The following is a 54,216-nucleotide window of genomic DNA, read 5'->3' on the forward strand; positions in this document are numbered from 1 at the left end:
TGCCGGCCCCCATGTCAATGCAGGACGCAATTCCGTGAAGGTGATCGCCTCAACGCTCCGTAAGGGCAACGTCGTCGAGAAGGACGGCAAGCTCTACGTGATCCTGTTCGCCGAGAACATCCACCCCGGCAAGGGCACCCCGGTGACCCAGCTCGACATGCGCCGGATCACGGACGGCGTGAAGGTGTCCGAGCGCTACCGGACGACCGAGCAGGTCGAGCGCGCCTTCGTGGAGGATCGCGAGCACACCTTCCTCTACAGCGACGGCGAGGGGTTCCACTTCATGAACCCGGAGAACTACGAGCAGATCGCGGTGCCGCAGGACGTGGTCGGCGACGCCGCCCCGTACCTTCAGGAGGGCATGGCGGTGATGCTCTCCGTCCATAACGGCGTCCCGCTGACCATCGAGCTGCCCCAGCGCGTCACGCTCGAGGTCGCCGAGACCGAGCCGGTCCTGAAGGGCCAGACCGCCTCGTCGTCCTACAAGCCCGCGACCCTGTCGAACGGCGTGCGCACGACCGTGCCGCCCCACATCGCCGCCGGCACCCGCGTCGTCGTCATGACGGCCGACGGGTCCTACGTCGAGCGCGCCAAGGACTGATCCGGTCCGCGCCGGCGACCAACCCTGCGAGGTCGGTCGCCGCGTTCAGCGCGCGGATCGCGCGGCGGCCTCCAGGGTGGCGTAGCAGCCCTGCGAGATCGCCTGCGCGCGCAGGCGCTCCGTCCCACTGAAGGGGCGACCATCCTCCCGGAACAGGTCCTCGCGGAGCAGCGCCTCCGAGGTGCAGCGGGCCGCGATGCGGCAGAGCGGCGGCTCGCCGCCGGTGCGCGCGCAGATCGTCACGTAATCGGCGCGGAACGCCCGCAGCCCGGCGCGCGGATTGGCGCCGACCACCGTGACGAGCCCGGTCAGCAGCGCCAGCAGCAGCGGCTGGTGGATGAGGTAGATCGCGAGGCTGTGCCGGCCCGCGAAGGTGGCGGCGCGGCCGAGCCGCGTGCGCGGCGCCCAGGCTCCCAGCCGCGACCGGGCGAGCCGCGGCAGGGCCAGACGACCCAGGACGATGCCGGCCAGCACCAGCCCGAACCAGGGGAAGAGCGGCACGTAGTCGTTCGTCCGCGGCACCACCGAGCCGAGGCCGAGGAAGAACAGGGCCGGCGCGTCGAGGACGGGCGCGTGCACCACGTGCGGCGCGGCGAGCACGGCCGCGGCCGCGACGGCGGTGACCGGGACCGGCAGGAACAGGAACGGCAGCCCGAGCAGGCTCGAGACGGCGATGCAGTGGAGCACGCCGAAGAACACGAAGGCGTCCGGGAACATGACCCAGGTGCCGAGGGTCACGAGGAGCGCCGCCCCGCCGATCCGCGCGAGCCGCAGCAGCGTCGGTCGAAGCCGGACCCCGCGCCCGTTCATCAGCACGAGGCCGATGCCGACCAGGACCAGGAAGGTGCCGGCAATCGCCTCGGCGGCGTGCCGCCCCGTCGGCGTCAGCGCGTAGTTCTCCGCGGTCAGCCGCAGGTGACCGAGATCCCAGAGCGTGTGGTAGCTCGCCATCGCCATCAGGGCGGCCGCCCGCGCCGCGTCGATGACCGGCAGGCGGCGCCGCTGCGAGGCGGGCGCGACCGGGGGGGCGGCGACGGGACGGTCGAGGGTGACGTCAACGGACATGATGGTGCACCCAAACCATGTCGGGGCCGCCCTTTCCATCGCGCCGTGCAAGGGACGCTCCGACCGAGCCCGAAGCGGGTGCGTCGACTCTCGGAAACGTGAACGCCCACGCGGCGTGCGCTGGAGTGCCGGGAGGGAGAGCCGGCATCCGGAAATCCCCTCGGCAGCCCCGACGCTTAAACGCCGGTTTCGCCCGAGCCTGCGACCGATCGACTGTTGCGGCCCCGCCTCCTTGCGCCAAGATTGCAACTTGGCGTCACTGTTCTGCCGGCCAAATGGGCTTCCCGGACATCAGGACTTCGTTAATCTTGCTGGGAGAGCGCGCGGCGTGATTCGGTGTAGGTTGCTCGGCCATGTCTGACGAACGCGGATCCGGGCCGGAGAACCCCGAACGGGGGATTGTCGCCCGAACCGGCGAACTGGGTCAGCACGAGCATGAGGCGCTCGACCTCGTCGAGGTGGCCGGCCGCATCAAGTGGTTCGACGTCTCCAAGGGTTTCGGGTTCATCGTGCCCGACGACGGTGCGCCCGACATCCTGCTCCACGTCACGTGCCTGCGGCGCGACGGCTACCAGGCGGCCAGCGAGGGCGCCCGCATCGTCGTGGAGGCCGTCGAGCGGCCCCGCGGCTGGCAGGCCTTCCGGGTCATCTCCCTCGATCAGGCGACGGCGGTGCATCCCTCCGAGTTGCCGATGCCGCGCACGCACGTCACCGTGACGCCGACCAGCGGGCTCGAGACCGCCGTCGTGAAGTGGTTCAACCGCCTGCGCGGGTTCGGATTTCTGACCCGCGGCGACGGGACGCCGGACATCTTCGTGCATATGGAGACGCTGCGGCGCTACGGGATCGCCGAGCTGAAGCCCGGCGAGTCCGTCCTGGTGCGCTACGGTGACGGCTCGAAGGGCGTGATGGCGGCGGAGGTGCGGCTGATCGACGGGACGATGCCCGCGTCCCATTGAGGCCGCGTTTCCCCGGCCCGGCATACCCCGTCCTATCTCCTTGTCGATGCTCGGAAAATCCGGAGCCGGATTCCCCTTCGGCATGTCCTGGTCTATCACCGGGCGACGGGCCTCACGGTCCGCGCGCCATCCCACGAGAGGCATGAGCCTGTGAGATCCCTTCTTCGCACCGCCCGGGCGGCCGCCATCGCCTGCCTCGCCCTGACCGCGATCGCCCCGGCGCCCGCCGTCGTGGCGCAGGCTGCCGCCCGGGCCGCCGCGACCAAGTCGGAGCCGCTGACGATCGTCACGAAGGCCGGGCCGAAGCGCTTCGACGTCGAGGTGATGCGCGACGACGCCGCCCGCGCCCGCGGCCTCATGTTCCGCCGGCACATGGCGGCCGACCACGGCATGCTGTTCGACTTCGAGCAGAACCAGCCCGTCACGATGTGGATGAAGAACACCTACCTGCCGCTCGACATGGTTTTCATCCGGCCCGACGGGACGATCAGCCGGATCGCCGCCGACACCGAGCCGCTCTCCACGGCGATCATCCCGTCGGGCGGCCCGGTCGTGGCGGTGCTCGAGCTGAACGCCGGCACCGCGGCGAAGCTCGGGATCGCCCCGGGCGACCGGATCGAGCACGCCATGTTCAAGGCCCGCTGAGGCGCGCCCGCGCGATTCGCGAACGCACCGGGAACAAGCGCCTTGACCACCGCCGATTTCCGCTCCAGTGTTCCGGCAATGTTCCGGTGCGCCGGAAGGCTGGTTCAGAGCGGAGGACCCGATGGGCGACGCGGCTGAGGTCGAACTGTTCGGCAACGACGATTGGTCGGTGCAGGCGGACGGAATCGAGCACCGCCAGACCGGCTACTTCATCGCCCGCTCCGCGCTCGCGACGCGCCGGGCGGAGGGCCTGTGGGACTGGCCGCTGCAGATGGCCGAGAAGCGCTGGTGCCGGCCGAGCCTGTTCCGCGAGGCGTTCCTCGCCGCTCTCGACCGGTTCGGCATCCCGCGGGACGCCGAGCTGATCCGCTCCTTCGCGCTGGGCTACGGCATTCGCGCCGTGATCTCGCCGGCCGCCGAGACCTTCGTGAGCCTGGGCGACATGCTGAAGCCCCGCGAGATCGCCGAGCCGGCGCGCGCCGCCAGCCCGCGGCCCGTCCGGGCCCTGGCGGCCGCCGGCGCCTGAGGGCCCGGCGACGGCGGCCGATTTGACCCGGGCGGCCGCCCGCGGATAGCCCTCAGCCTCGGAACGAGGGAGAGAGCACGATGGCGGATCACGACCGGGCCGGACTCGACGGGTTGATCACGCCGCCCCTGTCGCGACGGGGCTTCGTGATGACGAGCCTGATGAGCGGGCTGACGCTCGCGACCACCCGCGTCGAGGCCCAGGTGATCCACACCGACAGTGCGGGCATCGAGGCCGGCGAGGTGAAGATCCCGGCCGCGGACGGGCCGATGCCGGCCTACCGCGCGGTTCCGGAGGGCGCGGGCCCGTTCCCGATCGTCCTGGTGATCGAGGAGATCTTCGGCGTCCACGACTACATCAAGGACATCTGCCGCAGGCTCGCGAAGGCCGGCTACTGCGCCGTGGCCCCCGAGCTCTACGCCCGCCAGGGCGACCTCTCGACCATGTCGGATCCGAAGCAGATCATCCGCGACGTCATCGCGAAGACGCCGGACGCGCAGTGGATCGGCGATCTCGACGCGACGGTGGCCTGGTCGGCCTCGGCGGCGAAAGGCGACCCGAACCGCCTCGGCGTCATGGGATGGTGCCGCGGCGGGCGCGCCACGTGGCTCTACGCGGCGCATCGTCGCGACCTGAAGGCGGCCGTCGCCTGGTACGGGCCGGTCGGTGGCGAGCGGACCGACATCCAGCCACGCACCGCCGGCGACGTGGCGGCCGAGATCCACGCGCCGCTCCTCGCCCTCTACGGCGGGGCCGATACCGGCATCCCCGTGGCGGCGGTCGAGGAGGCGCGCGACCGCGCCAGGGCGGCCGGCAAGAGTGTCGAACTCGTGGTTTACCCGGACGCGCCGCACGGCTTCCACGCGGATTATCGTCCGAGCTACCGCCGCGAGGCGGCGGAGGACGGCTGGAAGCGCGCGCTGGCCTTCCTGAAATCGCACGGCGTCGGCTGAATAGTCGGCCCAGGACGCCCGATCGGGCGCGTTCCGGGGTGGCTGTGTTACCCAAGACACGGCCACAACTTCACAATCGTGCAAGGATCCAAGGAGGATCTGTGCCCGCGCGGGTCTGGCCCTTCGCGGCGCTCGGGCGTTGAACCGATCGAAGCGACCGCCGTTCAGCCCCTGTAGAGTGTCCTGGTCCATGAGCGATTCGGTACAGCCTGGCCAGAAGCCCGTGATCCTCGTCGTGGAGGACCAGCCCGACGAGCGCTTCCTCGCGGCCACGCTGCTGGAGGATACCGGCTTCACGGTGATCGAGGCCGAGACCGCCGATCGCGCCCTGGCGATCCTCAACGATCGCGCGGACGAGGTCAGTGTCGTCTTCTCGGACGTCCGCACGCCCGGACCGATCGGCGGCTTCGAGCTCGCGCGGATCATCGGCGTGACTTGGCCGCGCGTGCGGGTCCTGCTGACCTCGGGCGACGCGGGCGACCAGCCGAGCGACCTGCGCGTCTCGGCGACCTTCATCCCGAAGCCGTGGCGCGCCGAAGACATCCTCGCCTGGGTGGAGCAGGCGGCCGGGCGACCCTCGGCCGGGTCGGGACCGTCCGTTATCGGACCGGGCGGCAAAATAATCCCGTCCGGCTTGGAAACCTGAGGCGGCCGCACAGTTGTACGCCACTCCGGAGCGCGCCGCGCCCGGACTTCCGCAGTACAACCGATCCCCGACGCCGCCATGAAGATTGTCGCAACCAACCACGCCGATTCACTCCGACGCCCCGGTTCGCGGGATTCGGCGGAATCCGCCGTTCTCGACACGGTCCGGGAGGGGCTGCTCAGTGTCTACGGCACGGCGGATCGCGACCTGCCGGCGGAATTGGCGGCGCTGGCGCGGCAGCTCGACCGTCCGGGTCCCGCGGGCTGCGGCCCGACCTAGCTTCCGCCGCGGAACCTTGACAGGAGACTGCGCCAGCGGGTCGCCAAGACGAGAGAATCTGCTATTCAGCGCATTCTGACCTGCCGACGCAGTGCGTCTCTCAGTCGAGTCCCGGATGCGTCTCACAGTTCTTCGCGGATCGCTCACCGCCGCCGCGATCATGACCCTGGCCGGCCTCGCGTCCGTTCAGGCGGCGACCCCGCCGGCCCAGCCCGCCGACGGCGCGGGCGGTGTGGGTGACCGCAAGGCGACGGTGACCAAGCGGCTGCTCGGGCGCGGCACGGCCTCGACTTACGCGATCTACGCCGCGGGCGCGGGCTCCGAGACGGGCCGGCCGGTCGCGATCGTCCTGCACGGGTGGGGCGCGGTCAATCCGCAGAGCTACGGCGGCTGGATCGATCATCTCGCCCGCCAGGGCTGGCTCGTCTTGTATCCACGATTTCAGGAGGTGAATCGGACCCGCCCGGCCGACGCCCCGGCCATCGCGGAATCCCTCGTCAAGGCGGCCCTCGCCGAGATCGCGACGGACGGCGAGGCGAAGCCCGACCTCGGCCGCGTCGCGATGATCGGCCACCTCGCCGGGGCTCCGCTCGCCATGGATCTGGCTGCCGCGGCCAAGGCCCAGGGCCTGCCGGTGCCGAAGCTGATCTTCGCGGTGATGCCCGGTGGCATCGCCAGCGGGCCGAAATCCCGCGGCATCGCCCTCACCGACCTGTCGGCGATCGATCCCGCGACGCTGATCGTGACCATGGTCGGCGACAAGGACACGCGGGCCGCCGATCTCGCGGCCAAGCGCCTCCTGCGCGAGGCGAGTGCCGTGCCGCTGGAGCGCAAGCTCTTCGTGCGGGCCCTGTCGGACGATCACGGCTTTCCGGCCCTGACGGCGACCCTCGCGTCCCCGGCGGGGGTGGACACGGCCTACGACGGCGGCGCCATCAAGCCGGGCCCTGAGCCGAAGGATGCGCCCAAGGACGCGACGAAGCCGCCGCCGTTCCGCTGGTCCGCCGACATGGCGCTGTCCGGCGAGCAGCAGACCCTGGTCTCGCAGATCAACCTCGCCCGGGTCGACGCACTCGATTATCTCGGTTTCTGGAAGACCTTCGACCTCGCCGCCGCGGCGGCCTTCGCCGGATCGGACGCGACGGCGCTGAAGAACAATCCGCGCCTCGCCGACATGGAGCGCTGGAGCGACGGCTGGCCGGTGAAGCGGCTCGCCGTCGAGACGCCGCGGCCCACGCCGGCCGCGCAGGCCGGGACGCCGGCGCCGGCACCCGCCGGACGCAAGCGCTGAGGTCGGACGGCCCGGCAGCTTGGCCTTGGCGCGCGGCTTGCTAATCTCTCCCCGTTCGACACGGGAGGGAGATCATGCCCGAGTTCGTCGCCAGCCTGCTCGCCGCCGCGGCCTTCTGCCTGACGTTGCTCGCGCTGAACGCGCTGACACGGCTGCTGATCCAGGCGCATATCGCCCCCTCGGATCTCGGCGAGACCGGCTTTCTGCAGGTCGGCGGTGCGCTCCTGATGGCCCGGGCGGCCTACCGGCGGGCGCCCCAGCGCCGACCGGGCTGACGCTCAGCGCAGGAACGCGCCGAACGAGCGTGGGCCGTTGCCCGTCGGGATGGTCGCCAGCACCTTGAGCGTCTTCGAATCGAGGACGCTCAGCGTGTTGTCGCCCCAGTTGGCGACGTAGAGGCGTCCGTCGGGATCCGCGGCGATCCCTTCAGGGTGGTCGCCGACATCGACGTCGGCGATCGGCTTGAGCGTGGCGAGGTCGAACGCCGTGACGCTGCCGGCATACTGGTCCGTCACGAAGCCGCGCCCGCCGGCGAGGGCGATGACGTAGGGCCGGCGGCCGGTCGGGATGCGGCCGATCTCGCGCCCTGTCTTCAGATCCAGCACCGAGACGTCGTCGCCGGTCACGTTGGCCGTGTAGGCGCGCCCCGCCGCGGCATCGAGCGTGATTCCGAACGGATGCTGCCCCACCGGGATGACCTTGGTCTCCCGCCGGGTCGCGGCGTCCACGACCGAGACCGTGTCGGCCTCGCGGTTGGCGACGTAGAGCGTCGCCCCGTCGGGGCTGACGGCGATCCCCGAGGGCGAAGCGCCGACCGCGATCTCGCCGTCCGGAACCAGGGTGCCGTCGCGCTCGGTCAGCACGAACAGGCGGTGCCCGTACCAGTCGGCCACGTAGACCGCGCCGCCCCGCGGGTCGGAAGCGACGCCGAGCGGGCCGCCGGGCAGCGGCACCTCGGACAGGACCTTGCCAGCGTCGAGGTCGAGGATCGCGAGGCCGTGCCCCTCCGGGCGCGTGACGTAGGCCCGCCGGCGATCGGGCGACAGGGCGATCCCAGCCGGGGCCCCGTCGACGGGGATGCGGCGCGCCACCTTCCCGGCGGCCAGGTCGACGATCTCGACCGCGCCGCCGAGCTGGGCGGTGACGATGGCCTCCCGGGCCGGTTCGGCACGGGAGGCCGTCGCCACGAGGACGAGGCCGGCGGCGAGGGCCGCGCGGCCCCGTGCTGGGCTCACGAGCCCTTCTCGACCTTGGCCTTCAGGTTGGCGAGGCTCGCCTTGATCCAGTCGCCGACGCCCTTCTCGGAGGCCTCGTCGTTCAGATCCGGCGGCGGGTCGTTGTTCATGTAGCCGCGGTAGAACGCCGCCTTCCATTCGACCTTCGACTTGGCGTTGCCCTCGGGCTCGACCGTGATCGTCGCCGAGTAGTCATTCGCCGGAAGATCCTTCACATCGACCTTGTCGATGTAGTAGGAGAACATCTTGTCCTCGGGCTTGTACTTGTTGCTGGTCTCGGAGATCTGATTGCCGTTCTTGAGCGTCAGCACGCGCTTGAACTTGCCGGCCGGGTCGCCGTTGAGTTCCGTCTTGGTGACGTTCTGCATCCAGTCGGCGTTCTTCAGGTCGCCGACCACGGCCCAGACCTTGTCGGCGGGGGCGTTGATCTCGATCGACTCGGTGATCTTGCGCCGGGTCGGGCCGTGGGCCTGCGCGGTCGCCGCCACCAGGGCCGCCGTGGCCGCCAGGGCCAGGGTAATTTTCTTCATCTTGTCCTTCTCCTCCCGCCCTCAGCGGTCGTCGCGATCGAGGACGCGCGCCTCGGGGCCGAGGGCCGCCGCGACCTTGTCCTCGATCCAACCCCAGGCCTCGCGCTCGCGCGGTCCCGCGGTCTTGCCAATGGCGATGGCGAGGTAGGCCATCTCCGTCAACACCTTCCCGGGCTCCAGCATGTGGAGCCGGGTCGAAAGAATGGCGGCCTCGAGGACCGCCGCCTGCGCGCGGTTGAAGCCGATGAACGGCGCGTGCGCGGCGCTGTGGACCATCCGGCCCCGGAAGCGCGGCCGGGTCTCGTGGGCCTCGACGGAGGCGACCGCGAATTCCGCGTGGCCGAAACTGTCGGCGAGGCGGCGGCCCTCGATCGCCGCGCAAGGCAGCGTCGGCCACTCGCGCCGGCCCGTCACCGCGCCAGCGATCACGCGGATGTCGCGCGGGCTCGAGGCCGCGAAGCAGGGATTGGCCTCCAGGTTGACGATCGTCGGCGATGGCCGGAACGGCGCGAGGACGTAGCCCTCATCCTCGCCGATCAGCCCGAACGGGACGAGGTGCAGCTCGCCCGCCGGGGACAAGGTGGTGACGATGGTCTCGAGAATCAGCGGCATGGCCTCACGCCTTGTCGGCGGGGACGAGGCGCCCGCAGACCAGCTTCGACGGCGGATCCTGCGGGCGCTCGGGCGCGACCGCGGCGCGCGCCGCGGCCTCCGGGACGGTTTCGGGCGGGCTCGCTCCGGCCTCGGGCCCGGCCAGGCGCGCGTCGCGGGTCCCGGGCGGGGGCGCGTCGGGTCCGGAATGGCGGGTGTGGCCGGCCTTCTTGAAGGCGGTGGCATCCTCGACGTCGGCGTCGGCCGCGCAGCCCCAGTCGAGGGCCTCGTCCTGAACGTAGCGCTTGCCGAGGCGCCACGCCGTCTCGGCCTTGGCGAGTTCGGCGCCGAGATAGAAGGCGTGGGCGCCGTCGCTCGCCACGTCGAGGTCGGGGAAGAAGGCCATCGCGTCGGTGCCGACCCTGTGGATGTCGCGGTTGTAGAGGTGGATCCCGTCCTCGGCGATCACGATCCGGTAATTCGGGTCGCGCACCTCGGCGGCGGCCTGGGCGATCTCGTCGACGGTCTGCACGAACGGGCGCTTGTCGTGAAGGGCGAGGAGCGCCCGGCCGTAGCCCTTCGGCAGCGCCGAATCGGCCTTGGCCGCGTACATGACCCGCCGGGCGGCGTCATGCTCCTCGACGGTGCGGCGGGTGTGGTTGGAGACCTGCACGATCAGCACGTTGCGGATCGACAGCTCCGAGCACATCCCGACGAGCAGCGCCGTGACGCCCAAGGAATCGGCCTCGGTCAGCTCGGTGAGGTTGCCGGTGCCCATCATCATGTCGATCTCGGGCCAGCGGGCGCGGGTGTCGCGGTAGCGCGCGATCGAGTCGACGAAGCCGTGGTGGATCGGCTCGAGGATCGGGTCGGCCAGGAACGGCCGCCCCGCCTTCAGCATGCGCTCGACCGCCCGATCGAGGGAGGGCAGGTCGTCCGGCCGCATCGGCACGAGGATCGGCACCGCGTCGGTCTCGAAGGCGAGATCGAGGGTCTCCTCGTTCAGGCTCAGCAGGAAGTCGGCGCCGGCGCCGGCGCCCCGGACCAGTTCCTCGCGGGAGAAGGAATCGACGCTGACCCTCAGGCCGGCGCCCTTCAGCGCCCGCACGGAATCCTCGAGGTGCGGGAACGGGGTATCGGGCAGGCCGCCGAGATCGATGACGTCCGCGCCGCGCCCGGCGAGATCGAGTCCCTTGGCAAGGATCTGGTCGACGCTCATCTTCGACGCGTCCACGATCTCCGAGAAGATCCGGAGGTCGTGCCGGGACAGGTCGACCTTGCGGGCGGTCAGGCCGAGCCAGGCCGGCAGGTCGACCACCTCGTCGGGTCCGCGCTCCACCGGGACGCCGAAATGCGCCGCGAGATGCTCGGGATTGGCCCGGCACCGGCCCGGCAGGACGATCCGCGTGGCGCCCTCGGGCAGTACGACCCGCCGGCGGATGATCTCCTCGGTCATCAGCGCCGCGACCTTCACGCCGGCATCCGCGATGCTCCAGTGCAGGGTCTGCGGGAGCCCCGCCGCGACCTTCTCGAGCCGCGCCCGGGCGAGGCGGCCGGTGACGAAGACGATGTGCTCGGCGGTGCTCACGCGGCGGCCCTCGTCTCGACCGCGACGCGGCGGTGCGGTCCCCAGACCTCGATCGTCCCCCCGAAACCGGCCGCGAAGCCCGGGAAGGCAGCGTCCACGATCCGGTCCCGCGCCAGCGCGGCGGGGTCGAGACCCGGCGGCGCGTCGACGGATTTCACCAGGACGCAGCGCTCCGCCCCGACCCGCGCCGCGAGCCAGAGGGCGAGGCTATCCGAGGTCACATCCCAGGTCTCCGAAATGTCCGGGTGACCGGCTCGGAGAGTGCGCGGGTTCCAAACCCGGATCCGCGCGGGCGCGGCCTCAGCCCAGGGCTCCAGGCTCTGCACCAGCCGCGGCTCGATCCCGCGGAAGATGCCGGCCGCGTCGCCCATGGCGTCGAGCGCCCGGCGATGGGCCTCGGCGTCGCCGAAGCGCTCCCGCGCCTGCGCGGCCCGGACGGCGTCCGCGAAGGCGCCGCCGCCCGGCACCACGATGCAGCGCCCGTGAGCGCCGTCGCCGATCGCCTCCAGCAGGGCGCGGCGGCGATGCGGATCCGCCTCAAGGCTGCCGCCGATCTTGATGACGCTCGTCACGCCGCGTCCTGCCGGCTCGGCCGCAGGGCGCGCAGGGCCTCGGTCACGCGCAGGGGATCGATGCCGTTGCGGCGGTCGAAGTCCCGGCACAGGCCGCCGCGGAAGCCGAGGTAATCCGGCCGGTGCGCGCAGAGGCCGGGGATGTCGATGACCCGCAGCGACCCGGCGAGGCCGCTCATCAGGCCGTTCGCCCGGCAGGCGGTGGTGAAGGCCGAGAGGTCCGAGGGCGCGGCGAGGTCGGGCAGGCGGGCGCCGGTCTTGCCGGCGGTGTCGATCATAGCGCCCGCGAAGCCAGCCGCCGTCAGGGCGGGCACATGCGGGGCCGCCGGCCCGTCCTCGGCGAACAGCACGGCGATCAGCCGGCCCGGCGCGGCCGCGACGCGATCGGCCAGCGTCGCCGCGTCCCGGATCTCGGCAGGACGTAGACCGACCTTCACCCAGTCGACGCCGGTCCGGGCCAGGGCGGCGACGGATCCGGCCGCCGGATCGGCCACCGCGCTCGTCGCGGCACCGCCGGACACGCGGGCGACGATCTCCCGCACGACGGCCTCGTCCAGGGCGCCGAGCGCCCCGCGCTCCGGGTCCTTGGCGTCGATCAGGTCGGCGCCGGCGAGGCGGGCTGCCTCGGCCTCGGCCGGATCGCGAACGCTGACGAGGAGCCGGGGCAGGGGGTCTTGCTGGATGGTGGACGCGGGCACGAAACACTCGGACTTGAACGGGCCGTCTCAGGACTTCCCGGGCAACGGCTCGGCGAGCAGGCGGTTCTTCACCACCCAACGCATCGCGTGCGCCCAGGTATCGTCGGTGTCGGCCCGGATCGTCACCTGCCCGCCGCGCACCACCTTGCCGGTATCGGCTTCGGCGATCGCGACGCTCAGGTTGAAGATCTGGCCGGACCCCTTCTCCACATAACCGGTCACGACGAGGTCCGCACCCAGGCTCTTGGCGATGTCGGCCGCGCAGCCGTTGCATTTGTAGAGCGGCCCCTCCTTGGCCACGACGTCGGCCTTGGGCGCGGTATCGACGATCTCCAGACCGGCCTTGTCGCGCAGGGCGTTGCGCAACTCGTCGGTGACGAGGGCAAGCTTCCGGGCGTCCATCGGCCGCGTCCGGGATCCGTAGGCGGCACCGGGATCGAACAGCTCGACCGGGAAGACGGCGGCCTTCTCGGCGGCGCCGGCCGCACCGGGCAGGGCGGTCCACAGGACGACGCCGCAGGCGAGCGCGGCGCGGAGAGACGTGTGGCGCATCGGCGGGAGCTTCCTCTCGAGGCGTGCGACCGCCCGAGGCGGCGGCATCGTTCCCGCCATAGGTCGGGCGAAGGGACAATTTGGCAATGTACTTCCGCGCCCGCCTATCCCACGACGGTAACGTGAACGTCGGGACGAGACGCCGCGGTTGAGCGGCCTGAGCGGAAGCTGATAGAGGCCGCGCGCATGCACCATCCTGCACCCGACACGGCCCTCCGGCGCAAGACGCGACTGTCCTGGCTGTGCGCGGCCGCCGTCGCGCTCGCCATGGCCCCGGCGGCGGCGCGGGCCGAGGACCCGGCATCGGCCGCGGCGGCGCAGCCGGCCCAGGCCGCCGCTCCGCAGGCGCTCGAGACCCATGTCGGCCTGATCTACCGGCCGCAGCCTGCCCCGTCCTCGTACGATGCCGAGGCGGCGCCGGAGGACGAGGGCCTGGCCGGTGCCAAGATGGGCATCGCCGACAACAACACCACCGGCCGCTTCACCAAGCAGACCTACGTCCTGGACGAAGTCGCCCTGACCGACGACAAGCCGGACGCCGTGGCGGCGGCCAAGGAGCTGATCGGCAAGGGCGTGCGCTACCTGGTCCTGGCGCTCCCCGCTGACGCGGTTCTGGCCGTGGCCGACGCCGTCAAGGACACGGGCGCGGTCGTGCTCAACGCGGGGGCGCCCGATGATCGTCTGCGCGGCGCCGAGTGCCGCGCCAACGTGTTCCACATCCTGCCGTCGCGGGCGATGCTCACCGACGCCCTGGCGCAGTACCTGACCGTGATGCGCTGGCGGAAGCTCTTCCTGATCGTCGGCCCGACCGACGCCGACAAGGCCTACGCCGACGCGATGCGCAACTCGGCGCGGAAGTTCGCGCTGAAGATCACCGCCGAGAAGCCCTGGACCTTCGGCCCCCTCGCCAAGGCGCGCGGCGACACGCCGACCCGCGCCGAGGCGATGGTCTTCACCCGGGGCCTCGACTACGACATGGCCATCGTGGCCGACGAGGAGGGCGACTGGGGCGACTACGTGCCCTACCGCACGGTCGATCCGCGCCCCGTCGGCGGCACGCAGGCGCTGACGCCGACGACCTGGTCCCCCGTGCTGGAGACCTGGGGCGCCGCGCAGGCCCAGAACCGGTTCCGGCGGCTCGCCTCCCGGCTGATGCGCCCGCTGGACTATCAAGTCTGGGCCGCGGTGCGGACGGTGGGCGAGGCCGTGACGGCCAAGAAGACCAACGACCCGGCCGTGATCGCCCCGTACCTCGTCGAGCCCGCCTTCACGCTGCCGGCCTACAAGGGCGTGCCGCTGAGCTTCCGGCCCTGGGACCACCAGCTCCGGCAGGCGATCATCGTGGTACAGCCGAAGGCGCTGGTCTCCGTCGCGCCGGAGCAGGGTTTCCTGCACCAGCGCACGCCCCTCGACACGCTGGGCGTCGACCTCCCCGAGACCACCTGCAAGTTCAAGTGAACCCGCGGCCTGCGGCGATGGCGAGCGGCCTAGGCCCTCGCAACGCGCGGAAATCGCACTACAAACGTCCCCCGAGAACGTCCGCCCAGGGCGCCGGGCCGTCGCAAGGGAAGGAAACCGTATGAGCCGCCGCGTCGAGGCATGTCTGAGTGGGGTCGCCCTCGGTGCGTGGTTCGCCCTGTGCGGGCCGGCCGCCGCCTTCACCGCCTACGTGACGAACGAGAAGGGCAACTCGGTCAGCGTCATCGACACAAACACGATGGCGGTGACGGCGACGTGGAAGGTCGGGCGGCGCCCGCGCGGTGTGACCGTCTCCAAGGATGGCAAGGAGCTGTTCGTCTGCGCGAGCGACGACGACCGGATCGACGTGCTCGACACCAGTTCCGGAAAGGTGGTGCGCTCGCTGCGCTCCGGGCCGGATCCGGAGCAGTTCATCCTCGACGCCTCCGGGAACCCGCTCTACGTGGCCAACGAGGACGACAGCCAAGTCACGATCATCGACATCGAGAAGAACAAGGTGCTCGCCGAGGTACCGGTGGGCGTCGAGCCGGAGGGGATGGGCCTGTCGCCGGACGGGAAGATCCTCGTCAACACCTCCGAGACGACCAACATGGCCCACTTCATCGATACGAAGACATTCCAGGTCATCGACAACGTGCTGGTCGACGCCCGGCCGCGCTTCGCCGAGTTCACCGCCGACGGCAAGTTCCTGTGGGTCTCCGCGGAGGTCGGCGGCACGGTGAGCGTGATCGACGTCGCCCAGCGCCGCGTGATCAGGAAGATCACCTTCAAGATCCCGGGCGTGAACGACGAGGCGATCCAGCCGGTGGGCATCCGGATCACCAAGGACGGGTCCAAGGCCTTCGTGGCCCTCGGGCCGGCGAACCGCGTCGCCGTGATCGACGCCAAGACCTACGCGGTCGAGAAGTATCTGCCGGTCGGCCAGCGGGTCTGGCAGCTGGCCTTCACGCCTGACCAGAAGCAGCTCTTCACCACGAACGGCACCTCCAACGACGTCTCGGTGATCGACGTGGCCGCCGAGAAGGTGGTGAAGAGCATCCCGGTCGGGCTCCTGCCTTGGGGCGTGGCGATCTCGCCGAACTGATCCGCGCGACCTCCAGGCGCCGAGCGAGGACGGCCGCGCGCGACGCGGCTCTAGGGTGGAACACGACATGACACGCATGTTTCGAACGGCGGCCCTCGGCCTGGCAGGGCTGCTCGCCGCGGCACCGGCCAGTGCCCTCGACCTGACCAAGAAGCGGGAGAACCTGCCCGACCTCGTCCTGGGCGACGATCAGGGCAACGACTTCGTGGTCGAGAACAAGGACATCACGCTGGAATCCGGCAAGGCCTACCGGCTGCGGATCGTCGCCAAGGGGCGCCAGGAATACAAATTCTACGCACCGGAGTTCTTCCGCTACATCTGGTTCAACCAGATCGTGATCGAGCACAAGGAGATCCACGGCGGCGGCCCACCCGATCACCTGGAGTTCGACGATCCCGGCGAGATCGCCATCGAGTTCGTCGCGATCAAGCCCGGCAGCTACACGTGGTCGGTGCACGGCCTGGAGTCCAAGGGCATGACCGGCACGCTGACGGTGAAGTGATGCGCATCCTCCTCCTCTCCGCCTGCCTCCTCGCCGCCGGCCCGGCCCTCGCGGCCGACGACGCTGCGTCCTGCGCCGAGGGCATCACGATGATCCGCGACGCCCTCGCCCTAAACCCGCCCGAGACGGCGGTGCCGAAGCTCAAGAAGGCCCTGCGGGTGGCCGAGCGGGAGCAGAAGGAGGGCGAGTTCGACGAGTGCCTCGACGCCGTCTCCGACGCCCGGAAGGTCCTGGGCCGATGAGCGCGACCGAGCCGGCGGCCCTCCTGATCGAGCATGTCGGCCACAAGTTCGGCGCCCGCGCCGCGCTGGACGACGTCTCGATCACGGTGGAGCGTGGCCACTTCGCCGCGCTGCTGGGGCCGAACGGCGCCGGCAAGACGACGCTGTTCTCGGTTGTCACCCGGCTCTACAACAACCAGACCGGGCGGGTCTCGATCTTCGGCCACGCCCTGGATCGCGAGCCGTCCCGGGCGCTGGCGCGGCTCGGCGTCGTGTTCCAGGCCCGGACCCTCGACACCGATCTCACAGTCGAGCAGAATCTCCTCTACCACGCGAGCCTGCACGGCATCGCCCGCGGCGCCGCCAAGGTCCGTGTGGGCGAGCTGCTCGACCGCGTCGGACTCGCGGACCGCCGCCACGACAAGGTGCGCACGCTCTCGGGCGGCCAGTCGCGCCGGATCGAGATCGCCCGCTCGCTGATCCACCGCCCGGACCTGCTGCTCCTCGACGAGCCCACCGTCGGCCTCGACCTCGAGTCGCGGGCCGACATCGTGGCGATCGTCCGCGCCCTGGTGCGGGAGGAGGGCTTGTCGGTGCTCTGGGCGACCCACATCTTCGAGGAGATCGCGGACGACGACGACGCCGTGGTGCTGCACCGGGGCCGGATCGTCGCCCGGGGCCGGGCCGGCGGGATCGGCAGGCCCGGCGAGGCGCTCGCCGACGCGTTCCGCCGCCTGGTCGCCGAACCGGGGAGGGCGGCGGCATGACGAACCCGACACCGCTCGCCACCCGGATCGGCACCGCCCCGCCGCGCGGCCAGGCCGCGCGGATCGGCCGCCTCGACGCGGTCGGCTACCTGATCTGCCTCGGCGGCATCGTCCGCCGCGAGCTGCTGCGCTTCTTCAATCAGAAGGAGCGGTTCTTCTCGGCGCTGGTCCGGCCGCTGGTCTGGCTGTTCATCTTCGCGGCCGGCTTCCGCAACACGCTCGGCGTGTCCATTGAGCCGCCCTACCAGACCTACGTGCTCTACGAGGTCTACGTGGTCCCGGGCCTCGCCGTGATGATCCAGCTGTTCAACGGCATGCAATCGTCGCTGTCGATGGTCTACGACCGCGAGGTCGGCTCGATGAAGGTGCTGCTCACCTCGCCCTATCCGCGGTGGCTGCTCCTGCTCGCCAAGCTGATCGCCGGCGTCGCCGTCTCGATCGTGCAGGCCTACGCGTTCCTGGCTGTGGCGTATTTCTGGGAGAGCGACATCCCGTGGCTGGGCTACCTCGCGGCGCTGCCGGCCTTCCTGGCCACGGGGCTGATGCTGGGAGCGATCGGGCTGTTCCTGTCCTCGCTGGTTCGCCAGCTCGAGAACTTCGCCAGCGTGATGAACTTCGTGATCTTCCCGATGTTCTTCGCCTCGTCGGCCCTCTACCCCCTGTGGCGGATCCGGGAATCCTCCGAGACTCTCTACTGGATCTGCGAGCTGAACCCGTTCAGCCACGCCGTCCAGCTCGTCCGCTACGCCCTCTACCTCCAGTTCGAGCCGGTCGCCTGCGCCGTGGTGGTGGGCGTGGGGCTCGCTTTCTTCGGCATGGCGGTGGTCGCCTACGACCCCGGCCGCGGCATCATGGCCCGGCGCGGCGGCCCGGCCGGCGACAACACCTGATGGAGTCCGCCCGATGAACGTCCTCCTGACCCGCATCGTCGGCCCGGCGCTGGGGCTCGCGATCCTCGCCGGTCCAGCCCTGGCGCAGCCGAAACAGGATCCGGATTGGCCCTGCGTCCAGCGCAAGGTCGCCACACTCAGCTCCGGCCAATTCTGGACCGGCCCCGACGTGGAGGCCGCCGGCGACTGGGGCAGCGACAACGACGCCGCCGTCCTGGCGCAGAAGATCGCGTCGCGCCGCACCGACCTCTCGCAGGTCGGCCCGCTTCTCGACACGTTCGCGGAGAAGTTCGGCTCCGACAAGGACGCGAAGGACAAGGCCCTGACCCGCGTCTACGCCGGCGTGTTCGAGGTGCTGAACGGCGAGCGCAACAAGGTGGTGGGTGGCATCGCGCGCTACGCGCAGGGCCAGCGCCGGATGGCCGAGCGAATCCGCGACGAGGCCGACAAGATCAGTCAGGTGAAGGACGCGCCGAGCGCCTCCGACGCCACGGAACTCCCGAAGGACCAGTCCGAGCTGGAGACGAAGTTCGCCTGGGATCGCCGGATCTTCCAGGAGCGGAGCCAGTCGCTGACCTATGTCTGCGAGGTTCCGCAGCTGCTCGAGCAGCGGCTCGGCGAGATCGCGCGCCTGATTCAGGCGCGGCTCTGACCCCGCGCCGGCGATCATTGCCAAACTATCCCGGGCAGATTGCCGAAATATCCTTAAGTGCCTGAAATCTTTACCGAAACTGTTGCTGTTTAACCACGTGGCGGCGGCTTCGGTCGGCGCGGGCCGGAAATGAGGCCGAAACGCGTCTCACGTGTTCTTGAACCAATTGTGCGCGTTCCCGGCACCCTCCAAGAAAGACCCAAGCTCGGCAGTCACGAGCACGTGTTTGGGTTTGAGGGGGTTGGGGATGTCACTTCGGGCGCTTCGGAGCAGCCTGGTCGCGTCGGCATCGGTTCTCGCCGGGACGGTTCTCCCGGCGGCGGTGCAGGCTCAGCAATCGGTCACGCTCGGCGAGATCAGCGTCGTCTCGACGTCGCCGGTCGGGTCCGGCGGCGGAAATTCGAGCCAGGCGCAGATCTTCAACGGTCCCGGACCGGTGCCGCCGGCCGGCTCCCTGGGACCGAGCACCGGCGTGCGGCTGCGCGGCTCCGAGCAGCCGCTCTACAAGATCCCCAGCACCGTCGAATCGGTCACGGCGAGCGATATCACGATCGATCGCGCCAGCGACAACCTGACCACGACGCTGGCCCGCCGCACGCCCGGCATCAACGTCTCGGACTCGCAGGGCAACAACAACCGCGTCGACATCACCTACCGCGGCTTCACGGCCTCGCCCGTGCAGGGCGTGCCGCAGGGGCTCGCCGTCTACCAGAACGGCGTGCGCATCAACGAGGCCTTCGGCGACATCGTCAATTTCGACCTGATCCCGCCGCAGGCGATCCAGCGCATCGACGTCGTCACCGGCAACCCGGTCTTCGGCCTCAATGCGCTCGGCGGCGCGGTCAACATCCAGATGAAGAACGGCTTCACCTGGCAGGGCACCGAGATCTCGGCCTGGGGCGGCTCGGACGCGCGCACCGCCGGCTACCTCGAGTACGGCAAGGTCTCCGGTCCCTGGAGCGTCTACTTCACCGGCGACGGCCTGAACGACCGCGGCTGGCGCTACGAGAGCCCGAGCACGATCGGCCGCCTCTACGGTGACATCGGCTACCGCTCGCAGGATGCGGAGTTCCACCTGATCGGGCTCGCCGCCCGCAGCTTCTACGGCGCAGCCGCGGCCACGCCGGTGGACTTCACCCACCGCGACCCGCGGGCGATCTTCACCTTCCCGCAGACCACCACCACCGAGGTCGGCACGCTCCAGCTGACCGGCCGGGTCGACATCTCGCCGACCTGGGATCTCGCCGGCAACGCCTATTTCCGCCGCTTCAGCCAGACCTACGTCGACGGCAACGACGGCAACTTCGAGAACTGCAGCACGCGCTCCAGCTTCCGCGGCAACCTCTGCTTCGAGGATGACGGGTTCAGCCCGGCGGCCGGACAGTCGCAGCTCGCCTTCCGCAACCAGTTCCTGATCCTGGGGCAACAGAACCAGCGCATCCCGTTCCGGGCGGGCATCCCGTACGGCACGCTGGACACGACCCGGACGGAAGCCACCGGCTTCGGCGGCTCGCTCCAGGCCGCCAACCGCGACCGGATCTTCGGCCTGTCCAACACCTTCGTGGTCGGCGGCAGCATCGACGCGGCCAATTACGGCTTCAAGTCGTCCAGCACGCTCGGCGTCATCAACCCGGATCTGTCGATCACCACCAACCCGAGCAACCCGTTCTACGGCAACGTCCCGGGCCTCGGCACACCGCAGCTGCGGACCGCCGGCGCGCTCGGCATCGCGCCGAGCTCGGTCAACGGCTCAAACCTCTACATGGGTCTCTACACCCTCGACACGCTCGACGTGACCGACCGGCTGTCGCTGACCGCCGGCGCCCGGCTCAACTTCGCGCGCATCCAGAGCGAGGACCTGACCGGCTTCTCGCCGGACGTGACCGGCACGCACTACTTCAACAAGATCAACCCGGTCGCCGGCCTGACCTACCGGTTCTTCGACGCGCTGAACCTCTACGGCAGCTACTCGGAGTCGAACCGCGCCCCGACCCCGCTGGAGCTGGCCTGCGCCAACCCGGACCGGCCGTGCCTGCTGCCGAACTCGCTGGTGGCCGACCCGCCGCTCAAGCAGGTCACCGGGCGGACCTACGAGGTCGGCTTCCGCGGCCAGCTGCCGAACACCTATGACGGCGGCATCATCACCTACAAGATCGGCGCCTTCCGCACCGATCTCGCCAACGACATCCTGTCGCTGGCCACCCCCGGCAACACCGCCCGCGCCTACTTCGTCAACGTGCCGTCGACGCAGCGGCAGGGCATCGAGGTCGGCGGCGAGTACACGGCCGATTACCTGCGAGTCTACGCCAACTACGCGCTGGTCGACGCGACCTTCCAGTTCAACGGCACCCTGTCGTCGCCCAACAACCCGCTCGCGGATGACGGCGCGATCCAGGTCCGCAAGGGCAACGTCGTGCCGCTGGTGCCGACCCACCAGATCAAGGCCGGGTTCGACTACTTCGTCACGCCCAACTGGCAGTTCGGCCTCTACCTCCAGGCCTTCTCCTCGTCCTACTTCCGCGGCGACGAGTCGAACCTGAACCGCAAGCTGCCGCCCTACTACGTTCTGAACTTCCAGACGAAGTATCAGGTGACGAAGAACCTCGAGGTCTTCGGCCTCATCACCAACCTGACCAACAACCGCTACACCACGTTCGGCACCTACGCCGAGCCGGGCGCGGTGGCGGGCAACCTGCGGATCAGCGATCCGCGGACCACGACCCTGGCGCAGCCCTTCTCGGTCTACGCCGGCATCCGCTACGCCTTCGGCGCCGATCCGGTGCCGATGTCGCCGGAGCCGATCATCCGGAAGTACTGATCCGTCAGCGGCGTCGAGAGGCGGGCGCCTCCCGCGGCCAAAAGGCCGCGCGGGGCGCCCGTCGCGTTTCCGCGCTACCGCATGCGGCCTCCTGTCTCGGGAACGGGCCCGTTCGCCCGGCGTCTCCCCGGTAGCCGCACCGGCGCATCACCGTCCGCTCATGCATGAGGGGTCGGCGCCGGCCGCATCCCAACACCGTGGAGCCTCGTCCCGATGATCATGCGTTTCGCCGTTGCAGCCCTGGCCCTGGCGGCCGCGACGCCAGCCCTGGCGACCCCGTGCGCCGACGAGGTCGACACGCTGCAGCGGCGGCTGGACAGCGCCGGCGCGGCCTCGGTGACCGGCACGACGCCGCCCGGCGGCACCACGTCCTCGAACTCGCCCAAGGCGCTCGACACGCCGCCGGCGCTCACCAAGTCGGACGCCGCCGTGAAGCCCACCGCCGCGGGCGTCGAGGAAGCCAAGAAGCTGGTCGCGCAGGCGCGCCAGCAGGACAAGGGCGGCGACGCCCAGGGCTGCCGCGACACGATCCTGAAGGCCAAGGAGAAGGCCGGCGCGCTGCCGTAGCGCGCTTCCGGCCGGCACCGCTCCGGTGCCGGCCCTTCCGCTCAGTAGGCGTTCTCGGTCTTGAACAGCGCGAACGGCGTGGTCAGCAAGATCTGCAGATCGAGCAGCACCGACCAGTTCTCAATGTAGTAGAGGTCGTGCTCGACGCGCCGCTGCAGCTTCTCTGAGGTGTCGGTCTCGCCGCGCCAGCCATTGACCTGCGCCCATCCGGTGATGCCGGGCTTCACTTTGTGGCGCGCGAAGTAGCCGTCGACCACTTGGTCGTAGAGCGTGTTGGCGGCTTTGGCCTGCAACGCGTGCGGGCGCGGGCCGACCAGCGACAGGTCGCCCTTGAGCACGTTGAACAGCTGCGGCAGCTCGTCGAGCGAGGTCTTCCGGATGAAGCGCCCGACCGGCGTGACCCGGGGATCGCCCCGTGTCACCATCTTGGCCGCGCCGGCGTCGCACTGATCCACGTACATCGAGCGGAACTTGTAGACCTCGATCAGCTCGTTGTTGAACCCGTGGCGCTTCTGCCGGAACAGCACCGGCCCGCGCGAGGTCAGCTGGACCGCGAGGGCGATGACCAGCATGAGCGGCGATAGCGCCAGCAGCATCATCAGGCCGACGCAGCGGTCGAACAGCGCCTTCACCACGACGTCCCAGTCGGCGATCGGACGATCGAACACGTCCAGCACCGGGACGGAGCCCAGATACGAGTAGCTGCGCGGGCGCAGGCGCAGCTTTGCAGCGTGCGCCGAGAGGCGGATGTCGATCGGCAGGACCCAGAGCTTGGCGAGCATCTGGAGGATTCGGGACTCCGCGGTGATCGGGATCGTGAAGACGATCAGGTCGAGCCGTGCGTGCCGCGCGTAGGCGACGAGGTCGTCGACGTTGCCGAGCTTCGGGTGCCCCGCCACCACGTCCGAGGAGCGATCGGCGTTGCGGTCGTCGAACACCCCGACGATGCGGATGCCGCTCTCGCTCTGCGTCTCCAGGGCGGCGATCAGGTCCTCCGCGGGCTGTCCGCCGCCCACGATCGCGGTGCGCCGGTCGAACCGTCCCGCCCGGGTCTGGGCATCGATGATGCGGAAAAGGACGAAGCGGCCGACCAGCAGCATCGCGAGGCCGGTGCCGAAGAAGGTCGCGAGCCAAAGGCGCGAGTAGTGGTCGGCGACCTTGGCCAACACGAGGCCGGCGGCGACCATCAGGAACGTCATCGACCACGCAGCGATCAGCCGGACGGCGGTCTTGAAGAAGCTCCGGAAGGCGGCGACCCGGTAGCCGCCGGACGCCTGGATCAGCGTCACGGTGATCACCGCGATCATGCCGATCGCGCCCGCGTAGGTCAGCCCGAACGGGACGCGACCGCGGAGCATCAGCACGTGCAGCAATGCGCCCAAGCCGAAGATGAGTGCGCATTCCAGCCCGCGCACCAGACCGGCCACCACGACGGGCGAGATCGCCGTCGGGCCGGGGACGGCGGCCTCGGCGAGGGGCACGCTGCCCTTGGCCGGGGTCGAGGACGCCTCCATCGGGACGGCGGCCTCGAGAAGATCGCGAATGTCGAACGCGCTCATCGATCGGCTCCCCCCGAGCCTTGCGGTCGCTGCCTCGGCGAAACCCTGGCACGGGGCGTTGTGGGAACATTTAAGAGCACGGGCGCCGCCGCCTTTTCCACCGCGGCGCACAGGCCCCCGTTCCTCTTGCTGCTGGTCTCGTCGTCAGGCGGTCCGGGCCCCGGCGATCGCGCGCGGTGCGGGATCGCGGCGCTCCGCGCGGGCCTCGAAGGCCGCGGCGTAGCCGGAGATCACCTCGCTGCCCATGCGTTCCAGGGAGAAGCGCTGCCGGATCGAGGCGCTCAGACTCTGCGTCCGCTCGGCCAGGGCCTCCGGCGCGGCGTCGAGGACCCGTCGGATCCCCTCCACGAGCGCCGCCGGGTCGCGCGACGGCACGAGGTCGCGCGCGGCCGCGCCGAAGATCTCCGGGATTCCGCCGACCCGAGTGGCGACCAGGGGCTGCGCCGCCGCGGCAGCTTCCAGCACAACGTAGGGCAGCGACTCCGCGAGCGACGGGACGACGAGGATCCGCCCGCGGGCGAGCACGGAGCGGATCGCCTGCGGCGGCTCGAACGCCACCGCGTCGGCGAGGCCGAGCCGCGCCACGGTGTCGCGAAGGATCTCGGCATCCGGTCCCGACCCGACGAGGAGCAGGCGCAGCGCCCGGCCCTCGGCCCGCAGCCGGACGAGGGCCTCGAGCAGGTAGGGCAGGCCCTTGGCCTCCCGCAGCTCGCCGACGTAGAGCAGGTCGAAGGGCTCGGCGACGCGGTCCAGCGGCGCGAACTCGGCCTCGGCGATGCCGTTGTGCACGATCCGCGTCACCCGCTCGGGACCGCCGACGAAGCTCCGATGGCGGCCGGCGACGTACTCGCTCTCGAACAGGAACGCGTCGGTGCGGCGGGCGAGCACCGCCTCGGCACCCATGTAGAGGCGGTGCAGCGGGCTGCCCGGCCGGTAATTGTAGCTGCCGCCGTGCGGCGTGTAGGCGCGGATCGCCGGACCCGCCGCGGCGAGCCGGGCATAGGCGCCGCCCTTGGCGCCGTGTCCGTGCAGGACCTCCGCGCCGACCTCCGCGGCCCTCTGCGCCACGGCCCGGAGGCAGGACCAGTCCGACGGATGCGGATTGCGGCGCATCGGCAGCCGGACAAGGCCGAGGTCCAGGCAGGGCACCAGGTCCGCCAGGGCGCCCGCAGCGCGGTCGCCGCCGGTGCTGGAATCACAGACGAGACCAACATGGTGCCCCGCGGCCGCCTGGAGGCGAGCGAGATCCATGACGTGCCGGAACAAGCCGCCTACCGGCGCGCGGAACACGTGCAGGATCCGGTAACGCTGAGCGATGCCAGAGTCGTTCGTCTTCGGGACCACGGTCCAGCTCCCGGGAATATCAGTCCCCAGGTTGTGGTGCACCCGTGGTCGCAGGAAACTTAAAGCAGGTCGCCGCGTCTCGACCTTTCCATCAGGACGGTAACCGGAGTTTTACGCGCACGGTCGCAATCGACCCCAACGCTACGTCATCGGCGAGCCGTTCAGGCTGGCCCAGATCGTCCCGTAGTGGCAGGCGGTGGCGGCGAGGACGAAGCCGTGCCAGATCGCGTTCTGGAAGGGCAGGGTCCGCCAGATGTGGAACACGACGCCGATCGAATAGAGCGCTCCGCCCATTCCCAAGAGCCACAGGGCGGTCGGCTGAAGCGTCGCGATCACTGATTCGTACGCGAACAACCCGCTCCAGCCGAGCAACAGGTAGAGCCCGATCGACAGGCGGTCGAACCGGCCCGGCAGAAACAGCTTCACGGCGATCCCGATGAGGGCCACGACCCAGATCATCGCCAGGAGCGCGTAGGCCCGCGGGCCCGACCCGACGAGGGCCACCAGCGGCGTGTAGGTCCCGGCGATCATCAGGTAGATCAGCGCGTGATCGGCGCGGCGCAGGAGCCATTTGCGCGGGCTCACAGGGTAGAGATTGTAGACGGCCGAGACGCCGAGCATCAGGACGAGGGCCGTGGCGTACACGACAACGGCCGCACGTTCGCCGAGCCCGAGATGCGCCGTGACCGCGGTCGCCACCAGGGCAACGGCACCGGCGAGGCCGAGCACCACGCCGAGACCGTGGATCACGCCATCCGCCATGATCTCCCGCGGCGTGTAGTGCCAGGTCAGGGAGAGCGGTCGACCATCCTCCGCGAGAGACATCTTGAAGCCTCCTGCAACGCGTGCAGCTTAAAGCTTGAGAAGTCTTAGTCGTTCCATTTGCAGATTGCTGATGGGGAGTTATCCCAAGGTTCCACTGAAAGCGGTAAAAGTCTCGTGCGGCGCAGCAAGGCCGCTGCACCGCACGAGAGCCTAGATGCGGCCGGCGGCGAGCCCCTCGAAGCCCAGCGGCGGCTCGGCGGCTGCGGGCTCGACCAGGCCGGATCCCCGGCCGAGACGGGCATGGACGGTGGCCATCGTGAGCACCGCCATGGCGAGCACCTGATGCGCGAGCGCCGCCCAGAGCGGCACGGCGAGGAGCAGCGTCGCGATCCCAAGCGCCATCTGGGCGAGGACGAGGATGACGACCCCCGTGGCCCGCCCAGCCGCGCTCTTCGGGCCGGTGAGCCAGGCGTCGACGGCGTGCAGCACCGCCACGACGAAGACGAGGTAGGCCGTCAGCCGGTGGTCGAACTGAACCAAGGCGTGGTTGTCGATGAAATTCTCGATCCACGGCCGGATCGCGAACAGGCTGTCCAGCGGCGGGACGAGATGGCCGTCCATGGTCGGCCACGTGTTGTAGACGAGGCCGGCGTGGGAGCCGGCGACGAGGCCACCGAGGAAGATCTGCACCAGGACCAGGATCGGCAGCAGCAGGGCCGTGGCCCGCAGGCGCGCCGGGGCGGGCGCCAGGACGCCGGGGCGCTGGCCCGCGGCCAGCCAGACCAGCCCGGCCAGGATCAGGCTCGCGGTGGTGAGGTGCAGGGCGAGCTTGAGCGGCGCCACGGCCGTCATGCCCGGCTGGAGGCCCGAGGCGACCATGATCCAGCCGATGGCGCCCTGGAGGCCGCCGAGCGCGCCGAGACCGAGCAGGCCGAGGCCGAGCCGCCGGCTGATCCGGCCCTGCCACCAGAACACGATCAGCGGCAGGAAGAACACGAGGCCGATCACCCGGCCGAGCAGGCGATGGCCCCATTCCCAGCCGTAGAGCACCTTGAAGGCGGACAATCCCATCCCATGGTTGAGGATGTTGTATTGCGGCGTGTCCCTGTACTTGGCGAACTCGGCCGTCCAATCAGCCTCCGTCAACGGCGGGATCGCACCCGTGACGGGGCGCCACTCGGTGATCGACAGGCCGGACCCGGTCAGCCGCGTCGCACCGCCGACCGCCACCATGGCGACCACCAGGGCCGCGACCACGTAGAGCCAGGTTCGCACCGCCCCCGACCGCCGGTCGCCCGCGCCGCTCATGTCCATACACGTCCCTTCCGCGGATGCCGGGATGCCCCCCGCAGTGCCCGGGTTAGGGGATGTCCGGTCGCCCATCAACGGCGCCGGCGCCGCAGGCCGCGTCAGCGGGCGCGTTGCCAACCGGGTTCTAGGACGGTAGCCGTCGCCCGCCCGAGCCCGCGGCGCCGCCCGCGGGACCAGGGGCACTGTCCGAAGGCACGGTCCAGGAATACAGCAATGCGCCGCCGCACCCGGACCCTGATCGGCACTCTCGCCATCCTGGTCTTCGTCTGCCTCTACGGGCCGCTGGCGATGACCCTGGCCGATAGCCGCATCTCGGAGACGCCGGCGGCGGTGCAGGCGGTGATCTACTCGATCCTCGGCATCGCGTGGATCTTCCCACTGATGCCACTGATCCGGTGGATGGAGCGACCCGATCGCTGAGGCCAACCCTCGATTTTGCCGCACTCGGGGATCACAAGCCTGCCGTCGCCGCTCGAGACCCCCTCCGTGCACCGCCCGACTCTCTGCCTCAAGCCGCTGGCCGCTCTCGTCGTGCTGCTCGCGCCCCTGCCGGCCCTGGCGCAGGGGACACCGCGCTCCATCGGTGAATGCGAGCGTCTCAAGAACGACCTCGCCTACAACCAGTGTCTCGCGATGTTCGGACCGGCGGCCAAGAACGTCGCCGGGGGCTACGCCTCGGCCGATACGGCGGTCGCCATGGCGGCGACGCCCGCGGCGGCCATGGCCGAGCCGATCCCGCAGGTGGAGGAGACGGTCGAGGCCAGCACCAGCCGGCGTCGACGCTACCGGTCCGTGCGCGGCCGTCAATACGCCTCGTTCTCGACCGGCTACCGCCACCGGCGTCGGCGCTAGCGGCCACCGGCGCGGGTCGCTGCTCTAGCGGCGATCCGGAGCTTCGAGCGCCTCGAGGACCCGCGTACCCGGAACCGAACCGTCGCCGGGCCAGACGTTCCAGTCGGCGACCTGATCGAGAGCCTCGGCGAGGCGGCGCTTGTAGACGTGGCGCGGCACTTCCTCGGCACCGAACTGCGACAGGTGGTCGGTGACGAACTGGGTATCGGCGAGCCGGTAGCGCCCGGCGCGCAGGCGGGCCATCAGGTGGACGAGGGCGACCTTCGAGGCGTCGCGGACCTCGTGGAACATGCTCTCGCCGAAGAAGGCCGCCCCCAGCGAGACGCCGTACAGGCCGCCGACGAGCCGGCCGTCCGCGCCCGCGTAGACCTCGACCGTGTGGACGTGGCCGATGTCGAACAGGGCGCCGTAGAGCTCGCGGATCCGCCCGTTGATCCAGGTGCGCTCGCTGTCCCGCCGGGGCGCCGCGCAGCCGTCGATCACCCCGTCGAAATCGGTGTCGCAGCGGACCACGAACTGGTCGGACCGCACCGTCCGGGCGAGGCGCCGGGGAACGCGGAACGTGTCGAGGGGCAGAACGCCGCGCGCCTTGGGTTCGACCCAGTAGAGCGTGGGATCGTCGGCATCCTCCGCCATCGGGAAGATGCCCGCCGCGTAGGCCTTCAGCAGGATCTCAGGGGTGATGTCCACGCGGGCGGTGTCGTGCATGCCGTGAATGTCGCGCGCGGACGGCGCGAAGACCAGATCCCGCGCGCGCCGCGCTCGCCGCAGCCCCGCCCAGGTCCGGTCAGGCTTTCATGCCGCCGTCTTCCAGGAAATGCTCCAGCCAGTGAATGTCGTAAAGGCCGTTCTGCACGTCCGGGTTGCGGACCAGCGTCCGGAACAGCGGCAGCGTCGTGTCGATCCCGTCGATGACGAACTCGTCCAGGGCGCGCCGCAGCCGCATGAGGCACTCGTTGCGGGTCCGGCCGTGGACGATCAGCTTGCCGATCAGCGAATCGTAGTTCGGCGGGATCCGATAGCCCTGGAACGCGGCCGAATCGACGCGGACGCCGAGGCCGCCGGGCGTGTGGTAGTGGGTGATCTCGCCGGGCGAGGGCCGGAAGGTCTCCGGGTGCTCGGCGTTGATCCGGCACTCGATGGCGTGGCCCTCGACCTTGATGTCCGCCTGGCTCACCGAGAGCGGGCCGCCCGAGGCGACCTGGATCTGCTCGATGACGAGGTCGATCCCGGTGATCATCTCGGTGACCGGATGCTCGACCTGGATGCGGGTGTTCATCTCGATGAAGTAGAAGCGCCCGTCCTCGTAGAGGAACTCGATGGTTCCGGCGCCGAGGTAGCCGAGCTCCTTCATGGCGTTCGCGCAGATGCCGCCGATCTCGGCGCGCATCGACTCGTTAAGGGCCGGCGAGCCGCCTTCCTCCCAGACCTTCTGGTGTCGGCGCTGGAGGGAGCAGTCGCGCTCGGCGAGGTGCACGGCGCCGCCGCGGCCGTCGCCGAGCACCTGCACCTCGATGTGCCGGGGCTTCTCCAGGTATTTCTCGAGGTAGACCGCGTCGTCGCCGAAGGCGGCCTTGGCCTCGGACTTGGCCATGCCGATCGCCTGCTCGAGCTCGGCCTCGGAGCGCGCGACCTTCATGCCGCGGCCGCCGCCGCCAGCCGCCGCCTTGACGAGCACTGGGTAGCCGATCTCGGCGGCCACGCGCTTGGCGGTGTCGGCATCCTCGACGCCGCCCTCGGAGCCCGGCACGCAGGGGATGCCGAGCTTCAGCGCCGTGCGCTTGGCCTCGATCTTGTCGCCCATGGTGCGGATGTGCTGCGCCTTGGGTCCGATGAAGCCGATCTGGTGATGGGCCAGAACTTCGGCGAAGCGGGCATTCTCCGACAGGAAGCCGTAGCCGGGATGCACGGCATCGGCCCCGGTGATCTCGCAGGCCGCGATGATCGACGGGATGTTGAGGTAGCTGTCGCGGGCGGCCGGCGGCCCGATGCAGACGCTCTCGTCGGCGAGGCGCACGTGCATCGCGTCGGCGTCGGCGGTGGAGTGGACCGCCACGGTGGCGATCCCGAGCTCCTTCGCCGCCCGCAGGATGCGCAGGGCGATCTCGCCGCGGTTCGCGATCAGGATCTTGTCGAACATCGGACCCGTTAGGGCGTCCTGGCGATCCCGGACCGCGCAGGATGCTCTATCCTCTCGTGTTGCGGCGTCGTCCGGGACTGGGCGGCGGGCGCCCGGCGGACGTCCTAGGTGATGACGAGCAGGGCCTCGCCGAACTCGACCGGCTGACCGTCCTCGACGAAGATGGCGCTGATCGTGCCGGCGCGGGGCGCCACGATCTCGTTGAAGGTCTTCATCGCCTCGATCAGCAGCAGCTTGTCGCCGACCGCAACCGTCGAGCCGACATCCACGAACGCCTTGGCGTCGGGCGAGGGGCGGAGATAGGCGGTCCCGACCATCGGCGAGGGCACGGTGCCGGGCTGCGCGCGGGCCGGCTCGGCCGGGGCGAGGGGAGACGACGCGGCGGGCGCGGAAACCGAAGGCGGGGCGACGGCCGCGAGCGGCGCGGGCGCCGCGACCTGCACGCTCACGGGCTCGAGCCGCCGCGCCACGCGGATGCGCAGGTCGCCCTTCTCGACCTCGATCTCGGACAGGCCGGTCTCGGTCACGAGGTTGGCGAGCTCGCGCACGAGCTCGGGATCGATGGCGTCGTTCTTTGGCATCCGGCCTACTTCGTCTCGCGGCACGTCGGTGCGTCCATCCGGGCTCGGCCCTGGACCCCACCGCGGCCCTGCGGCTGGCGGCTCTTAGACGAAGGCGCCCCGGCGCGACAAGGCTGCGCGGACCGCCTTCGGGGTTCCTCGGCCCGATCCGTCAGCTCAGCAGGAGGCGTGGCCGCACTGGCGCACGTCGGCGATGGTCTTGCGCATCGGCTCGACGCCGACGGCGCCCGGGATCACCTCGTCGCCGATGATGAAAGCCGGCGTGCCCGACAGGCCCAGGCGGTCGCCGAGGCCGCGGTTCTCGCTGAGCGCGGCCTTCACCTCGGGGGAGGCCATGTCCTTCTGCAGCTTGGCCGTGTCGACGCCCATGTCCTTGGCGACCTGGATCGCGCGGGCGCCGTTCACCCGGCCCTTGGTCTCCAGAAGCTTCTGATGAAACTCGAACAGCTTGTCGCCCTTCAGCTGCTGGCGCACCGCGACGGCGACCTGGCTGGCCTCCAGCGATTCCGGGCCGAGGACCGGGAAGTCCTTGATGACCACCCGCAGCTTCGGGTCGGATTTGATCAGCGCCTGGATGTCGCCCAGGGCCTTGCGGCAGTAGCCGCAATTGTAATCGAAGAACTCGACCAGCGTGACGTCGCCCGACGGGTTGCCGGCAACGACGTCGTGGGGACCGTTGTGGAGAGCCTCGCGCGACTCCTTGAGGGCGGCGGCCTGGGCCAGGCGCTGCGTCTCGGCCTGCTGCTTCTCGGCCTCGGCGAGGGCCTCTTGGAGCACCTCGGGATGCTTGATCAGGTAATCCTTGACGATCGCCTCGATGCCGGCGCGCTGCGCGTCGGTGAACGGCGCGGCGGGGGGCGTCGCGGTCTGCGCGAGGGCCGGGACGGCGACGAGGCCGAGCGCCAGGACCAGCGCGGGCAGGGGGCGGATGAAGGGCATAGATCCTCGCTTGCGCGGCGGAGCGGCCCGCGCGTGGCGCGAGCGGTAGGGGCTGGGTTAGGCGTTTTCGCGGCGTCCGGTCAATTCCCGCGGCGAGGGCGGCGTGCGCCGCCGGCTTGAGGCGGGAAGGGGGAGCGTCTAACCCCCGGAGGCTCCAGCGTCGTCCGGCTCAGAGCAGACCCCATGATCCCAATCTCTCGGCGCGCCGCCGCCGTTCAGCCGTTCCTCGCGATGGATGTCATGGCCGCCGCCGCCGCCAAGGCGCGGGCCGGCAACGACGTGGTGCGGATGGAGGTCGGCCAGCCGTCGGCGCCGGCGCCCCGGGCGGTCATCGCGGCCGCGCAGGGGGCGCTCGCGACCGGCCACGTGCCCTACACCGAGGCCCTAGGCCTGCCGTCCCTGCGCGCCCGCATCGCCCGGGACTACGCGGAGCGGCACGGCGTCGCGGTGAGCCCGGAGCGCGTGGTGATCACCACCGGATCCTCGGCCGGCTTCATCCTCGCCTTCATGAGCCTGTTCGACTCCGGCGCCCGGGTCGCCGTCCCGCAGCCCGGCTATCCCGCCTATCGCAGCATCCTGGCCGCCCTCGACCTCGTGCCGGCGCCGATGGTGCTGCGCGCCGATGACCGCTTCGCGCCGACCGCCGCCCTGCTGCGCGAGACCCACGCCCGCGCGCCGGTCTCCGGGGCACTGGTGATGAGCCCGGCGAACCCCTCCGGCACAGTCATCACGGAGGGCGCCCTGCAGGATCTCTGCGCGGCGGCGCGCGGCCTCGGCCTGCCGCTGATCTCAGACGAGATCTATCACGGCCTCACCTACGGCGAGCCCACCGTCACGGCCCTGCGCTTCGACCCCGACGCGGTCGTGATCAACTCGTTCTCGAAGTACCACTGCATGACCGGCTGGCGCGTCGGCTGGATGGTCGTGCCGGAGGCGCTGGTCCGCCCGATCGAGCGGCTAGCCCAGAACCTCTACATCTCCGCGCCGTACCTGTCGCAGGTCGGCGCCCTGGCAGCCTTCGACGCGACGGACGAACTCGACGCCGTTCGCGACGGCTACGCACGCAACCGCGCGATCCTCCTGGACGCGCTGCCGGCCCTCGGCCTCGGCCGCGTCCACCCGGCCGACGGCGCCTTCTACCTCTACGCGGACGTCTCGGACCTCACCAACGACGCTTCGGACTTCTGCCGGCGCATGCTCGACGAGGCGCACGTCGCGGCGACGCCGGGCCTCGATTTCGATCCGGACGTGGGCAACCACCACGTCCGCTTCTCCTTCGCGGGCTCGGAGACCGAGTGCCGCGAGGCGGCGCGGCGCCTGAAGGCGTGGCTGCGCTGACAGGTCAGGCCGCCGGCACGAGCGCGCCGACCGCCTCGACCAACTCGGAGAAGTGCTCGATCACCCGGTCGGGCCCGAGCTCGGCGACCGGGCGGTCGGTGTAGCCGAAGGTGACCGCCACCACCGGGATCCCGGCGGCCTTGGCGGTGTCGATGTCGGTGCGGGAATCGCCCACCATCACCGCGCGAGCCGGATCGCCGTCGGCGCGGGCGATGGTGCCGGTCAGGTGGCGGGGGTCGGGCTTCGACTGCGGGAAGGTGTCCCGACCGCAGATCGCCGCGAAGCGGTGGCCGATGCCGAGGAGGCGCAGCAGCTCGACCGACTGCCCCTCGTACTTGTTGGTGCAGACCGCGAGCCGGAAACCCGCCGCCTCGAGGGCGTCGAGCGCCTCGACAACGCCCGGGAAGAGGTGGGACGTGTCGGCGAGGTGCGCCCCGTAATGGGCAATGAAGGCGTCGAACAGCCGGTCGTGGTCCTCCGGCGAGAGTGGCCGGCCCTCGGCCTCGAAACCCCGCCGGATCAGCGCCCGGGCGCCGGCGCCGATCAGCCCGCGCGCCTGCGAGAGGGGCAGCTCGGCCAATCCCTCGCGCTTCATCAGCACATTGAGGGTGCCGATAAGGTCGCCCGCGGTCTCAGCGAGCGTCCCGTCCAGGTCGAAAACGGCGATCGGGGGCTTGCGCGTCGATTCGGTAGACATGCCTGGGCGGTTCCGTGCTCGGCGGGATCTCGAACGGCGTCGCTATCGGGGCCGGGCACCCGGGGCAAGCCGACCGGCGCAGCACGGCGGATGCGCGGATCGTCTCACCGGGCGCCCCAGACTCGCCCGAAAGCCCAGCGAAACGCAGCGCGTATCAGCCCCGGGACCCGCGATGAAACTCTTCCTGCCCCTCCTGGCCGCCTGCGCCGCGCTGCAAGCCCTGCCGGCGGCTGCGACCTCATTCGAGTTCGTGCCCGCCCCGCAGACCGACCTGAACCGGATGTACCGGGTCGACAAGGTGACCGGCGAGGTGACCTCCTGCCAGTACGGCCTCCAGGAATCGGCGGGCGGCATCGGCCAGACGGTCTGCTTCGGATCGGGAGAGGGCGCCGGGCCGCAGACCCCGTCCGAATACGGGCTGGTGGCGAGCCGGCATACCCGCGAGGCCGGCGTCTTCCGGGTGAACTACCGCACCGGCGAGATGAGCATCTGTTTCGTGCTGGTAAAGAAGGAGCAGGTCGTCTGCACCCAGCAGGGCAAGCCGGGCGCCGAGGGCGCGTCCGACGCGCCGCTGACCGGTCCGGCCCCGGGTCGCGCGGGCGCCAGCGCCACCCCGACACAGGGCGGCCGTCCGTGACGCGGCCGTGCGGGCGGGGCGTTCCGGTCGGCCCGGTCCCGTGCTAGGGGCCGCCCGACGCCCACGGAAAGACCGGCTGCCCATGACCCGCGCTCCCTCGCTCCCCCTCGCCGACCGGGCCGTGTCCCGGTGAGTGGGCCGGACCTGCGGCGGGCCGCGGCCGCCCGCGCCCTCGACCTCGTCGAACCGGGCATGCGGCTCGGCCTCGGCACGGGCTCCACGGCGGCGGCCTTCGTGGCGCTCCTCGGCGAGCGCGTCCGCGCCGGCCTCGACATCGTCGGCGTCCCGACCTCCGAGGCCACGCGCGCGCAGGCCGAGGGCCTGGGCATCCGCCTCGCGACCCTGGACGAGCAGCCCGAGCTCGACCTGACCATCGACGGCGCCGACGAGGTCGACGACCGGCTGCGCCTGATCAAGGGCGGCGGCGCGGCACTCCTGCGCGAGAAGATCGTCGCCTGCGCGAGCCATCGCATGGTGGTGATCGCCGACGCGGCCAAGCACGTGGCGCGGCTGGGCGCCTTCCCGCTCCCGATCGAGGTCAATCCCTTCGGCCTCAAGGCCACGCACCGGGCCGTCGAGGCCGCAATCGCCGGGACCGGCTGCTCCGGCGAGGTCCGGCTGCGCGCTCTGACGGATGGCAAGCCCCTGGTCACCGACGGAGGCCATTACATCCTCGACGCGCGCCTCGGAGCGATTCCTGATCCGGAGGCCCTCGGCGCCGCCCTCTGGGCCGTGCCGGGCGTCGTCGAGCACGGTCTGTTCCTCGGCATCGCCGACGCCGCGATCCTGGCGGCGGCGCGGGACGGGCAGGCCGAGGTCACCGTTCTCGGCAGCCTCACCTGAGGCGCCGCCCTCCATCGCCGGCCATCCTCGCAAGAAAGTCCAGCATGTCCCGTCGCCTCACCGCCGTGCCAGGCCTCGCGCTCAGCCTCGCGCTCGGCCTCGCGCTCCCGGCGCTCCCCCACGCGGCGGTCGCGCAGCCGCAGAAGGCCGCGCAGGCCAAGCCGGCGGCGCAGCCGGCCGCCCCGGCTGCCGGCACCCCCGCGGCCAACAGCCCGGCCGCGGCCACCTACACGCCGGCCCATCTCGCCCTGGCCCGCGAGGTGATGCTCAGCTCCGGCATCGCCCGGTCGTTCGACTCGGTGCTGCCGGCCTTCGCCGACCAGATCCGCAAGCAGGCGGTCACCCGACCCGAGCTGTCCAAGGACCTCGAGGAGGTCCTGGCCTCGCTGCAGCCGGAGATGGAGCTGCAGAAGCAGCGCATGATCGACATCGCGGCGCGCACCTACGCGTCGAAATTCTCGGAAACCGAGTTGAAGGAGATCGCGACCTTCTTCCGCTCGCCCGCCGGCAAGCACTACGTCGAGGCGCAGCCGCAGCTCCTCGACGAGATGGTGCAGGAGATGCAGGACTGGACGCAGGACGTCTCCGAATACGTCATGGTCCGCGTCCGTGCCGAGATGGGCAAGCGCGGACACCAGATGCAGTGAGGGCAGCCGCTCCCGGGGGCGGATCGCCGTGAGAGGTCGTCCATGAGAGCGGCCAGCCGCATGTACGCGGCGGGCGGCGCGCTCCTCGCGGCCATGCCGCTCGCCATGGTGCTGGCCAACCGGTCGAGCCCGCTGGTCGTCGGGCTGGCGGCACTCGCCTTCCTGGCCGGACGATGGGCGGAGGACGCGTCCGCCCTGCGCCGCGCGCTGCTGTCCCCGCTGCGGACGCCGCTCGCCGGGGCGGCGCTCGCCTTCCTGACCTGGGCGCTGGTCTCGCTGGCCTGGAGCCCGTTCCCGGCGGCCTCCCTGCGGGTGCTGGGCGAGTTCCTCCCGACGCTGCTTGCCGCCTACCTGCTGGCCTGCCTCGCGCCCGGCCGGATCCCGGCCTTCGCGCCGCTGCTCGGCGCGATCGCGATCGCGCTGGCGGGACTCCTGATCGCCGTGGATCTCGCCTCGGATCTGGCCCTGGAGCGGGCCCTCGGGCGCCGGGTCGCAGCCTTCGTGCACAACCGGCCGGCCCTGACCCTCGACCTCGTGGCCGGCCCGCTGGCCCTCGTCCTCTGGAATGACCGCGCCCGCGGCCTCGCCGCCGCGACGCTCGCCTTCGCGAGCCTCGGCGTGGTCCGCTCGATCAGCGGCGCCGCCCAGCTCGGTCTCCTGGCGGGCGCCGCGATGGCGACCCTCGCGCTTTCGCTGCCCAGGCGGGTCGGCATAGGCCTCGCCGGACTCGGTCTCGGCCTCGCGCTGATCCTCGCCCCGGTCGAGGGCGACCTCCTCGCCCGCGCCATGCCGGAGGCCGCCCACGAACGCCTCGTTCAGTCCTCGTCCCGGGCCCGGGTCGCGATCGCGCGCAGCTTCGGGGCCGCGGTGGCGGCCGATCCCTGGCGCGGCGCGGGCGTCGGCACCAGCGCGCGCTTCGCCGAGACGCCCGTCGCGCAGACGGTGCCGCCGGAGATGCGCGTCCTCCTCGGGGTCGGGCACCCGCACAACAGCTTCCTGCAGGTCTGGGCCGAACTCGGCCTGCCCGGCGCGATCCTCGCTGCGCTGACCGCGATGCTGATGCTCGCCCGGATCGCGCGGCTGCCGCGGCCGGACCGCGCGGCGGCGCTCGGCCTCGTGGCCTGCGCGGCTTCGATCGCCTTCGTCGAGCACAACGGCTGGGCCGCGTGGTGGACGGCGGGGCTCGGCGCTGCCATCACCTGGATGCGCGCGGCCCCTCAGAGCGGCGCGATCGTGAGATCCGAGCGGGACGGTCCGGCATGAGCGCGTTCGACGTCGACCTCTTCGTCATCGGCGGCGGGTCCGGTGGTGTCCGCGCGGCGCGGATCGCGGCCGGGTACGGCGCGCGGGTGATGCTGGCCGAGGAGTACCGGGTGGGCGGAACCTGCGTGATCCGCGGCTGCGTCCCGAAGAAGCTGATGGTCTATGCCGGCCGCTTCGCCGACGAGTTCGAGGACGCCGCGGGCTTCGGGTGGACGGTGGAGAAGCCCCGCTTCGACTGGGGCACGCTCAAGGCGCGGCGCGACGCGGAGGTGACCCGGCTCGAAGGCATCTACGACACCAACCTGATCCGCGCCGGCGTCGAGATTGTGCCAGAGCGGGCGGTGATCGAGGATCCCCACATTATCCGCCTCGTCGCGTCCGGCCGCACCATCCGGGCCGAGCGGATCCTGGTGGCGGTCGGCGCGCACCCCGTGAAAGAGCCGGCGGTGCCGGGCATCGACCTGGCGATCACCTCCAACGAGGTGTTCGAGCTGGAGCGCCTGCCGGACCGGATCCTGGTGATCGGCGGCGGCTACATCGCGGTGGAGTTCGCCGGCGTCTTCGCGGCGCTCGGCAGCCGCACGACGCTGCTGCACCGGGGCGACAGGTTGCTGCGCGGGTTCGACGACGAGATCCGCGACGCTTTGGCCGAAGCCTACGCCCAGCGCATGGACCTGCGGCTCGGGCGCACGCTGCGGCGCATCGAGCGCCGGGACGGCGGCCTCTGCGCGCAGCTCGACGACGGCGGCGAGATCCTGGTGGACGAGGTGCTCGTCGCCACGGGGCGGCGGCCGAACGTCGAGGGCCTCGGCCTCGACCGGGTCGGCATAGAGACCGACGCCGCCGGCGCGATCCCGGTCGACGCCTACTCGCAGACCAAGGTGCCGTCGATCTACGCGGTGGGCGACGTGACCAACCGCGCCAACCTGACGCCGGTGGCGATCCGCGAGGGTCACGCCTTCGCCGACACGGTCTACGGCGGCAAGCCGGCCTGCGTCGACCATCGCCTGATCCCGACCGCGGTGTTCTCGACCCCCGAGATCGGCGTCGTCGGCCACAACGAGGCGGCCGCCCGGGCGATCTACGGCAAGATCGACGTCTACAAGGCGCGCTTCCGCCCGATGAAGGCGACCCTGTCCGGCCGCGAGGAGCGGATCTTCATGAAGGTGCTGGTCGACTGCGCCAGCGACCGCGTGGTCGGCGTCCACATCTTCGGCCACGATGCCGGGGAGGTGATCCAGGCGGTGGGCATCGCCGTGACCATGGGCGCCACGAAGGCCGATTTCGACCGGACCATCGCGGTCCACCCGACAGCCGCCGAGGAGCTGGTGACCATGCGCGTCCCGGAGGTCACCAAGCACCCGGTCGGCGTCGGCTGAGGCCTGCGCCGCGGCCGGGGCTCGACGCGGTGCGCGACCGAGCCATATCAGGGTCATGGGCAAGCAGGGCACCGGCAAGGGACGACGCGAGGACGACGCGCACGCGCGGCGGCAGGCGATCATCGACGGCCTGCTGGAGGACGCCCTGCGGCCGGCCTTCCACCGGCCGCCGAGCCACGAGGCCCTCTCCCCGGACATCCGGCAGGCGATCGACCGCCTCCTCGCCAAGGCTGAGGCGCAGCGCAGCCGCAACCTGACCTACGACGACCTGGAGGAGGCGCTTCCGCCCCGGGACGTCTCGGCCGAGGATCTGGAGGCGATCTTCTGGATCCTGGCCGAGCACGGGATCGAGGTCGAGGACGGCGAGGCCTGATCCGAGACCTGATTCCGGGACGCGCCTGCCCTCCGGTTCACGGCACTCGCCAGTGTAGAGGAACCTCTCTATAAGCCGCGCTTCGCGCGTAGGCGCGATCGCACGAAGAGGTGCGCGGAGAGAGACCATGGGCGAGCGTTGGACACCGAAGAGCTGGAGACATCTGCCGATCGAGCAGGTCCCCACCTATCCGGACGCCGCCAGCCTCGGTGCCGTCGAGTCGCAGATCGCGAGCTTTCCGCCGCTGGTCTTTGCCGGTGAGGCCCGCAAGCTGAAGGCCGCGCTCGGGCGCGTCGCCGCGGGCCAGGCCTTCCTGCTCCAGGGCGGCGACTGCGCCGAGAGCTTCGACGAGCACTCTGCCGACAACATCCGCGACTTCTTCCGGGTGTTCCTGCAGATGGCGATGGTGCTGACCTTCGCGGGCGGTTCGCCCGTGGTGAAGGTCGGGCGCATCGCCGGGCAGTTCGCCAAGCCGCGCTCGTCGCCGACCGAGACCCTCGAGGGCGTGAGCCTGCCGAGCTACCGGGGCGACATCATCAACGGCATCGGCTTCACCGAGGAGTCGCGGGTGCCGGATCCGCGCCGCCAGCTCGAGGCGTACCGGCAATCGGCCGCGACGCTGAACCTGCTGCGCGCCTTCGCAACCGGCGGTTACGCGAACCTCGAGAATGCGCATCGCTGGATGCTGGGCTTCGTGAAGGATTCGCCGCAATCCTCGCGTTACCAGGACGTGGCCGGCCGCATGACCGACGCGCTCGACTTCATGCGGGCGATCGGCATCAATCCGGAGACCCATCCGGAGGTGCGGACCACCGACTTCTACACCAGTCACGAGGCCCTGCTGCTCGGCTACGAGGAGGCGCTGACCCGCGTCGATTCGACGACCGGCGACTGGTACGCGACCTCCGGCCACATGCTGTGGATCGGCGACCGGACCCGGCAGCCGGACCACGCCCACGTCGAGTACGCCCGCGGCATCAAGAACCCGATCGGCCTCAAGTGCGGCCCGTCCATGAAGGCGGAGGGCCTGATCCGGCTCATCGACCTGCTCAACCCGGAGAACGAGCCGGGGCGCCTCAGCCTGATCTGCCGCTTCGGCGCCGACAAGGTCGGCGACCACCTGCCGGCGCTGATCCGGGCGGTCGAGCGGGAAGGGCGCTCGGTCGTGTGGATCTGCGATCCGATGCACGGCAACACGATCCCGGCCGGCCGCTACAAGACCCGGCCGTTCGAGCGGGTGATGCAGGAGATCGAGGGCTTCTTCGGCGTCCACCGCGCCGAGGGCACCTTCGCGGGCGGCATCCACCTGGAGATGACTGGCAAGGACGTGACCGAGTGCACGGGCGGCGCCCGGGCCCTGACGGCAGACGACCTGCAGGACCGCTACCACACCTACTGCGACCCGCGTCTCAACGCGGAGCAGGCGCTGGAGGTGGCGTTCCGCACGGCCGAGCTGGTCAAGGCCGAGCGCAGCCACATTGAGCGCCCGCGCCTCGACGCGGCCGAGTAGGGCGGATCTCCGACCGGTCATCCGACCGGCCAACGACGCGCGCTGTCCCCTCGCGGGGGCGGCGCGCACCGCCGGACACCGCGATGGTCAGGCGATCGCCCGGAGCGTGCCGTTCCAGCGGCGGATGACCGAGGCGACCTCCGAGACGGGGACGGCGCGGCTGAACAGGTAGCCCTGGACCTCGTCGCAGCCCTCGGCGCGCAGATGCGCGAGTTGTGCCTCCGTCTCGACGCCCTCGGCGGTCGTCGTCATGCCGAGGCTGGCACCGAGGCCGATCACCGCCCGAACGATGAAATCGGTCCCGTCCTTCACGCACAGGTCGCGCACGAAGGACTGGTCGATCTTGATCTTGTCGAACGGGAAGGAGCGCAGGTAGCTGAGCGACGAGTAGCCGGTGCCGAAATCGTCCATCGCCACGCGCACGCCCAGCGCGCGCAGGCTATGCAGGATCGCCGTCGTCGCACCGGGATTGGCCACCAGGACCGTCTCGGTGATCTCCAGCTCCAGGCGCCGGCCGGGCAACCCGGTCCGCCGCAACGCCTCGCGCACGGCGGTGACGAGACTCGCCGAGGTGAACTGCACGGCCGAGACGTTGACGGCGACCTTGAGCTCGTCCGGCCAGCGAGCGGCCTCCTCGCAGGCGCGGCGCAGCACCCACTCGCCGAGCGGCACGATCAGCCCGAGCTCCTCGGCGATCGGGATGAATTCGGCCGGCGAGACGGAGCCGCGGACCGCGTGGTTCCAGCGCAGCAGCGCCTCGAAGCCGCAGATCCGGTCCGTCTCGAGGCTGTAGATCGGCTGGTAGTAGACCTCGAACGCCTCCCGGGCGAGGGCGTCACGCAGGTCGCGCTCCATGATCCGCCGGGCCATGAGGCGGGCATCCATGGCCGGTTCGAAGAAGCGGAACGCTCCGCGCGCCTCGGCCTTGCCCCGGTCGAGGGCGACTTCGGCGTTCTTCAGGAGCTTGTCCGCGTCGGACCCGTCGCTCGGGGCGAGGGTGATGCCGATGGTGAGCCCGACGCAGATCGTGTGATGGGTCAGGCTGTAGGGCGCGCCGACGACCTCGATGATGCGCCGGGCGAGGATGGCGGCGTCCTCGGGCCGGTCGACGCCGCGCTGGACCACGATGAACTCGTCGGCTCCGAGGCGCGCGACGCAGTCGATCTCGCGCACGCAGGCGGTGAGCCGATTCGCGACCGCGACGAGCAGCTCGTCGCCGATCCCGTGGCCTAGGGTCTCGTTGACCGGCCGGAAGTCGTCGAGGTCGATGGCGAAGACCGCGAAGCCCTGGTCGCGCCCGGCCTGCGCCACGGCCACGTCGATCTGCTGCCCCACAGCCACCCGGTTGGGCAGGCCGGTCAGCAGGTCGTGATGCGCCAGGAAGGCGATGCGAGCCTCGGCCCGGCGGCGCTCCGTGACGTCCTCGTAGGTGGCCACGAAGCCGCCATCGGCGGCCTCGCGCCGGTCGATGGCGACGATGCGGCCGTTGCTCAGCTCCTGGAAATGCGTCTGCCAAACGCCGTTGCTGAAGGCGTCCCGCTGCTGGCGCAGCAGCGCTTCGAGATCGCAGCCGGGATGGTTGCCGGCCGCGAGACTGGCGCTCAGGACCTCGAGGGCCGTCATGCCGGGTACGACCGTGCCGGGCGGCAGGCCGTAGATCTCGCCGTAGCGCCGGTTGACCACCATCAACCGATGCTGCGCGTCGTACAGGCAGAGCCCCTGGGACATGGTGTCGAGGGCCGCATCGAGGCGCAGGTTGGTCCGGGTCAGGAAATGCGCCTGCTCCTTGAGCAGGCTGATATCGCTGCACACCGCGATGAAGCCGCCCTGCCGGGTCGCGGTGCGGCTCACACGCAGCCAGCGGCCGTCGGCCAACCGGACGTCGCCGTCCCGGGCCAGGGCTCCGAAGCGATCCTCCGGGACATCCGAGCGGTAGTCCTGCGGCTCGTGCGCAACCTTCGTTAGCGACAGACCGGCCTCGATGGCAGCGTCGAGCCCGTCGAAGAAGCGCAGGGCCTGCGCGTTGGCCAGGGTGATCCGGCCGTCGGCATCGACCACGACGACGCCTTCCCGTGCTGTCTGCAGCGCGTCCGTCACCTGCGTCTCGGTGCCCCGGCGCTGGCTGCCCTCGCGGAGCGTGAGAGCCCGGATGGTCGACCGCATCGCCGCGACGGCGTTCAGCAGCCGGCCCAACCGGTCGCGGCCGCCGGTGGGAATCCGATCGTCGCGCTGGCCGCCCGCGATCCGTTCGGCCGCCTCGGCCGCCGCGCCGACCGATCCGCCGATGTGGCGGGTGAGCAGCCAGGCGATCAGCCCGCAGGCGATGATCACGAGGGCCGCCGCGATGGCGTGCCACCGGACGAAGCCCCGCACGCGCTGCCGCGCAGCCTGTCGGAAGGTGAAGCCGTCGCCGGCCATGACGTTGATCAGTAGATCGATCTGGCCTTCGATTGCGTCGGCCTGCCGTTCGACAGCCGCCTTCTGATCCGGCCGAACCGTCACGGGATCGAAAGCGCGGCGCAGGCTCTCCCAGGACGCCACGCTGGTCTGGACGGCCTCGGCCGTCCGCGCCGCCCGCTCGGACTGGGCCCGCTCGGCCGCGATGGTGAGATCCTCGGCCAGGATCGCCGAGAGGTCGGTGATGTCCGCATCCCGCTTCGCAACCTCGGCAGCGTCGCCGGTCTGCATCCGCCGGACGAGGGCAGCGCGCATCTTCGCGAAGTCGGCCGCCACCGCGCGGGCGAAGCTGATCGAGGTCAGGGATTCGTCGTAGGTCCGTGTGACGAGCGTCCCGACCTGCGTGATCGCCAAGCCAGCCGAGAGCGCGAGCGCGCCCAGGAGAAGACCGACACAGAGGAAGGCGACGCCGACCGCGGCGCGAATCGACGTGATACGGCCCGTCCGCGTGGCGGCCGCGCGGGTGTGCCCGGCTCGGTCCGCGCACGCCGTCGGTGTCTCGGGATCTCGCATCGCACAGGTCGCTGGGTCACACGTCCGGCCAGCGATAAATGTCACTTGTTAAGAGGCAATTAGCTGGCTTGTCTCAGATCACGGATCAGCTGCGCGCGACCGTCACGGAGCAATCGGCGGATCGTGCACAGTCTACCGCACGATCGGTGAAATCTTCGGCACCGTGCTTGTGCCGGCGAGCGGATCCCGTCGATTGAACGCGACCTTTCATTACGAGTGGCGCGCATTTGAGCAACGGATCCGACCGGCGCGATGCTCATGTCGCCAGCTCGGCACCGATATACCGACCGGTTTCCGACAGCTCAGAGGCCGTATCCGCGCGCCGGCCGCGCCGTCGCGACGCGGTCGGCGGCCGGCGCGCCCGAATGATTCCCGCGGTCGAGTGTCTCCCGCGTTCACCGCTGCGCCGAGCGGAGCGGCCCGGGCGGAGGCGGTGACTTCAGGGGCTCGACGGACTGGCCGTCCCGCAGATCCGGGGCGGGGCTGTAGATGATCCGGCTGTCGGCGGGTAGCCCCGAGTCGAGCTCCAGCGTGCGCCCGAGATCGCGCCGCACGCGGATCGTCCGCCACGTCACCCGGTCGTCGTCGCTGAGGGTGGCGACCCTGAGGTCGTTGCCGTCGAACACCGTCGCTTCGGCGGGGATCGACACGCCGGGCTCGGCCCGGGGGATCTTGAGGGTGACGTAGGCGTACAGCCCGGCCCGCAGCGCCCGGTCGGCGTTGGGGACGTCCACCTGGGTGGTCAGCGTGCGCGACGCCGCGTTCAGCGCGACGGAGCTGCGCTCCACGTAGCCTTCGAAGCGCCGCCCCGGCATCTGCGGCACGGTGATGTCGGCCCGCACCCCGGGTTTGACGCCGACGGCATCCTTCTGCGGCACGTTGACGGTGATGCGCAGCAGGCTGTCCTGATCCATGGTCAGCAGCGGCGTGCCCCCGTTGTCGGCGCGGACGAGGTCGCCGACATCGACGTTGCGCACGGTCACGACCCCGTCGAACGGCGCCACGACACGCTCGAAGGCGGTGAGCGCCTTCAGGCGGTCGACCACAGCCTCCTGCGCCTTGATGTTGGCGGTGGCGACCTTCACGCCGGCCTCGGCGGCGGCGAGCGCGGCGGCCTGGCTCAGCACGCCCGCCTTGGTGTTGTCGGCGTTCTGCCGCGAGGCCCAGCCCTGCACGGCCAGGGTGCTGGTGCGGTTGTTGGTGAGGTTGGCGAGGTTCACGTTCGCGCGGGCCTGCTCAACCTGCGCCTGCGCCTGGAGCAGCTGCGCCTTCAGCTGGCCGACCTGCGCCTCGGCCTGCGCGAGCTGCTGGTCGAGATCCGGTGCGGCGATGCGCAGAAGGAGGTCGCCCGCCTTGACCCGGGATCCGATATCGACCCGGCGCTCCGCGATGTAGCCGGTGGCGCGCGCGGCGATCGCCGCCGTGGTGAAGGCCTGGATCTCGCCGGGAAGCACGAGATCGAGGGGGCCCTCGGCCCGCTCGGCGGCCACGGTGCGCACCTGCGGCACGAGGGTCTTGATCCGCTCCAGCGTCGCGGTCGCCTCCACGTCGCGCTGCCAGTGACCGTAGGCACCCCAGGCGAGCAGGCCGAGTCCGGCGAGGCCGACCAGCAGGAACGGGGCCTTGCCGGGCGGCGGAGGGACTTCCGCGCCCGCGTCGTGCGCCTTCATCGATCGGCTCTCCGCCCCGGACATCCCGCAGGGCCACGGTGAGGGTAGCGCCCGGCGGGCCGGCCGGCCAGCGTGTGCATTGGCCGCATCGGCGCGCCGGCCTAACGCGCCGGCCCGGCCACCAGCAGTCGCCGGCTGAGGCGCTTGTGCAGGTGGACCATCAGGGCGATGCCGAAGAGGGGCGTCAGCAGGTTGAGGACCGGGACGATCATCAGGCCGGCCAGCAGGCACCCGGCGCCGAGCGTCCGGACCGAGAAGGCGCGGCGCATCTCGGCGGCCTCGGGGAGGGGCCGGAACCGGGCCGCCGCCATCTCGAAGTACTCGCGGGACAGCAGGTAGGCGTTGGCGGCGAAGAAAGCCGCGATCCCGATGACAGGGACGAAGAAGATCACCAGGGCCGCGAGGTTCACCAGCAGCGTCACACCGGCGAAGCGCAGGGCGTAGAGCATGGCGGTCCCGAATGGCATGGCGCGTCCGGGCGGCTCGTTCGGGAAATCGGTGCGCTCGACGATCTCGGCCGCGTCGTCGAGGAAGAAGCCCGCCACCAGGATCGAGACCGCCGGCATCAGGTAGGCGAGGGCCACGACCAGACTGAAACCCGCGAGGTAGTAGGCGAGGCTGTCGAGGATCGGGTACTGGGCGGAGATGTGGTGGCTCGCCTGGAAGGCCTGGATCAGCCGGGTCAGGCCGAGCCAGATCAGGAGCAGGAGCCCGACCGTCAGGCCGAGGGACTTCCACAGGATCGCGCGCAGCGGCGGCGAGAAGGTCTGGCGCAAAGCCGCCGCGGCGGACTCGACGAGCATCGGGCGAGAATTCCGGCCTGCGCCGGAAGCGGCGCTGGCGCGTTGTGGAGCGGTGCGGCGACCGGTGCAAGATCGGGCTCCGTCGCAGGGGCGGCAGGGTGCGGGGAGCACGCGTGCAGGACACGACAGGACAGATCTCGGCGCCGCGGGCGCCCGATCACCCGTGGATCGACCCGGTCGTCCGGCCCGCCTACAGGCCGCGCCTCGCGCCGCTGCCAGAGAGGCCGGAGGTGCTGGTAATCGGCGCGGGCGCCGCCGGCATCGGCGCGGCCCGCACCCTCGCGGCCCGGGGCGTGCCCGTCGCGGTTCTGGAGGCGCGGGACCGCGTCGGAGGCCGGGCCGTGACGGTGGCCCTCCGCGGCCACGCCCTCGATCTCGGTGCCCACTGGCTCCATGCCGGGCCGATCAATCCCCTGGTGGCGCTCGGCCGGGCGCGCGGCGAGCGGCTCCGCCGGGCCGCGCAGGAGAGCCATGTCTGGGTCGGGGGCCGGCCGGGCCGCGCCGACGACGTCCGGGCCAACGCGCGCGCCTTCGACCGCGCGGACCGCGCCATGACCCGTGGCGCCGCGCAGCCCGGCCCCGACCGACCGGCCGCCAGCGCGCTGCCGCCCGGGCTCGGTGCCTGGGGCGACCGGGTTGCGCAGGTCCACGGCCTCGTCTCGGGCCGGCCGCTGGAGGCGGTCTCGCTCCACGACTTCCCCAGCATGGAGTACGGCGACAACTACTTCCTGGCCGACGGCTACGGCAGCTACGTCGCCCGCCTGGCGGACGGCCTGCCGGTGGCGCTCGCGACGCCGGTGACGCGGATCGACTGGTCGGATGGCCGCGTCCGCGCGACAGGCGCGGACGGGACCGTCTACGCCGCCCGCGCGGTGATCGTGACGGTGCCGATGATGGTGCTCCGGGACGGGCCGACCTTCACGCCGCCGCTGCCGAACGCGGTCCGCGCCGCCATCGATGGATTCACCACCGGCATCTACGAGCACGCGGTGCTGCACTGGCCATCGAGCCCGTTCCGCGGCCGCGACCGGCTGGCGGCGATCCACGGCGGGCGGCGCGCCCCGCCGGGCCTCCTCACCCGCATCGACGACACGCCGTTCCACTACTACGAGCTCGACCTGCACGAGGCGGCGGCGATCGACGCGGCAGGATCCGGCGCGGACGGCGTGCGCCGCCATGTCCGCGCGGTCCTGGGCGAGCATTTCGGCCGGGCGCGGCTGCGCGACCTGACGATCCCCGCGGTGAGCGCGTGGCGCCACGACCGGTGGTCGCGCGGCTCGTGGGCCGTGGTCCCGCCGGGCCACGCCCCGGCGCGGAAGGCCCTCCGCGCCGCCGTCGCCGACACTGTCTGGTTCGCCGGCGAGGCCCTGTCGCGGGAGCAGTGGGGCACGGTCGGGGGCGCCTATGCGGAGGGCGTCCGGGCCGCCGAGGCCGTGTCCGCCGTCGTACAGACGGGCGCCGGCGAGCGTATCCGGGCGGGCACAGGCTGAAGCGCGCGAGGCGCGGAACCTGCCGGAACGCTTGCCGCGACCGGTCAAGACAGGCATCCCCCGGCCGAAACGCGAGAGGGGGCGGCGATGGATTGGGTCGAGGGCATCGGCTATCTCGGGACGGCGCTGACCATCACGGCGACGGCCATGAGCACGATGATCCCGCTGCGGATCATCTCGCTCTGCGCGAGCTGCGCCGTGATCACCTACGGCATCATGATTGGCAGCATGCCGGTGGTGCTGACCGAACTGATCCAGATGCCGTTCAACGCCTACCGGCTCTGGCAGATGCTGCGCCTCGTCCGGGACGTGGAGACGGCCGCCGAGAACGACCTGTCCCTGGAATGGCTCCGGCCCTTCGGCTCCCGACGCCCGTTCGGCATCGGCGAGGTGGTGTTCCGCAAGGGGGAACTCGCCACCGAGATGTACTACATCGAGAGCGGCGTGTTCCGGATCCCGGAGGTCGATCTCGAAGTGCGCCAGGGCGGGATCGTCGGCGAGCTCGGGCTCCTGTCGCCCGGCAACGCCCGCACCGCCTCGCTGGTCTGCGTCGAGGCGGGACACGCGCTGTGCGTGTCCTACTCGGACGTGAAGCAGCTCTACTACCAGAACCCCGAATTCGGGTTCTACTTCCTCAAGCTGACCAGCGAGCGGCTCTTCCAGGGTGTGCAGGGCATGTCCAAGCCCCAGGCGGTGGCCGGCGACGCCCTGTGAGGCGCCGCCGTCCGCTGCTCAGTGTCCGCCGCTCAGAGCATGCTCGGCAGGATGCGGTCCGGCGGCCGGTGTCCGTCCATGAAGGTCTTGATGTTGATGATGACCTTCTCGCCCATGTCGGTGCGGCTCTCGTAGGTCGCCGAGCCCATGTGGGGCAGGAGGACGACCTTGCCCTGGCGGGCGAGCTTGACGAGACGCGGGCTGACGGCGGGCTCCTGCTCGAACACGTCGAGGCCGGCCGCCGAGATCTCGCCGCCCTCGATCAGCCGCGCCAGGGCGTTCTCGTCGATCACCTCGCCGCGGGCCGTGTTGACCACGACCGCCTCGGGCTTGAGCAGCTTGAGGCGCCGCGCCGAGAGCAGATGGTACGTGGCGGGCGTGTGCGGGCAGTTCACCGACACGATGTCGACGCGCGCCAGCATCTGGTCGAGGGATTCCCAGTAGGTCGCGTCCAGCGCGCTCTCGATGGCGGCCGGCACCCGGCGGCGGTTGTGGTAATGCACCTGCAGGCCGAAGGCGCGGGCGCGCTTGGCGAGCGCCTGGCCGATCCGGCCCATGCCGACGATGCCGAGGCGCTTGCCGGTGATGCGCCGGCCGAGCATCCAGGTCGGCGACCAGCCGGTGGTCCACTCGTCGTCCGGGATGATCCGCGCGCCCTCGGTGACCCGGCGGGCCACGGCGAGGATCAGCGCCATGGTCATGTCGGCGGTGTCCTCGGTCAGCACGCCGGGCGTGTTGGTGACCGTGATGCCGCGCTCCAGCGCCGCCGCCACGTCGATATGGTCGACGCCGTTGCCGAAATTGGCGATCAGGCGGAGGTTCGGGCCGGCCTGGGCGATCAGCCCGGCATCGATCTCGTCGGTCACGGTGGGGACGAGCACGTCGGCCTCGCGCAGGGCCGACGCCATGGCGTCCGGCGCCATCGGCGCGTCCTCGGAATTGAGCCGGACGTCGAACAGCTCGCGCATCCGCGTCTCGACGGCATCCGGCAGGCGCCGCGTCACGACCACCAGCGGCTTGCGCTTCGACACGTCTCTCTCCCCGTCAGCCCAGCGGCCTTGATCGCGGCTCGCGCCCGGTGGCTCCCGCCCGGACCGCGTCCCGCAAGCGTCCGTTAACCGAACTCGGCCAGACAGGATCGGTCACGGGGCGCCGGTTCCGGAGCCTGTTCCGACCCATCGGCCTCTCTACCAGAGGTGGGCCGGAACACAATCGGATGCGGACCGGTCCGCGTGTCGAACCGGCCCCGCTTTCGACATGTCCGGCGCCCAGCAACGCCACGTCTGGATAGGGAGACGACCATGCGCGTGTCACGCCTCAGCCTCGCCGTCGCGGCGGTGCTGGCCGGCGGCCTCGCGACCGGTGCCCGCGCGGCGCCGCCGACCGGCCCCGAGGCCGGGGTCGGGCCGGTGACCAAGCTGCCGCTGCCGCGCTACGCGAGCCTGAAGACCGATCGGGTCAACCTCCGCGAAGGCCCCTCGAAGGATCACCGGACGCTCTGGGTGTTCCAGCGGGCCGGCCTGCCGGTCGAGATCGTGGGCGAGTTCGAGACCTGGCGCAGGATCCGCGATTCGGAGGGCACCGAGGGCTGGGTGCTGCACTCGCTGCTGTCCGGGCGCCGCACCGCCATCGTGAATGCCGGCCCCGACAAGGGTGTCGAGAAGGCGGCCGTGTCGCTGCGGGCCAAGGCCGACGACGGCGCCGACGACGAGGCCAAGCTCCAGACCGGCGTGATCGGGAGCGTCAAGAGCTGCACCGGCACGTGGTGCCGCATGATCGTCGCGCTGCCCAACAAGCGGGACGTCGACGGCTACATCCGCCAGAATCGCCTGTGGGGCGTCTACCCGAACGAGGTCGTGGAATAGCGGTCCGGGCGCCCCGACGGCGCCCGTCCGTCATTCCGGGCAGCGGCGCGCCAGCTCCCGGCACGCCGGCAACCCGAAAAAGCGAAGGCCCGGACGATGCCGGGCCTCGCGTCGCTCGCGTACTGCGTTGGACCCGGGCCTCAGCCCTGGCGGCGGCCCGCCGGACGGCTGCGGCGCAGGCGCACGATCACCTCGACCCCGGCGATCTCCATGCCCTCGGGCGCCTCGGGCAGCGAATCGACCGTGATGCCGCAATCCGGCATGTCGATCACCTGGCTCTCGTCCTCCAGGTAGAAATGGTGGTGCTCGGTCGGGTTCGTGTCGAAATAGGCCTTCGACCCGTCGAGCGCGAGCTGGCGCAGGAGCCCGGCCTCGGTGAACTGGTGCAGGGTGTTGTAGACGGTCGCCAGCGAGACCGGCACCTTAGCGCGCATCGCCTCGTCGTACAGCATCTCCGCCGTCAGGTGGCGGTCACCGCGGCCGAAGAGCAGCCAGCCCAGGGACAGGCGCTGCCGCGTCGGGCGCAGGCCGGCCCGACGCAGACGATCGCGCAGGTCGGACAGCGGACAGCCGCGGCGCGGAGTCCCGTTGGCCTCCAACTGGGGGGCGGGGACCCGGCCGTTGAAGACGGCCTGGAATGGCACCGGTTCGGACATCGCTGGACTGAACGCTCGACGAGGGGCCTGAAGGAACGGATGTCTCCTGAGTATATTGAAGTGGTCGGACAGTCGCAACCCGAGCGTTGCCGCACCCCCGCGGCTGCAGGCTTTGAAGGCGCGGCGCCCCGTGCTAACCCGCGCGCCAGCCGATGGGCCGAGTATAGTCGCCCGCGACGCGAAGATCGCGCACATCCGAGGAAACAGCCAACGCAATGCCGCCAGACGCCGAGACACAAGCGCATGGTGCGAACCGCCGGTCGCACTATTCCTACGAGGATCTTCTGGCCTGCGGGCGCGGCGAACTCTTCGGATCCGGCAACGCGCAGTTGCCGCTGCCGCCGATGCTGATGTTCGACCGGATCACGTCCATCGGGACCGAGGGCGGCGCCCACGGCAAGGGGCATGTGACGGCCGAGCTCGACATCCGGCCGGACCTCTGGTTCTTCCCCTGCCATTTCCAGGGCGACCCGGTGATGCCGGGCTGCCTTGGCCTCGACGCCCTCTGGCAGATGCTGGGCTTCCATCTCGGCTGGCTCGGCTCGCCGGGCCGCGGCCGCGCCCTGGGCGTCGGCGAGGTGAAGCTCGCCGGCCAGGTGCTGCCGACGATCAAGAAGGTCGTCTACAATGTCGACGTGAAGCGGGTCCGTCAGGGCAAGCTCGTGCTCGGCATCGGCGACGGCTGGCTCGAGGCCGACGGCGAGCGCGTCTATCAGGTCCAGGACATGCGGGTCGGCCTGTTCCAGAGCTGAGCCGCAGCCGCCGCGCGTCCGGTTCGCGGCTTGGCCGCAACGCCGGACGGTCTCGGCGGTTGAGATTGTGTCCGCGTCACCTTAGCTGACCGTGACGCGGCCCGGGCGACCGGGACCGCGACGGAGGTAGTGTCACCATCATGCGCCGTGTCGTCATCACCGGGATGGGCATCGTCTCGTCCATCGGCAACAACACGCAGGAGGTGCTCGCCTCCCTGCGCGAGGCCCGCTCGGGCATCGCGCGCGACGCCAGCTACGCCGAGCACGGCTTCCGCAGCCAGGTCTCCGGCGCGCCCACCCTCGATCCCGAGGGCGTGGTGGACCGGCGCGCCATGCGCTTCCACGGCGGCGGGACCGCCTGGAATCACGTCGCCATGGATCAGGCGATCCAGGATGCCGGCCTGGATCAGGGCGACATCTCGAACGAGCGCACCGGCATCATCATGGGCTCGGGCGGTCCCTCGACCCGCGTGATCGTCGAGGCCGCCGGCATCGCGCGGGACAAGGGTCCCAAGCGCATCGGCCCGTTCGCCGTGCCGAAGGCGATGTCGTCGACCGCCTCGGCGACGCTCGCGACGTGGTTCAAGATCCGCGGCGTGAACTACTCGATCTCCTCCGCCTGTGCGACGTCGAATCACTGCATCGGCAACGCCGCCGAGATCATCCAGGGCGGCCGGCAGGACATCATCTTCGCGGGCGGCTGCGAGGATCTCGACTGGACGCTCTCGGTGCTGTTCGACGCCATGGGCGCCATGTCGTCGAAGTACAACGACACGCCGTCCCGTGCTTCCCGCGCCTACGACGCCAACCGCGACGGTTTCGTCATCGCGGGCGGCGCCGGCGTGCTGGTCCTGGAGGAGTTGGAGCACGCCAAGGCGCGCGGCGCCCGGATCTACGGCGAGGTCGCGGGCTACGGCGCCACCTCGGACGGCCACGACATGGTCGCGCCGTCGGGCGAGGGCGCCGTGCGCTGCATGCGCCAGGCGCTGGACGGGCTGAAGGGCGCGCGGATCGACTACATCAACCCGCACGCCACCTCGACGCCGGTCGGCGACGACAAGGAGATCGAGGCGATCCGCGAGGTGTTCGGCCGCGGCGAGGATTGCCCGCCGATCTCGGCCACCAAGTCGCTGACAGGCCATTCCCTGGGCGCCACCGGCGTGCAGGAGGCGATCTACAGCCTGCTGATGATGAACAACGGCTTCATCTGCGAGAGCGCGCACATCGACACGCTCGACCCGGCCTTCGCCGACATGCCGATCCTGCAGCAGCGCCGGGACGACGCGCAGCTCGGCCACGTGCTGACCAATTCCTTCGGCTTCGGCGGCACCAACGCCACCCTGGTCCTGAAGCACGTCGACGCCTGATCGCCCGGCGCGGAACCGCCGGCCGCGGGCCGGCGTTTACCCGCTGTTGAGATCTGGTGGTGGCGATGGGGACTTTCATCTTCGGAACATTGGGTGGCCTCATGATCGCCGGTGTCGCGGCGATCTACGCGAAGCAGGCCGCGCTGGAAGAAGCCGATTCCCACACGGACGGGCATTTCTGAGCCCGGCCACGACGCCGCAAACGCCCCGCCCGCCGGCGGGGCTTTTTTTTGCCCGTTGCCGGACACCGCCGCGTTTGGATCGCGGCGCGAGCCGCGTTAAGGCAGCCTGCCGCGGTTCGCTGGTCGCGACCGCGGTCCGGACCCGCTTCGCGGGTCCGGCGTGCTCGGTCAGGATGTGAGTCGGCATGACGGGTTTGATGGCGGGCAAGCGCGGCCTGATCATGGGCGTCGCGAACGATCACTCGATCGCCTGGGGGATTGCCAAGGCGCTGCACGCCCAGGGCGCGCGACTGGCCTTCACGTACCAGGGCGAGGCCCTGGGCCGCCGGGTGGCGCCCCTCGCCGCCAAGCTCGATTCGGACATCGTCCTGCCCTGCGACGTCGAGGATCTGGCCTCGGTCGACGCGACCTTCGAGGCCCTGGACGCCCGATTCGATGGCGGCCTCGACTTCGTGGTCCACGCCATCGGCTTCTCCGACAAGGCGCAGCTCAAGGGCCGCTACGTCGACGTGACGACGCGCGAGAATTTCGTGCGCACGATGACGATCTCGTGCTTCTCGTTCACCGAGATCGCGCAGCGCGCGGCCAAGCGGATGAACCAGGGCGGCTCGCTGCTGACCCTGACCTACGGCGGCGCGACCCGGGTCATGCCGAACTACAACGTCATGGGCGTCGCCAAGGCAGCGCTCGAGGCCTCGGTGCGCTACCTGGCGAGCGACCTGGGCCCGGACGGGATCCGGGTCAACGCGCTCTCCGCCGGTCCGATGCGGACGCTGGCCGGGGCCGGGATCGCCGACGCGCGACTGATGTTCAACCACCAGCGGGCGCACGCGCCCCTGCGGCGCACGGTCAGCCTGGAGGATGTCGGCGGTTCGGCCCTCTACCTGCTGTCGCCGCTCTCGGGCGGCGTCACCGGCGAGGTCCACTTCGTCGATGCCGGCTACAACATCATCTCGATGCCGCGCCCGGACGTGCTGCAGGCGCAGGACGAGGCCGGCGTCGTCGGGGACGCCTGAGGCGCCTCACTCCTCCGGGATGCGCCCCGGGGGCAGGGGACCGGCCGGCGAACCGCGCTCGCCGCGGACCGAGCGCCGCTCCCGCGCGGCGCGCGCCTCCTCCGCGGTCGGCGGAGCCGAGGGATAGTTCGACGCGAAGGGGTTGGGCGGCGCCCCGCGCCCGGAGCCGCCGAACAGCTTGTCGAGGAAGCCCTCCTCGGCGCTCGCGGGTCGGGCGACGAGGAGAAGGGCGAGGGCGAGGATCGGGCGAAGCTGCATCGTCGTCGTCTGCGTGCCGGGACCGGGCCGGTTTAGGGCCACTTTCCGGCGGATCGTAGGCCGAGTCCCCGTCGCCTGGAACCCAGGCGCGTCCGGCGGGTTCGCGGTCAACGATGAGGGCGCGTACAGGAGGCGTGATGTCCGAGGTAACCTATCGCATCGTCGAGCACGACGGCGGCTTCGCCTACAAGGTCGGCGACGTGTTCTCCGAGACGTTCCCGAGCCGCGAGGAGGCGCTGCAGGCGGCGCAGGCCGCGGCGGCGGAACAGCAGGTCCCCGGGTCGACCGAGGGGATCCGCTACCAGGATCAGGCCGGCGGCTGGCACGACGAGACGGCGCAGGGCAGCGACCGGCCCCGCGCCCGGGTCGTGGAGTAGCCGCGGCGGACGGGACGGACATGCGCGATCGTCCGCAACGGCGGGAAATCTCGTGGCGCGTGCGCGGCGCGTAACCCCGGCCGCGGCGCCGGCCGGTCGCAGGACGCCCGCCCTGCCGAAGGGCGCGCGGCGGACGACCCCGTCGCCGGAGACGCTGGCGGCGCTCAGCCCGGACCGGCTGATCGCGCTGATCCTCGGCGAGACCGG

Annotated in this window: 60 protein-coding genes (2 of these 60 running past the window's edge); 37 read left to right on the top strand and 23 right to left on the bottom strand. The window is 71.0% G+C overall.

Annotated features, from left to right (window positions below; translation table 11 throughout):
• Positions 1-601 carry the 3' portion of an elongation factor P gene (gene efp / locus ACLBYG_RS10170; protein ID WP_199778764.1) on the top strand. The gene continues 23 nt to the left of window position 1, outside the view, so only the last 601 of its 624 coding nucleotides appear in the window; its start codon lies off the left edge, out of view; its stop codon occupies positions 599-601.
• A 45-nt stretch (positions 602-646) separates the two neighbouring features.
• On the opposite strand, the gene ACLBYG_RS10175 is transcribed toward efp, so the two are convergent.
• Positions 647-1,666, bottom strand: a complete 1,020-nt coding sequence (locus ACLBYG_RS10175; RefSeq protein ID WP_447681388.1) for a heparan-alpha-glucosaminide N-acetyltransferase — start codon at positions 1,664-1,666, stop codon at positions 647-649.
• A gap of 353 nt (positions 1,667-2,019) precedes the next feature.
• On the opposite strand from ACLBYG_RS10175, the gene ACLBYG_RS10180 reads away from it, so the two are divergent.
• From ACLBYG_RS10180 to ACLBYG_RS10215, 8 genes are all read left to right on the top strand, one after another.
• Positions 2,020-2,625 (top strand): cold-shock protein, encoded by a 606-nt coding sequence (locus ACLBYG_RS10180; protein WP_447681389.1) that lies wholly within the window; start codon positions 2,020-2,022, stop codon positions 2,623-2,625.
• A 150-nt stretch (positions 2,626-2,775) separates the two neighbouring features.
• Positions 2,776-3,270, top strand: coding sequence for a DUF192 domain-containing protein (locus ACLBYG_RS10185; RefSeq protein WP_100251254.1), 495 nt, complete (start codon positions 2,776-2,778; stop codon positions 3,268-3,270).
• Positions 3,271-3,391: 121 nt separating this feature from the next.
• Positions 3,392-3,796, top strand: coding sequence for a hypothetical protein (locus tag ACLBYG_RS10190; protein WP_020092071.1), 405 nt, complete (start codon positions 3,392-3,394; stop codon positions 3,794-3,796).
• 80 nt (positions 3,797-3,876) lie between these two features.
• On the top strand, positions 3,877-4,749 hold the full coding sequence (locus tag ACLBYG_RS10195) for a dienelactone hydrolase family protein (RefSeq protein WP_447681390.1): 873 nt from the start codon (positions 3,877-3,879) through the stop codon (positions 4,747-4,749).
• A 190-nt stretch (positions 4,750-4,939) separates the two neighbouring features.
• Entirely contained in the window at positions 4,940-5,395 is a 456-nt protein-coding gene (locus tag ACLBYG_RS10200; RefSeq protein WP_042675510.1) for a response regulator, read from the top strand.
• Between the two features lie 78 nt (positions 5,396-5,473).
• On the top strand, positions 5,474-5,674 hold the full coding sequence (locus tag ACLBYG_RS10205) for a hypothetical protein (protein WP_020092074.1): 201 nt from the start codon (positions 5,474-5,476) through the stop codon (positions 5,672-5,674).
• A gap of 115 nt (positions 5,675-5,789) precedes the next feature.
• Positions 5,790-6,965 carry an alpha/beta hydrolase gene (locus tag ACLBYG_RS10210; protein WP_447681391.1) on the top strand — a complete coding sequence of 392 codons (1,176 nt, stop codon included), beginning with the start codon at positions 5,790-5,792 and terminating at the stop codon, positions 6,963-6,965.
• Between the two features lie 74 nt (positions 6,966-7,039).
• Positions 7,040-7,240, top strand: coding sequence for a hypothetical protein (locus ACLBYG_RS10215; protein WP_020092076.1), 201 nt, complete (start codon positions 7,040-7,042; stop codon positions 7,238-7,240).
• Between the two features lie 3 nt (positions 7,241-7,243).
• Here the strand turns inward: ACLBYG_RS10215 and ACLBYG_RS10220 are convergent, their stop codons facing one another.
• Genes ACLBYG_RS10220 through ACLBYG_RS10250 form a run of 7 tightly spaced genes read right to left on the bottom strand, consistent with a single transcriptional unit; the run spans position 7,244 to position 12,731 of the window.
• Positions 7,244-8,200, bottom strand: a complete 957-nt coding sequence (locus ACLBYG_RS10220; protein WP_447681392.1) for a beta-propeller fold lactonase family protein — start codon at positions 8,198-8,200, stop codon at positions 7,244-7,246.
• Positions 8,197-8,730 (bottom strand): SRPBCC family protein, encoded by a 534-nt coding sequence (locus tag ACLBYG_RS10225; protein ID WP_056528820.1) that lies wholly within the window; start codon positions 8,728-8,730, stop codon positions 8,197-8,199. Before ACLBYG_RS10225 ends, ACLBYG_RS10220 begins: the two co-directional genes overlap by 4 nt.
• A gap of 21 nt (positions 8,731-8,751) precedes the next feature.
• Positions 8,752-9,342 carry a DUF447 domain-containing protein gene (locus ACLBYG_RS10230; RefSeq protein ID WP_056528823.1) on the bottom strand — a complete coding sequence of 197 codons (591 nt, stop codon included), beginning with the start codon at positions 9,340-9,342 and terminating at the stop codon, positions 8,752-8,754.
• A 4-nt stretch (positions 9,343-9,346) separates the two neighbouring features.
• Positions 9,347-10,909 (bottom strand): DUF6513 domain-containing protein, encoded by a 1,563-nt coding sequence (locus ACLBYG_RS10235; protein WP_447681393.1) that lies wholly within the window; start codon positions 10,907-10,909, stop codon positions 9,347-9,349.
• On the bottom strand, positions 10,906-11,481 hold the full coding sequence (locus ACLBYG_RS10240) for an amino acid kinase family protein (RefSeq protein ID WP_447681394.1): 576 nt from the start codon (positions 11,479-11,481) through the stop codon (positions 10,906-10,908). Before ACLBYG_RS10240 ends, ACLBYG_RS10235 begins: the two co-directional genes overlap by 4 nt.
• On the bottom strand, positions 11,478-12,179 hold the full coding sequence (locus ACLBYG_RS10245; protein ID WP_447681395.1) for a (5-formylfuran-3-yl)methyl phosphate synthase: 702 nt from the start codon (positions 12,177-12,179) through the stop codon (positions 11,478-11,480). The genes ACLBYG_RS10240 and ACLBYG_RS10245 overlap by 4 nt, the downstream gene beginning before the upstream one ends.
• Before the next feature lie 27 nt (positions 12,180-12,206).
• Complete coding sequence (locus ACLBYG_RS10250; RefSeq protein WP_447681396.1) at positions 12,207-12,731, bottom strand: DUF3280 domain-containing protein; 525 nt, start codon at positions 12,729-12,731, stop codon at positions 12,207-12,209.
• A 186-nt stretch (positions 12,732-12,917) separates the two neighbouring features.
• Between ACLBYG_RS10250 and ACLBYG_RS10255 the strand changes: the two genes are divergently transcribed.
• The 9 genes from ACLBYG_RS10255 (at position 12,918) to ACLBYG_RS10295 (ending at position 21,711) form a co-directional block, all read left to right on the top strand.
• Positions 12,918-14,189, top strand: a complete 1,272-nt coding sequence (locus ACLBYG_RS10255) for an ABC transporter substrate-binding protein (RefSeq protein WP_447681397.1) — start codon at positions 12,918-12,920, stop codon at positions 14,187-14,189.
• A gap of 121 nt (positions 14,190-14,310) precedes the next feature.
• Entirely contained in the window at positions 14,311-15,294 is a 984-nt protein-coding gene (locus ACLBYG_RS10260) for a YVTN family beta-propeller repeat protein (RefSeq protein WP_020092085.1), read from the top strand.
• Between the two features lie 67 nt (positions 15,295-15,361).
• A complete protein-coding gene (locus tag ACLBYG_RS10265) occupies positions 15,362-15,796 on the top strand; it encodes a hypothetical protein (protein WP_447681398.1) in 435 nt (144 codons plus the stop codon).
• Complete coding sequence (locus tag ACLBYG_RS10270; protein ID WP_091926749.1) at positions 15,796-16,038, top strand: hypothetical protein; 243 nt, start codon at positions 15,796-15,798, stop codon at positions 16,036-16,038. The genes ACLBYG_RS10265 and ACLBYG_RS10270 overlap by 1 nt, the downstream gene beginning before the upstream one ends.
• The gene (locus ACLBYG_RS10275) at positions 16,035-16,784 is read left to right on the top strand and encodes an ABC transporter ATP-binding protein (RefSeq protein WP_447681399.1); all 750 of its coding nucleotides are present in this window, start codon (positions 16,035-16,037) and stop codon (positions 16,782-16,784) included. The genes ACLBYG_RS10270 and ACLBYG_RS10275 overlap by 4 nt, the downstream gene beginning before the upstream one ends.
• On the top strand, positions 16,781-17,674 hold the full coding sequence (locus ACLBYG_RS10280) for an ABC transporter permease (RefSeq protein WP_331299091.1): 894 nt from the start codon (positions 16,781-16,783) through the stop codon (positions 17,672-17,674). Before ACLBYG_RS10275 ends, ACLBYG_RS10280 begins: the two co-directional genes overlap by 4 nt.
• Before the next feature lie 13 nt (positions 17,675-17,687).
• On the top strand, positions 17,688-18,326 hold the full coding sequence (locus ACLBYG_RS10285; protein WP_447681400.1) for a hypothetical protein: 639 nt from the start codon (positions 17,688-17,690) through the stop codon (positions 18,324-18,326).
• A gap of 247 nt (positions 18,327-18,573) precedes the next feature.
• Positions 18,574-21,144: a TonB-dependent receptor gene (locus ACLBYG_RS10290; protein WP_447681401.1), complete on the top strand. Its 2,571-nt coding sequence runs from the start codon at positions 18,574-18,576 to the stop codon at positions 21,142-21,144.
• Positions 21,145-21,357: 213 nt separating this feature from the next.
• Entirely contained in the window at positions 21,358-21,711 is a 354-nt protein-coding gene (locus ACLBYG_RS10295) for a hypothetical protein (protein ID WP_132366675.1), read from the top strand.
• 41 nt (positions 21,712-21,752) lie between these two features.
• Here the strand turns inward: ACLBYG_RS10295 and ACLBYG_RS10300 are convergent, their stop codons facing one another.
• From ACLBYG_RS10300 to ACLBYG_RS10315, 4 genes are all read right to left on the bottom strand, one after another.
• Entirely contained in the window at positions 21,753-23,270 is a 1,518-nt protein-coding gene (locus ACLBYG_RS10300) for an undecaprenyl-phosphate glucose phosphotransferase (RefSeq protein ID WP_447681402.1), read from the bottom strand.
• 144 nt (positions 23,271-23,414) lie between these two features.
• A complete protein-coding gene (locus ACLBYG_RS10305) occupies positions 23,415-24,614 on the bottom strand; it encodes a glycosyltransferase family 4 protein (RefSeq protein ID WP_091676765.1) in 1,200 nt (399 codons plus the stop codon).
• A 141-nt stretch (positions 24,615-24,755) separates the two neighbouring features.
• A complete protein-coding gene (gene trhA, locus ACLBYG_RS10310) occupies positions 24,756-25,439 on the bottom strand; it encodes a PAQR family membrane homeostasis protein TrhA (RefSeq protein WP_447681403.1) in 684 nt (227 codons plus the stop codon).
• Between the two features lie 150 nt (positions 25,440-25,589).
• The gene (locus tag ACLBYG_RS10315) at positions 25,590-26,693 is read right to left on the bottom strand and encodes a COX15/CtaA family protein (protein ID WP_447681404.1); all 1,104 of its coding nucleotides are present in this window, start codon (positions 26,691-26,693) and stop codon (positions 25,590-25,592) included.
• A gap of 210 nt (positions 26,694-26,903) precedes the next feature.
• Between ACLBYG_RS10315 and ACLBYG_RS10320 the strand changes: the two genes are divergently transcribed.
• Positions 26,904-27,110 carry a DUF2842 domain-containing protein gene (locus ACLBYG_RS10320; protein WP_012319661.1) on the top strand — a complete coding sequence of 69 codons (207 nt, stop codon included), beginning with the start codon at positions 26,904-26,906 and terminating at the stop codon, positions 27,108-27,110.
• A 66-nt stretch (positions 27,111-27,176) separates the two neighbouring features.
• Complete coding sequence (locus ACLBYG_RS10325) at positions 27,177-27,542, top strand: hypothetical protein (protein ID WP_020092097.1); 366 nt, start codon at positions 27,177-27,179, stop codon at positions 27,540-27,542.
• A gap of 24 nt (positions 27,543-27,566) precedes the next feature.
• Here the strand turns inward: ACLBYG_RS10325 and aat are convergent, their stop codons facing one another.
• From aat to ACLBYG_RS10345, 4 genes are all read right to left on the bottom strand, one after another.
• Positions 27,567-28,250 carry a leucyl/phenylalanyl-tRNA--protein transferase gene (gene aat, locus ACLBYG_RS10330; RefSeq protein WP_020092098.1) on the bottom strand — a complete coding sequence of 228 codons (684 nt, stop codon included), beginning with the start codon at positions 28,248-28,250 and terminating at the stop codon, positions 27,567-27,569.
• A gap of 79 nt (positions 28,251-28,329) precedes the next feature.
• A complete protein-coding gene (gene accC, locus ACLBYG_RS10335) occupies positions 28,330-29,682 on the bottom strand; it encodes an acetyl-CoA carboxylase biotin carboxylase subunit (RefSeq protein ID WP_012319658.1) in 1,353 nt (450 codons plus the stop codon).
• A 104-nt stretch (positions 29,683-29,786) separates the two neighbouring features.
• Positions 29,787-30,263: an acetyl-CoA carboxylase biotin carboxyl carrier protein gene (accB, locus tag ACLBYG_RS10340; RefSeq protein WP_447681405.1), complete on the bottom strand. Its 477-nt coding sequence runs from the start codon at positions 30,261-30,263 to the stop codon at positions 29,787-29,789.
• A gap of 156 nt (positions 30,264-30,419) precedes the next feature.
• On the bottom strand, positions 30,420-31,202 hold the full coding sequence (locus tag ACLBYG_RS10345; protein ID WP_020092101.1) for a DsbA family protein: 783 nt from the start codon (positions 31,200-31,202) through the stop codon (positions 30,420-30,422).
• 183 nt (positions 31,203-31,385) lie between these two features.
• Between ACLBYG_RS10345 and ACLBYG_RS10350 the strand changes: the two genes are divergently transcribed.
• Complete coding sequence (locus ACLBYG_RS10350; RefSeq protein WP_447681406.1) at positions 31,386-32,540, top strand: pyridoxal phosphate-dependent aminotransferase; 1,155 nt, start codon at positions 31,386-31,388, stop codon at positions 32,538-32,540.
• A 4-nt stretch (positions 32,541-32,544) separates the two neighbouring features.
• On the opposite strand, the gene gph is transcribed toward ACLBYG_RS10350, so the two are convergent.
• Complete coding sequence (gene gph, locus ACLBYG_RS10355) at positions 32,545-33,237, bottom strand: phosphoglycolate phosphatase (RefSeq protein ID WP_091976445.1); 693 nt, start codon at positions 33,235-33,237, stop codon at positions 32,545-32,547.
• A gap of 172 nt (positions 33,238-33,409) precedes the next feature.
• Between gph and ACLBYG_RS10360 the strand changes: the two genes are divergently transcribed.
• The 7 genes from ACLBYG_RS10360 (at position 33,410) to ACLBYG_RS10390 (ending at position 39,889) form a co-directional block, all read left to right on the top strand.
• Positions 33,410-33,874, top strand: coding sequence for a hypothetical protein (locus tag ACLBYG_RS10360; protein ID WP_020092104.1), 465 nt, complete (start codon positions 33,410-33,412; stop codon positions 33,872-33,874).
• A gap of 129 nt (positions 33,875-34,003) precedes the next feature.
• Positions 34,004-34,717: a ribose-5-phosphate isomerase RpiA gene (gene rpiA, locus ACLBYG_RS10365; RefSeq protein ID WP_020092105.1), complete on the top strand. Its 714-nt coding sequence runs from the start codon at positions 34,004-34,006 to the stop codon at positions 34,715-34,717.
• A gap of 44 nt (positions 34,718-34,761) precedes the next feature.
• Complete coding sequence (locus tag ACLBYG_RS10370; protein WP_091976444.1) at positions 34,762-35,364, top strand: DUF2059 domain-containing protein; 603 nt, start codon at positions 34,762-34,764, stop codon at positions 35,362-35,364.
• Between the two features lie 42 nt (positions 35,365-35,406).
• Entirely contained in the window at positions 35,407-36,627 is a 1,221-nt protein-coding gene (locus ACLBYG_RS10375) for an O-antigen ligase family protein (RefSeq protein ID WP_447681407.1), read from the top strand.
• Positions 36,624-38,006 carry a glutathione-disulfide reductase gene (gene gor, locus ACLBYG_RS10380; protein WP_447681408.1) on the top strand — a complete coding sequence of 461 codons (1,383 nt, stop codon included), beginning with the start codon at positions 36,624-36,626 and terminating at the stop codon, positions 38,004-38,006. The genes ACLBYG_RS10375 and gor overlap by 4 nt, the downstream gene beginning before the upstream one ends.
• A 55-nt stretch (positions 38,007-38,061) precedes the next feature.
• Positions 38,062-38,379 (top strand): RNA polymerase sigma factor region1.1 domain-containing protein, encoded by a 318-nt coding sequence (locus ACLBYG_RS10385; RefSeq protein WP_056528894.1) that lies wholly within the window; start codon positions 38,062-38,064, stop codon positions 38,377-38,379.
• Between the two features lie 127 nt (positions 38,380-38,506).
• Positions 38,507-39,889 (top strand): class II 3-deoxy-7-phosphoheptulonate synthase, encoded by a 1,383-nt coding sequence (locus ACLBYG_RS10390; RefSeq protein ID WP_020092110.1) that lies wholly within the window; start codon positions 38,507-38,509, stop codon positions 39,887-39,889.
• 87 nt (positions 39,890-39,976) lie between these two features.
• Here ACLBYG_RS10390 and ACLBYG_RS10395 read toward each other — a convergent pair whose 3' ends face one another.
• From ACLBYG_RS10395 to ACLBYG_RS10405, 3 genes are all read right to left on the bottom strand, one after another.
• Complete coding sequence (locus ACLBYG_RS10395; RefSeq protein WP_447681409.1) at positions 39,977-42,859, bottom strand: EAL domain-containing protein; 2,883 nt, start codon at positions 42,857-42,859, stop codon at positions 39,977-39,979.
• 395 nt (positions 42,860-43,254) lie between these two features.
• Positions 43,255-44,529, bottom strand: coding sequence for an efflux RND transporter periplasmic adaptor subunit (locus ACLBYG_RS10400; protein WP_447681410.1), 1,275 nt, complete (start codon positions 44,527-44,529; stop codon positions 43,255-43,257).
• Positions 44,530-44,630: 101 nt separating this feature from the next.
• Positions 44,631-45,332: a sulfate transporter family protein gene (locus ACLBYG_RS10405; protein ID WP_447681411.1), complete on the bottom strand. Its 702-nt coding sequence runs from the start codon at positions 45,330-45,332 to the stop codon at positions 44,631-44,633.
• Between the two features lie 113 nt (positions 45,333-45,445).
• On the opposite strand from ACLBYG_RS10405, the gene ACLBYG_RS10410 reads away from it, so the two are divergent.
• A complete protein-coding gene (locus tag ACLBYG_RS10410; protein ID WP_447681412.1) occupies positions 45,446-46,822 on the top strand; it encodes a flavin monoamine oxidase family protein in 1,377 nt (458 codons plus the stop codon).
• An 87-nt stretch (positions 46,823-46,909) separates the two neighbouring features.
• Positions 46,910-47,536: a Crp/Fnr family transcriptional regulator gene (locus ACLBYG_RS10415; RefSeq protein WP_447681413.1), complete on the top strand. Its 627-nt coding sequence runs from the start codon at positions 46,910-46,912 to the stop codon at positions 47,534-47,536.
• Positions 47,537-47,568: 32 nt separating this feature from the next.
• On the opposite strand, the gene ACLBYG_RS10420 is transcribed toward ACLBYG_RS10415, so the two are convergent.
• Positions 47,569-48,567 (bottom strand): 2-hydroxyacid dehydrogenase, encoded by a 999-nt coding sequence (locus tag ACLBYG_RS10420; RefSeq protein ID WP_012319641.1) that lies wholly within the window; start codon positions 48,565-48,567, stop codon positions 47,569-47,571.
• A gap of 270 nt (positions 48,568-48,837) precedes the next feature.
• On the opposite strand from ACLBYG_RS10420, the gene ACLBYG_RS10425 reads away from it, so the two are divergent.
• Complete coding sequence (locus ACLBYG_RS10425; protein ID WP_091676730.1) at positions 48,838-49,401, top strand: SH3 domain-containing protein; 564 nt, start codon at positions 48,838-48,840, stop codon at positions 49,399-49,401.
• 140 nt (positions 49,402-49,541) lie between these two features.
• Here ACLBYG_RS10425 and irr read toward each other — a convergent pair whose 3' ends face one another.
• The gene (irr, locus tag ACLBYG_RS10430) at positions 49,542-50,057 is read right to left on the bottom strand and encodes a Fur family transcriptional regulator Irr (protein WP_012319639.1); all 516 of its coding nucleotides are present in this window, start codon (positions 50,055-50,057) and stop codon (positions 49,542-49,544) included.
• 215 nt (positions 50,058-50,272) lie between these two features.
• Here irr and fabA point away from each other — a divergent pair, with 215 nt between their 5' ends.
• The 4 genes from fabA (at position 50,273) to fabI (ending at position 53,374) form a co-directional block, all read left to right on the top strand.
• Positions 50,273-50,809, top strand: a complete 537-nt coding sequence (gene fabA / locus ACLBYG_RS10435) for a 3-hydroxyacyl-[acyl-carrier-protein] dehydratase FabA (protein WP_091676726.1) — start codon at positions 50,273-50,275, stop codon at positions 50,807-50,809.
• Between the two features lie 140 nt (positions 50,810-50,949).
• Positions 50,950-52,176, top strand: coding sequence for a beta-ketoacyl-ACP synthase I (gene fabB / locus ACLBYG_RS10440; RefSeq protein WP_020092119.1), 1,227 nt, complete (start codon positions 50,950-50,952; stop codon positions 52,174-52,176).
• Between the two features lie 59 nt (positions 52,177-52,235).
• The gene (locus ACLBYG_RS10445; RefSeq protein WP_267965799.1) at positions 52,236-52,358 is read left to right on the top strand and encodes a hypothetical protein; all 123 of its coding nucleotides are present in this window, start codon (positions 52,236-52,238) and stop codon (positions 52,356-52,358) included.
• A gap of 185 nt (positions 52,359-52,543) precedes the next feature.
• Positions 52,544-53,374, top strand: coding sequence for an enoyl-ACP reductase FabI (gene fabI / locus ACLBYG_RS10450; RefSeq protein ID WP_091926719.1), 831 nt, complete (start codon positions 52,544-52,546; stop codon positions 53,372-53,374).
• Positions 53,375-53,380: 6 nt separating this feature from the next.
• Here the strand turns inward: fabI and ACLBYG_RS10455 are convergent, their stop codons facing one another.
• Positions 53,381-53,632, bottom strand: coding sequence for a hypothetical protein (locus ACLBYG_RS10455; protein WP_042672450.1), 252 nt, complete (start codon positions 53,630-53,632; stop codon positions 53,381-53,383).
• Between the two features lie 137 nt (positions 53,633-53,769).
• Here ACLBYG_RS10455 and ACLBYG_RS10460 point away from each other — a divergent pair, with 137 nt between their 5' ends.
• Together ACLBYG_RS10460 and ACLBYG_RS10465 are read left to right on the top strand one after the other, a co-directional pair.
• Positions 53,770-54,009: a hypothetical protein gene (locus ACLBYG_RS10460; protein ID WP_020092122.1), complete on the top strand. Its 240-nt coding sequence runs from the start codon at positions 53,770-53,772 to the stop codon at positions 54,007-54,009.
• A 52-nt stretch (positions 54,010-54,061) separates the two neighbouring features.
• Positions 54,062-54,216: the 5' end (the start) of a DUF6880 family protein gene (locus ACLBYG_RS10465; RefSeq protein WP_447681414.1), read on the top strand. It continues 1,357 nt past the right edge of the window; 155 of the gene's 1,512 nt are visible here — the first part of the coding sequence; its start codon is at positions 54,062-54,064; its stop codon lies off the right edge, out of view.

The organism is Methylobacterium sp. D53M (assembly GCF_053345625.1).

Bases quoted from the DNA above. Each gene is read 5' to 3' on its own strand.
- ACLBYG_RS10175 (WP_447681388.1), bottom strand. From the start codon at position 1,666: ATGTCCGTTGACGTCACCCTCGACCGTCCCGTCGCCGCCCCCCCGGTC.
- ACLBYG_RS10180 (WP_447681389.1), top strand. From the start codon at position 2,020: ATGTCTGACGAACGCGGATCCGGGCCGGAGAACCCCGAACGGGGGATT.
- ACLBYG_RS10190 (WP_020092071.1), top strand. From the start codon at position 3,392: ATGGGCGACGCGGCTGAGGTCGAACTGTTCGGCAACGACGATTGGTCG.
- ACLBYG_RS10195 (WP_447681390.1), top strand. From the start codon at position 3,877: ATGGCGGATCACGACCGGGCCGGACTCGACGGGTTGATCACGCCGCCC.
- ACLBYG_RS10200 (WP_042675510.1), top strand. From the start codon at position 4,940: ATGAGCGATTCGGTACAGCCTGGCCAGAAGCCCGTGATCCTCGTCGTG.
- ACLBYG_RS10205 (WP_020092074.1), top strand. From the start codon at position 5,474: ATGAAGATTGTCGCAACCAACCACGCCGATTCACTCCGACGCCCCGGT.
- ACLBYG_RS10210 (WP_447681391.1), top strand. From the start codon at position 5,790: ATGCGTCTCACAGTTCTTCGCGGATCGCTCACCGCCGCCGCGATCATG.
- ACLBYG_RS10215 (WP_020092076.1), top strand. From the start codon at position 7,040: ATGCCCGAGTTCGTCGCCAGCCTGCTCGCCGCCGCGGCCTTCTGCCTG.
- ACLBYG_RS10225 (WP_056528820.1), bottom strand. From the start codon at position 8,730: ATGAAGAAAATTACCCTGGCCCTGGCGGCCACGGCGGCCCTGGTGGCG.
- ACLBYG_RS10230 (WP_056528823.1), bottom strand. From the start codon at position 9,342: ATGCCGCTGATTCTCGAGACCATCGTCACCACCTTGTCCCCGGCGGGC.
- ACLBYG_RS10250 (WP_447681396.1), bottom strand. From the start codon at position 12,731: ATGCGCCACACGTCTCTCCGCGCCGCGCTCGCCTGCGGCGTCGTCCTG.
- ACLBYG_RS10255 (WP_447681397.1), top strand. From the start codon at position 12,918: ATGCACCATCCTGCACCCGACACGGCCCTCCGGCGCAAGACGCGACTG.
- ACLBYG_RS10260 (WP_020092085.1), top strand. From the start codon at position 14,311: ATGAGCCGCCGCGTCGAGGCATGTCTGAGTGGGGTCGCCCTCGGTGCG.
- ACLBYG_RS10265 (WP_447681398.1), top strand. From the start codon at position 15,362: ATGACACGCATGTTTCGAACGGCGGCCCTCGGCCTGGCAGGGCTGCTC.
- ACLBYG_RS10270 (WP_091926749.1), top strand. From the start codon at position 15,796: ATGCGCATCCTCCTCCTCTCCGCCTGCCTCCTCGCCGCCGGCCCGGCC.
- ACLBYG_RS10275 (WP_447681399.1), top strand. From the start codon at position 16,035: ATGAGCGCGACCGAGCCGGCGGCCCTCCTGATCGAGCATGTCGGCCAC.
- ACLBYG_RS10280 (WP_331299091.1), top strand. From the start codon at position 16,781: ATGACGAACCCGACACCGCTCGCCACCCGGATCGGCACCGCCCCGCCG.
- ACLBYG_RS10285 (WP_447681400.1), top strand. From the start codon at position 17,688: ATGAACGTCCTCCTGACCCGCATCGTCGGCCCGGCGCTGGGGCTCGCG.
- ACLBYG_RS10290 (WP_447681401.1), top strand. From the start codon at position 18,574: ATGTCACTTCGGGCGCTTCGGAGCAGCCTGGTCGCGTCGGCATCGGTT.
- ACLBYG_RS10295 (WP_132366675.1), top strand. From the start codon at position 21,358: ATGATCATGCGTTTCGCCGTTGCAGCCCTGGCCCTGGCGGCCGCGACG.
- ACLBYG_RS10300 (WP_447681402.1), bottom strand. From the start codon at position 23,270: ATGAGCGCGTTCGACATTCGCGATCTTCTCGAGGCCGCCGTCCCGATG.
- trhA (WP_447681403.1), bottom strand. From the start codon at position 25,439: ATGTCTCTCGCGGAGGATGGTCGACCGCTCTCCCTGACCTGGCACTAC.
- ACLBYG_RS10315 (WP_447681404.1), bottom strand. From the start codon at position 26,693: ATGGACATGAGCGGCGCGGGCGACCGGCGGTCGGGGGCGGTGCGAACC.
- ACLBYG_RS10320 (WP_012319661.1), top strand. From the start codon at position 26,904: ATGCGCCGCCGCACCCGGACCCTGATCGGCACTCTCGCCATCCTGGTC.
- aat (WP_020092098.1), bottom strand. From the start codon at position 28,250: ATGCACGACACCGCCCGCGTGGACATCACCCCTGAGATCCTGCTGAAG.
- accC (WP_012319658.1), bottom strand. From the start codon at position 29,682: ATGTTCGACAAGATCCTGATCGCGAACCGCGGCGAGATCGCCCTGCGC.
- accB (WP_447681405.1), bottom strand. From the start codon at position 30,263: ATGCCAAAGAACGACGCCATCGATCCCGAGCTCGTGCGCGAGCTCGCC.
- ACLBYG_RS10345 (WP_020092101.1), bottom strand. From the start codon at position 31,202: ATGCCCTTCATCCGCCCCCTGCCCGCGCTGGTCCTGGCGCTCGGCCTC.
- ACLBYG_RS10350 (WP_447681406.1), top strand. From the start codon at position 31,386: ATGATCCCAATCTCTCGGCGCGCCGCCGCCGTTCAGCCGTTCCTCGCG.
- gph (WP_091976445.1), bottom strand. From the start codon at position 33,237: ATGTCTACCGAATCGACGCGCAAGCCCCCGATCGCCGTTTTCGACCTG.
- ACLBYG_RS10360 (WP_020092104.1), top strand. From the start codon at position 33,410: ATGAAACTCTTCCTGCCCCTCCTGGCCGCCTGCGCCGCGCTGCAAGCC.
- ACLBYG_RS10370 (WP_091976444.1), top strand. From the start codon at position 34,762: ATGTCCCGTCGCCTCACCGCCGTGCCAGGCCTCGCGCTCAGCCTCGCG.
- ACLBYG_RS10375 (WP_447681407.1), top strand. From the start codon at position 35,407: ATGAGAGCGGCCAGCCGCATGTACGCGGCGGGCGGCGCGCTCCTCGCG.
- gor (WP_447681408.1), top strand. From the start codon at position 36,624: ATGAGCGCGTTCGACGTCGACCTCTTCGTCATCGGCGGCGGGTCCGGT.
- ACLBYG_RS10385 (WP_056528894.1), top strand. From the start codon at position 38,062: ATGGGCAAGCAGGGCACCGGCAAGGGACGACGCGAGGACGACGCGCAC.
- ACLBYG_RS10390 (WP_020092110.1), top strand. From the start codon at position 38,507: ATGGGCGAGCGTTGGACACCGAAGAGCTGGAGACATCTGCCGATCGAG.
- ACLBYG_RS10395 (WP_447681409.1), bottom strand. From the start codon at position 42,859: ATGCGAGATCCCGAGACACCGACGGCGTGCGCGGACCGAGCCGGGCAC.
- ACLBYG_RS10400 (WP_447681410.1), bottom strand. From the start codon at position 44,529: ATGAAGGCGCACGACGCGGGCGCGGAAGTCCCTCCGCCGCCCGGCAAG.
- ACLBYG_RS10405 (WP_447681411.1), bottom strand. From the start codon at position 45,332: ATGCTCGTCGAGTCCGCCGCGGCGGCTTTGCGCCAGACCTTCTCGCCG.
- ACLBYG_RS10415 (WP_447681413.1), top strand. From the start codon at position 46,910: ATGGATTGGGTCGAGGGCATCGGCTATCTCGGGACGGCGCTGACCATC.
- ACLBYG_RS10425 (WP_091676730.1), top strand. From the start codon at position 48,838: ATGCGCGTGTCACGCCTCAGCCTCGCCGTCGCGGCGGTGCTGGCCGGC.
- irr (WP_012319639.1), bottom strand. From the start codon at position 50,057: ATGTCCGAACCGGTGCCATTCCAGGCCGTCTTCAACGGCCGGGTCCCC.
- fabA (WP_091676726.1), top strand. From the start codon at position 50,273: ATGCCGCCAGACGCCGAGACACAAGCGCATGGTGCGAACCGCCGGTCG.
- fabB (WP_020092119.1), top strand. From the start codon at position 50,950: ATGCGCCGTGTCGTCATCACCGGGATGGGCATCGTCTCGTCCATCGGC.
- fabI (WP_091926719.1), top strand. From the start codon at position 52,544: ATGACGGGTTTGATGGCGGGCAAGCGCGGCCTGATCATGGGCGTCGCG.
- ACLBYG_RS10455 (WP_042672450.1), bottom strand. From the start codon at position 53,632: ATGCAGCTTCGCCCGATCCTCGCCCTCGCCCTTCTCCTCGTCGCCCGA.
- ACLBYG_RS10460 (WP_020092122.1), top strand. From the start codon at position 53,770: ATGTCCGAGGTAACCTATCGCATCGTCGAGCACGACGGCGGCTTCGCC.